Genomic DNA, 57,671 nt, shown 5'->3' with positions numbered 1-57,671 from the left:
AATCCAACAGAGTTTTCTTACCTGTTAAAATATCCACAGTCGCCTGCATACCAGGAATGATAGGCAATGGCGCTTTTTCTGTACCCAAATAGTTTTTCTCGGTTCTTACCCGAACCAAATAAAAACTGTTGCCTTCTTCGTCCAAAATAGTGTCCGCACTGATGTTTTCCACCACGCCTTTTAAACCACCGAAGATAGCAAAATCATACGCGGATAACTTCACCACGGCACTAAAATTCGGCTGTATAAAACCAATATTTTCGGGTCTGACTTTGGCCTCTATCAGCAAAGAATCTTCAATGGGTACTATCTCCATCAAATTCATCCCAGGCTTAATTACACCACCGACGGTATTGAGCTGAATTTGCTTCACAATCCCTTTCACCGGAGACCGAACTTGTGTCCTTGAAACCTTATCTTCTAAAGAAACACTGGCTTCTTTTAACTGATCCAACTTACTTTTCACCGCCGTTAAATCTTCTTGCGCCTCAGCACGAAACTGGGCATCGCTTTCTTCAAACTTACTTTGCGCTTCTCGTAATGCGGAACGTGCTCGCGGAATCGCTAATTGCGTGGCTTCTAAATCGCCCTGTAATTGGTTAACTTGACGCTCTAGCTGAAGTAACTCTACCCGAGATACCGCACCTTGCTGAAACGCAGGGCGGGTCAGGTCCAACTCTTCCTTAGAAAAAGCATAACTTTGTTTCAAATTATCGAACTTAGCTTGCAGCTCAACAATTTCTTGTCGCTTTTGTTCTATTTGTTGTTGAAAACCGACCTGATTAACACGCAAAGACTCCAAACGACTGCGATAAAGATCAAGCTCGCGATTCACGACCAAGGGGTATTGCTTACCAATTTCTTCATCAAATTCCGGCGTTACCCCATAGGATTCGGCCTGTAAGCGAGTTGCGCGTACCTGTAAATTAACAAACTCGGCTTGCTGCTCGCGCAGTGATGATAAAGCTTCGGTGTTTTCGATGGTCATCAGGATTTGACGACTGTCCACCACTTGGCCAACCTGAACATTGATTTCTTTTAAAATACCGCCTTCTAAGTTTTGAATTTGCTGTACCTGACTCGAAGGGATGACTTTGCCTTCTCCGACTGTCACTTCATCTAGGGAGGTGTAGTGAGCCCAGACCAGTGCCACAGACACGAACACAAAAATCACCCATAAAATGATGCGTCCACCGCGAGGCGTTTTCAGCATCAATGCGGCATTACGATCGGTTAAATACTCTAAATCATGCTGTGATATGGATTGTTTATTGCTCATGATCAACTGACCTTCAACTTGCCTTGGCGAAGCGCTTCGTGCACCTGCTCTTTCGGACCATCCGCGATTAAACGACCATTGTCCATAACGATAATACGATCAACCATATCCAGCATCGACGCTTTATGAGTAATCAAAATCACCGTTTTATCTTTTACCCCTTCGATCAAGCGACGCTTCATTCTGGACTCAGTGGTGTTGTCCATGGAAGCTGTTGGCTCGTCGAGAATCAAAATGGGCGGATCAAATAACAAGGCTCTTGCAATAGCAATGCTCTGACGCTGACCGCCTGATAGTAACGCTCCGCGCTCGCCAACAATACTGTCTAAACCGTTTGCTTTGCGGTTAGCAAACTCAGAAACACCAGACAAATCGGCCGCTCTTAAAATGGCATCGTCTTCCATATAAGGCACCCCCATAACAATGTTGTCTTTGATGGAACCATAAAAAAGACTGACGTCTTGGGACACGGAACCAACATTACGACGCAAATCTGTTGGGTTTACTTGGCGAAGATCAACACCATCTACTCGTACTGCCCCCTTATCTGGCACATACAACCCCGTCATCAGTTTACCCAATGTGGATTTACCCGAGCCAATTCGACCAATAATAGCGACCTTCTCACCTTGCTTGATGGTGATATTAATGGCGCTGACTGCAGCCTGTTCTTGTTCAGGGTAAGAAAAATCCACCGCTTCAAACTGAAAATCGCCTTTAAACACTGGGCGATGCACAAAATTAATGTCATCTGGATTTTCTACCGGTGAAGACATAATCTCATTCAGAGACGAGAACGCGGTTTTTGCCTGATTATAACGGGTCGCCAAGCTAGCCACTTGCGCCATTGGACCGAGCGCTCGGCCGGTCAACATGACACAGGCGACCAAGGCTCCCATACTCATATTGCCTTCCGCTATTTGGTAAACCCCAACGATAACAATAATAACCGTGGTGAGTTGCTGAGCCACCATGGCAAACGAAGACGATGATTGAGACAACTGACGCGTTTTCACGCCCCAATCTGCAATATTACCAACAGCGTTTTCCCACTGTTTTTGCATCACACCTTCAGCATTATTCAGCTTCACACTCTCAGCGTTATAGAGACTTTCAACCAAAACTGCGTTCTTTTGTGAGGCTGTTTTTTGGCTTTCCTCAATAGAACGTCGCAATGGTATTTGGATAATCAGGCTGTACAACAAAATCAGCGCAATGGTGATCATAGGAATATAGCCAACAGGGCCACCGATCAGCCAGATCACGCCAACAATAAGAAACATAAAGGGGATGTCTACCAAGGTAGTGATCGACGCCGAAGTAATAAAATCACGAATACTTTCAAACTCTTGAAGGTTTTTGGCAAAAGCACCCACTGACTTGGGTCGAGATGCCATGGTGATATTGTTCACTTTAGAAAATATGCTGGCTGAAATCAAAATGTCGGATTTCTTACCAGCAATATCGATAAAGTAAGCTCGTAATGTTCGCAATAGAAAATCAAACAAATACACCACGGCCGCACCAATCGCTAACACCCAAAGCGTATCAAAAGCATTATTTGGCACCACTCGGTCGTACACGTTCATCACAAACAAGGGGCTGGCAACGGCAAAAATATTGATCATCAAAGAAGCAATAAACACATCGCGATAAATACGCCAAGAACCAGAAATGGTTCCCCAGAACCAATGGCCTTTTTTCGTTTTTTGTTCGTCTTTGTGTTCAGAACGTTTATCAAACTGATAAAGCGGACGAACAAAAAAACAATACCCCGTATAAGACTCGGCTAATGCGTCAAGAGCAATCACCACCTCACCTTCACCAGATTCGGGTCTAAGCAGCTTAGCTTCGCCTTTCACTTTATCGACACTTAATAATACGCAAGCTTGCTCGTCTTTAAGCAGCATGACCACGGGCATCACCATGTCGGGTATTTTTACCAATGGACGCTTCACAAAGCGTGAACTGATACCAATGCGCTTTGCAGCACGTTTAAAAAGAGCCGGCGTCATGGCGTTGTCGGTTATTGGTAAGCCCGCAGCAATACCATCGGCAGTATGAGGATTAAAAAAATATTTACTAAGTAACACCAAACAATCGAGTAAAGGATTGGGGTATTCCAATGACGCACCGTCAATACGCCATTGTTTTGCTTCGTCACTTACCGGAACATCTAGTTGCTCATCATGGTTTTCATGATCTAGATCAATGCCATTACCGGTTAACGCCGAAGTATTTTGTTCTGAGCGGTCTGTATCAGACATACTCTACTCTCTCCTAAACCACAAAAATCTGTTTTTTTACCGTTGCAATTCATAACATTCATGTAGAATAGTGGTTATTGGATTAGATAGGAAGCATTCACATCACCTTACTCCCAATCAACTGAGGAAAATCAATATGCTATACGCAAAAGTTAATGATAACGGTGTGGTTATTGACGTTGCGACTTCACAATCGGACGATTACTCGCTTCTCGTTGCTCCCAATGACCCAAACGTTGCAGAAATATTAGCGACAAAGTTCAAAGCAGAAAGTACTCAGACTCAAGAAATACTCACTGACTCCGATTCGGAAATGATGCGTATTTTGGAGGATCTTGTTGACCTTCTTACTAAAAAGCGCCTCATCCAATTTACAGAACTCCCTCCTGCTGCACAGAAAAAATTGCTCAGCCGAAAATGGGTGCGTGGTGTGCACAACAAACACGAAGAAGGATTGATTATGGAAACGGACGACATACTTGGCATCGACAACGACACGTTAATCTGACGTATCGCTGCGATACTGAGCAAGCCATGTCACATTTCATGAGTGCGATCGATGTAAAACCCTTGCGTTCCACTTACATCAAAACGTTTTAAGGCAACCAACTGTTTCTCGCTTTCCACGCCCGTTGCAATTACCTCAATATTTAAGCTGTTAAACATTTTACATAAGGTATGCATGAAAAAAGACTCAGACTCTTTACCTGCTGCCATCCGGGTGTAAGAAGAATCGACTTTTACATAGTCTGGTATTAATGTTTGTAAATATTTAAACGCTGAGAACTGCTTACCCACGTTATCAATACCAAAAGACACTCGTTGCTTTTTAAGCATTTGCACAAACTGCTGAGCACTCTCTTCTTCAGCCAAAACGCCCTGTTCTGTAATTTCAAACATCAGCTTACTTTTGATCGCTGGCGACAAATGCGATAGGGTTTTATTTAACCACTCGATAAATTCGGATTTGGTATAGGAAGACACGGCAATATTTACTGTTAAGGGCACAGCCACTTGTCTTTTCTTTATAAAATCTATTACCCGTTCAATGATCACCTGATCAATCTGACTGCCCAGACCAAACTGCTCCGCTAGACCAACAAAAAAGCCTGCATGGTAATCTTTTCCTTTGTATTCAAGCCCCATAAATACCTCTTCATGCAGTATGGAACTGACAGACTCCAATCGAGCCACTTTTTGCATTTTCAGCTTAAAAGAGCGTTTGGCAATCGCTGCATCGAGCGCTTTTCGCCATTCCACACGCGTCAGCATAACGTTGTTCATCGAATTAAGTTCCACTACTCGATAGGTGTTCTCGCCTTCGCGTTTCGCCTCACGCACAGCCGCATCAGCTTGTGACAAGGCGGTGGCGCGTTCTATGGTTCCATCTATGGTGACCGCCCCAATATTCGCAACAGCGTCGGAGTAACTCATACCAGTCGAATTCAATTCCACCAATTCAGCCATAACCTCGCTGACAAATTGCATTAATTGTCTGTGATCAAAGTTAGGAATTAACAGCACGAAATCTGCACCAGACATTCGAGCCAATACCGAAGACGGCGTTATCGTAGTGGCTTTTTTCGACAAAATATCCGCCACAGATTGAATAAACATATCGGCCGATTCGTAACCACGCTCGTTATTCAGCTTACCAAGGTCCAGTAAGCTGACCATGATCAAACTGTCTGTGCCACGTTCTCGTTCTGAAAAATGCGACTTGGCTTGGCTTTCAAAAAAGTTCCGATTACCCAAGCCACTCACAGGGTCTTTAAATGCTTTCGCTTGCAACCAATGGGCAGTTTCAACTTCCGCTGCAAATTCTTTTTCCAGTTTATCAGCCATACGATTCATGGATAAAACCACGGATTTCAGTTCCCGAGTTTTAGGAACATTGGTCATTTTTATAAAACGACGTTGTTGAATGGCTTCTGCTTGTCGTTCAAGCTCAACAAGCGGTCGAAACAAATAACGCAAGGCAATGCTGCCTAATACCAAAGTAATCGCACCAATCACAAAAAACGAAATTAATAAATCTCGTGTCGCTAACCAAAGCTGGTGATAGCCATAACCGGCACTGCCTGTTATGTACACCTGACCTAACTCACTCCAACCACTAGAAATCACAGCTTTTGCCACCGGGACTTTGAAATCGATGAGCTGAACAAACCAAGATGGCACACCATCTATTTTGGTTTCATTGGCACGGGTGATATTTTGATCATTGTTGTAAACATGAATTCTCACTTGCGAAAAGTAACCACTGTCAAACACCGCATTCACACTGCTTTGCACGGAGGCATAATCTTCAAACGCCATAAAGTCGGAGATCGACATGCTCAAGGAGGTGGCAGAATCTTGCGTGGTCGATTCCAGCTGATTAATCAAATAACCTTTTGTAGTGTTAAAGTTTATGCCCATGACCACGGCGAGCATTAATGAGAATATGGCAATAATCGTCATCATTAATTGGCGGAACAGTGTCATCCAAGTTCTCCTAATTTTTCATCGTATCAAAACGATTATTTAAATCTGTCCACAAGCTCAATCGCGATGAGCCCCCGACCAACACACCACGACCTTTTTCTTTTGATAACCACAAGTTCTCTGCATTAAAGGAATAAATCGGTAAGAGATCATTGCGTTTGGAAGCGGGTTTCAACTCTTTGTCTAGGTTATCAAGCAACACTGGAATGGAAGTCGGTTTGTGATAATACGCCAAAACCATGTGATGCTGATTCAACTTTAAAGCCTTTACATACACAAGACGCAGTTTCTCATCCGGCACGCCCATTTCTCGTAAGGTGAAATATTTGGCAATGGTAAAGTCTTCACAATCACCTGCCTGCATGCCCAAAAACTCGATCGGCGTGGCCCAATAATCTTCCTGCTTCCACAGATCTATATCGTCCACAAATTCCATTTGGTTAAAAAAATTATTTACTTGAGCTAATTGATCGATAATGGGTAAAGGCTTAGCCTCGTCTACTAATCTGCGCCAGGCCAAAATGCGCTTTTCTGCATTGGCGCCATACACATTGCCAGCTTGAGCGGCTAATTTACGATACTTAGGAGACACATCCGCATACAAGCACCAGTGGGTAATTAAACCAACAAAAGCAAGCGCAAAAAACAGACGTTTAATGCACTTTAAATGAGCTAAAAACGAATAAAATCGTTTTAACACGCGGTTATCACTTGTCTGACGACTTGGCATCAAAGGCCGCTAACTGCTCTGCCGTGGCTTTCGGCTGATATTTTTCTTTCCATGTCTCATAAGGTTCACCATACACAAACTCGCGAGCCGAATCATAATTTATCGACACATCTCTGGCTTCCGCCTCAGCCATATACCATTTGCTCAAGCAGTTTCGACAAAAGCCCGCCAAGTTCATCAGATCGATATTCTGAACGGATTTATTATCATCCAAATGCTTCAATAAACGACGTAATACCGCCGCTTCAATTTCAGTTTGCTTATCCATACCCAATACTCTCTGATAAATAAAGCCGTTGTTGTTCAACGACTTTGACGATGATCTTCCGGTTGTTGACGCCACTGCAAGTTTTGCGCCGCCACCATAAAATTTCTTAGTGGCTGCATGTCTTCCTTTGCTATGGTTTCAATTGCGTAGGCGCAGGCCTCTAACGTCGACAAAGCGCCCTCTTTAGGTGCTTTACGTATCGCATATTGACTTGCAGGTGGCTGTTCAAAACTAATTGATTGAAAAGCTTGTAACAGTGACTCGGTAAAGTACAGTTTTTTTGCTTTGCGCCAAGTAGCATCGAGTACTATTAGACCTTCAATGGCCGTGGATTCGCCAAGAGACAAAGATTCGACAGGCATCGCATTGTCGCTCGGAAACAGCAAACGCCACTTGGCAGGATCTTTTTCTTGCAATACTTTTCCCACGTTCGCTTGATCAGCAATGGACACGCACTCGACAGACAAAGGCAGAGCAAGCTGCAAAAGTGTTACCGTATTTTTCGCGTGCTTGGCTTCTTTGGGATCTTGAAGCACCAGAATATGCAGTCGCGTCGATACGGTCGGTCGCCAAGGGCAGACGCACATGCTAATCAGAAAACAACAGTGTTGACATAATCGTCTTTTATCCTGTTCGTCTGCCATTTCAGTAGCGTTATGACAATTTAGCAAGGTAGGCTTTCACAACATTATCCCAGCCTAAGTCTAAGGCCTCAGCGGTCAATGCATGACCAATCGAGACTTCCATAATTCGACCCTGATCGCACAAAGCTTGGACATTTTCCAGATCTAAGTCGTGACCTGCGTTGACCTCAAGACCTGCATCCAAGGCCGCCTGTGCCGCCACTTGGTACATTTCTAAAACCTCGGCAAAACGCTCTGTACCAAAGGCATTGGCGTAAGCTTCTGTGTAAAGCTCAACACGATCGGCACCGATTTCTTTCGCTAAGACCATGTTGTCTGGCTCAGGATCCATAAACAAAGCCACGCGAATGCCTTTATCTTTTAACTTGGCAATAACAGGACGCAACGCGTCTTGGTCTCGTGATAAATTCCAGCCATGATCCGACGTCAATTGATTAGGATCATCGGGGACCAAGGTGCATTGATCCGGCTCAACCGCCAGTACTACCTCTAAAAACTGCGCATCGGGGAAGCCTTCCACATTAAGCTCAGTACCAGGAAAGCGCTTTAACAAGGCTTTTAAATCATGAGCATCTTGATAAGTAGCATGGCGCTGATCTGGTCTTGGGTGGATCGTAACACCAAACGCGCCCAATTCGAGAGTTCTTTGCGCCATAGCAACCATATTGGGGTAATCTCGACCGCGAGAATTACGCAGCAACCCAATTTTATTCAAATTCACGCTTAAATGTGTCATGTCACGTCTCTTGTCTGGATTATTTCGCCCCATTATAAGACAAATTAACGGGGCTCAGCACTAAAATACCCAGCTTGTTACTGTTAGAGTCCCGCGACACGGTGAGGCTTATGGTAAACTGCCTGCAATTTAATAGGAGTCCATTATGACATACGAACTCTTTCAAACCATTTACGATCGTGCCGCCATGCGACACGGAGGACCGGCTTTACTCGAACGCCGCTTGTCGCGCCCTTTTTCCACGGCAAAACTGAAGCAGCACAGTGACGCTCAATGGCTGTCTGCTTTTACACAAAAAGTCTTTCAATCGGGTATTAATTGGCAAGTGGTTCGCAATAAATGGCCTGGCTTTGAAACCGTTTTTTTTGATTTTGACATTGAGAAAATGCTCTTGATTCACGATGAGATGTGGGAAGAAAAAGCCAAAGATATACGAATTATCCGTAACTTTGGCAAGGTGATGACCATTCGAGAAAACGCTCTTATGATCAGCGAATGTCAAGCCAGCCATGGGTCCTTTGCGTCTTTCGTGGCCGATTGGCCCAGTGACGACATCATCCACCTTTGGGCCTATTTGAAAAAAAACGGTGCTCGACTCGGTGGCAATACGGGGCCATACACTTTGCGCACTATGGGTAAAGATACCTTTATGTTGACCAAGGATGTGGAAGGCTATCTGCGCCATCATGGGATTATCACTACTGGCCGAGACACTCAATCAGCATGGAAAGCGGCACAACAAGCCTTTAATCACTGGCATACAGAAAGTGGTCGCTCGTACACTGAAATCAGCCAATGCATTGCCATGAGCGTGAATTAAGACTCATAAAGACATTTGATTACTATATTTTTAGGAGAGAACATGGCCGATCTTCGTATCGACATTATGGCAGATGTGGTTTGCCCTTGGTGTTATTTAGGGTACACACGACTCAAACAAGCCATTGAACAACTAGGCGACGATTACCGTATTGATATTCGTTGGCAGCCTTTTGAGTTACACCCGGACATGCCAAAAAACGGTGCTAACCGAGAAACCTATTTAACAGAACGTTTTGGCAGCCCAGAGCGACTAAACGAAGCAACACATGCTTTACAGCAAGTTGGTATTGAAGCAGGACTGCAGTTTAATTTTTCAGAAAAAGGCCGTTTGCCCAACACGAAACTGGCTCACCAATTTATTCTGGCGGCTACTAAAGTGAATTTGGCAACGCCCTTTGTATTGGCTACTTTTCGTGCCTATTTCACCGATGGTAAAGACATAGGATTGACCAGCGTGTTAGAAGAAATAGCGACTGGCGTCGGCATGCAAAAAGCAGACGTTGAATACGCATTGAGCTCAAACGCGCAACGTCTGACAGAAAAGAAGCTCGCGCATCTAAGAAGCATAGACATAAACTCCGTACCCACTTATGTGATCAATGATAAATTTATGATTCAAGGCGCCCATGATCCGGAGTCATTCCTTAAAGTGTTGAATGACATCGCACAAAAAACGCCCTAACAGATTACATTTTTATCCATTTCAACACTTCTCTATACCTTTTCTAAACACCACTGGACGAGCAATAAGGCAAAATCACTCGTTCAGTGCTTTCTCCAGAAAGACAAACATCAAAAAAACTATTAATGCTCAAAAATAGATAAATTAATTATTATTGATAACCATTCACATTGAAAATAGAATCGCTATATAAGATTATTAGTGAGAGTGATTTTCATTTATGTACATTTGTATTTGCAACCAAGTCTCGGACAAAGATATCAAAGCTTCTATTCAGGAAGGGGCGACTACTATGCGTGAGCTGTATAAAAAACACAGTCTTGGCAATCAGTGTGGGAAATGTTGTCAGTGCGCTAAGAAGCTACTTAATAGTGAGTTAATCAGTATCGCCACCACACAAGTGCAGGTAGCTTAAAATACCCTTAAGCTACCTAAAAACAATTAGTGTGGCGCTAAAACACCACACAATTCACTAATGTAAAGTTTAATTCGATTTGCCTTCACCTGTTTTAACTTCAAGGCTGTCGATACGCTGAAAACCTCGCGGAAGTTTTAACCCCCTACGGCCTCGTTCTCCTAGATATTCCTCTAACTCTTTTTGCGCAAACGAAATAAAACGCTTACCTGCATTGGCGGTTAATAGATCATCTGGTTGAACGCAAGCCAGTGCCACCACCAGCTCTTCTCGTTCTGTGGCTCGGTTGCTCGGAATACTCAACATTTTATTGCCTTTGCCTTTCGCCATTTGCGGCAAAGACGCCACATCAAACGCCAGCATACGCCCTTCGTTGGAAATCGCCACCACACGACCCAGTTGTGGATTCGTAACCAAAACAGGCGACATCACTCGAGCACCACGGGGTAAGGTTAAGGTCGCTTTACCAGCTTTATTTTTGGCATACAAATCTTTAAGCTGTGCCACAAAGCCGTAACCGGCGTCACTGGCGACCAGATAATGAGCGTCTTCGCTGTCTAATACAGCAGAAACAATAGTGGCGTCTTTCTCTAGGGATATGCGACCGGTAATCGGTTCTCCCTGACCGCGCGCCGATGGCAAGGTGTGAGCTTTAATCGAATACGTTCGACCATTCGACGCGAACAACACCAAGGTTTGATTTGAACGCCCCTTAGTACTGACTAAAAATTCATCGCCAGATTTATAACTTAGACCTTCAACATCTACATCGTGACCTTTAGCAGCTCGAATCCAGCCTAGTTTGGAAATCACTACGGTGATGGGGTCATTCGACAATAGGTCTTCTTCGCTAAACGCTTGAGCTTCTTTTCGCGACACAATGGGCGTGCGACGCTCGTCACCAAACGCGTCGATGGCGTCTTGAATTTCATCGCTGATAAGCTTTTTCAGTTTACGATCTGAAGACAACAAGCCTTCCAGTTTTTTACGCTCTTTTTCCAGCTCATCCTGTTCGCCCTTGATGCGCATTTCTTCAAGCTTAGCAAGATGGCGCAACTTTAACTCAAGTATGGATTCGGCTTGTATGTCTGTTAAACCAAACCGAGTCATCAACTCTACTTTTGGCTTTTCTTCAGTGCGGATAATGTCGATCACTTCGTCAATATTTAGATAGGCGATTAACAAGCCTTCTAAAATATGCAGTCTGTTCATCACCTTATCAAGACGAAATTGCAAACGACGGCGCACCACATCGATACGAAAACGCAGCCATTCAGACAAAAAGTTTTTCAACGGTTTAACTTGCGGCAATCCATCCAGACCAATCACATTCATGTTCACACGATAGGATTTTTCGAGATCTGTGGTGGCAAATAAGTGAGTCATCACCGCATCAATATCCACACGATTTGACTTGGGTACTATGACCAATCGTGTGGGGTTTTCATGATCCGATTCATCCCGCAAATCTACAACCATAGGCAGCTTCTTCGCTTGCATCTGCGCAGCGATTTGCTCAAGGATTTTGCTGCCCGACACTTGATGCGGCAGCTCATTTACCACCACTTCACCTTCTTCTACTGTGAAACGGGCTCTGGCCTTGATTTGCCCTTTGCCTGTTTCATAAAGCTTTACTATGTCGCTACGCGGCGTAATGATTTCACCACCGGTTGGAAAATCAGGGCCTTGTACAAAGTTGAGTAAATCATCCAACTCAGCTTTAGGGTTGTTCAGTAAATGAATACAGGCGCCACCAATTTCACGCAAATTATGCGGTGGAATATCCGTCGCCATGCCTACGGCGATTCCTGTCGTGCCATTTAATAATAAGTTCGGTAAGCGCGCCGGTAACACGGAAGGCTCTTGCAAGGTGCCGTCAAAGTTTGGCACCCAATCAACGGTGCCTTGGCTGACTTCACGCAATAAAACATCGGCGTATTTTGACAAGCGCGATTCGGTATAACGCATCGCCGCGAAGGACTTAGGGTCATCCGGTGCGCCCCAGTTCCCTTGACCGTCCACTAATGGGTAACGATAAGAAAACGGCTGAGCCATCAACACCATGGCTTCATAACAAGCGCTGTCGCCGTGGGGGTGAAACTTACCTAATACATCACCCACAGTACGAGCTGACTTTTTGTATTTGGCGCTGGCTTTTAAACCCAATTCGCTCATCGCGTAAATAATTCGGCGCTGAACTGGCTTCAAACCATCGCCTATGTGTGGCAAGGCTCGATCCAAAATCACATACATAGAATAATTAAGGTACGCTTTTTCGGTGTAGTCTTTTAATGAAAGTGTTTCATTCGACTCAAAATTTGACAATTCACTCAAGGAAACTTCCTTTCTACGATCAGTGGCGTGAGCGCTCTATTGGCGATCACGATTTTTACAAAGCAGTGTTTAAAATGTACTTTTCTTTCAATACGATTTAATGACTAAGATTATCACGGAAAGCCTGCCGATCTCATGTTTTGCTTGCTCAGCGCAATACTAAAGCGGTTAAAACATGGTCCTCCCATTCACCATTGATCTTCAAATAATCTCGCGCTAAGCCTTCTTTGTCGAAGCCTAAACGCTGCAACACGGCCGCACTTCGAGCATTTCTCGGCATATAACTGGCTTGTATACGGTCAATATGCAGCTCTTTGTGGAGGTAATCCAATCCTGCGCTCAACGCTTCCTGCATCATGCCTTTACCCTGCTCACTTTCACGTAAGCTGTAGCCTAAATTACACGATTGAAAAACGCCGCGAATGATATTGGAATAATTACTGTAAGCGAGCATTTTTGTTTCATCCGATGACAGAAAACAAAACGCTACCCCTCGATCTTCTAGGAAATCGCGGCGCATTTCTCGTATACGTAGCTGACAGGTTTCCAACGAATAATACCCCTCAGATCGTGTTGGTTCCCATGGTGCAAGAAACGCTTTCTCTTCATTGATGTAATCGTACAAAAGAGACGCTTGGGATTCATCCAACACCTTTAGCACCCCTCTTTTTGTCACAATACGAGGGAAACGTGACGTATGTCTGTTGTCTTGTAAGGGTCGTTTAAAGTTCATGTCTTTGATCACTGCAAACAATTTTAACGAATAAGATTCATACCAAATGCTTTCACCAATCGATAAAATCTTACGCTGCATATCATGCTCAAGCCAAGATTGTGCGCTTTCTTGAGTTTGCCAGTAGGTGATCATGGTGTCGATTTCACTAGCTGAACATTCTGCTCCAAGATACCCAAACTGGCTTTTCGCCAAGCCCAATAACTTGTCAGACATAACACGATACATCACGTCGTTAGTGAGCAATTCACAAGACAAGTTAACCGCAAAATAGGGCAAAGCGTCTGGAGAACTAAATATCTTCATAGACTCTCTTATTTAAAGATTCTGTTTAATCGGCGTTCGACGATAAAAATCTACACATTTTTTGATTTGATCAACTATAGTTAATTATCAGATTCGGGACAGACCTATATCATTAAAAGAGTGATTCCTTGTGGATATTGGTAAAGCCGATTGCATCGAGCGCTTTTATTTTTTCAGCAAGGTACATGACAAGCTCTTATGCACTCCTTATCTTGTCAGGCATTTGAAGCCAAGTGCAGCCTAGGTCTCCCTTATTGACCTCCCCTTTGATCAATAAGGATATGGATAGCATTGTGCCCGCCTTTCGCGGGCACTTTTTTACCTTTAATAAAGCCCTCTACTATAACGAGGCGTATCTATGACAAATAAGTCGTTCCCGCTAAGACCTTTTTGTACGTCGCCATTAGGCTGACTTGCTCATCGGCATTCAGTGGGCTGGTAGCTATTTTGTCTTCATAGCGCTTAATCAACTCATGTTCGTTATAGCTGACGGATTTCAGCACATCTTGAACACTGTCACCCTTCAATACGTGATCAATACGGAAACCATCATCGGTTAAATACACATCAACAGAGCAGGTATCGCCAAATAAGTTGTGCAAATCCCCAAGGGTTTCTTGATAAGCACCGACCAAAAAGAATCCCATCAAATAATCTTCGCCTTTTGGCGGTGGAGGTGGCAAAGGCAGTGATGATTCAATCCCTTGACCGTCCACATAGCTGTACAAACAGCCATCAGAGTCACAGGTTACGTCCTGAATTTTCCCTCGGAACGACGGCGCTTGATCTAGGCCTTGTAGCGGTAAAACCGGAAAGAGTTGATCAATCCCCCAAGCGTCCGGCATAGATTGAAACACAGACAAATTCACAAACAATTTTTCCGCTAATCGCTCATTCAACTCATCGATCACCGCGCGATGACCACGGTTACGATTGTCCAAACGGGGCAATAAATTGCGGCACGACGACAAGAACAGATTTTCAGCTTGCGCCCGCTGGGACAAGTTTAATTGGCCATGGCTGTATAGGGTTAAACTGTCGTTAAAGTCGTCCAGCAGATCATGGTAGATCTCGACCAATGAACGGCTCTCTTCATCGTTGCCCACTTTTAAGCTTTGGTACGACGCCCACAGACGCTGTAATTCCAACTCCCCTTCTTCCGCCGGTTCTTCAATAGGCAGCAACTCAGCGCCATGAGAGAACACATCGGCAATCATCATCGCATGGTGAGCGGTAACGGCTCGACCCGACTCTGAAATAATATGCGGATGAGGCAGATCATATTGTTCACACACATTGTGAAACGCAAACACCACGTTATTGGCATACTCACCAATGCTGTAGTTAGCAGAGAAATCGTTTTGACAACGGGTTCCTTCGTAATCAACGCCCAAACCGCCACCTACGTCGACCCATTGCACTTTCACACCCATTTGATGCAATTCCGCATAATAGCGAGCACACTCTTTGAGGCTATTTTGAATGTCGCGAATACGGGTAATTTGTGACCCTAAATGGAAATGGATCAATTCCAAACAATGTAATAAATCCAACTCACGCAAACGATCAATAGCGCGCAATAACTGAGAGGTTGTTAATCCAAATTTAGATTTCTCGCCGCCGCTGTTGCCCCAGTGCGTCGTACAAGTAGACGCCAAGCGAATACGAATGCCTATACGAGGCTGCACGCCGATCTTCTCAGCTTCTTCTAAAATCCAATCGAGCTCGTGCATCTTTTCGACGACGATAAACACTCGATGACCCATTTTTTCAGCCATTAACGCCAGATGAATGAATTCACGATCTTTGTAGCCGTTACACACAATGATGCCATCGGCATTTTTGTGCATCGCTAACACCGCCATTAATTCAGGCTTACTGCCCGCTTCTAGACCGACAGTCGATGCATTGTCAGGCTGACAAGCGGCGATTTCTTCAACCACTCGGCGTTGTTGATTGACTTTAATCGGATAAACAATGGCGTATTCCGCTTGATAATCATAATACTCGATGGCTTGTTGGAAAGAGTTGGTAATTTTCTCAATACGGGAATGCAAAATATTTGGAAAACGCACCAAGCATGGATAAGGAATGCCTTGCTCTTTCAGCGCCAAAGATAATTCTGTCAAATCAATGCTGTTTTCACGATCTGGCAAAGCAATCACTCGCCCTTTATCGTTGATTGAGAAAAAACCACTGCTCCAGTGGCTCACATTGTAAAGTTCCATGGATTCTTTGATTGACCAAGGTTTCATATCATCTCCAAGCGTTTTCATAACATCAAAAACTGATGTTCTTACTTCAAATTTCCAAACAAAAAAGCGAGGCTAAGACATAACTTAACCCCGCTTTTAGTCAATAAATACACTGGTTAAGAAACGTGTTCACCGTGGGCTTGCTTATCCGCATGGTAAGACGAACGCACTAATGGGCCGCATGCCGCATGTTTAAAGCCAAGCTCTTTTGCTACTTCTTCATAACGGGCAAATTCTTCTGGCGGTACAAATCGCGCCATTGGAAAGTGATGTTTAGAAGGCTGCAAATACTGACCGATGGTCAACATGTCGACATTGTGAGCGCGTAGGTCTTTTAGAACCTCAACGATTTCTTCAAAGGTTTCACCCATTCCAACCATCAAACCAGATTTTGTTGGCACATCTGGGCAACGGTCTTTGAAATTCTTCAACAAATCTAATGACCATTGATAATCAGAACCGGGGCGCACTTGGCGATACAAACGAGGGATCGACTCTAGGTTGTGGTTGAACACATCCGGCGGCGCGATAGACAAGGTATCAACCGCTACTTCCATACGACCACGGAAATCAGGCACCAAGGTTTCAATTTCGATATTTGGGCTTTCTGCACGAGTCTCACGAATACAATCAACAAAATGCTGGGCGCCACCGTCACGTAAATCATCACGATCTACCGAGGTAATCACCACATATTTTAGTTTCATATCACGAATAGCCGCAGCAAGCTCTTTCGGCTCGTCCACGCTAAGAGGATTAGGGCGACCGTGAGCCACATCACAAAACGGGCAACGGCGAGTACAAATCTCACCCATGATCATAAAGGTCGCTGTGCCGTTACTAAAGCACTCGCCCAAATTCGGACAGTTGGCCTCTTCACACACAGACGCTAACTTGTGTTCACGCAGAGTCGCTTTGATGCGCGCAATTTCAGGCGACGCTGGCATGCGCACACGCAACCAATCTGGTTTACGAGGGATTTCTTCTGTTGGTACGATTTTTACAGGGATGCGCGCCATTTTGTCAGCGCCACGAAGTTTTTCCCCTTGAACAACGCGTTTGCGTTCTACTGTCATTCTAATTCCACCCTTGTTGGATAGCAGGATAGGTATATCCAAGATGTTCAGCTAACTGACTGGCCAGCTGACGCTTAGTATTTGATAGTGTCGTTTCTTGATTCAGACGTTTCATATCGACCATTTGTAAGCCTTGATAGCCACAAGGATTGATGCGCTGAAACGGTGTCAAATCCATGTCGACATTCAATGCAAGTCCATGAAATGAACAACCGCGTCGCACTCGCAGCCCTAATGAGGCAATTTTTTGCTCAGCTACATAAACCCCAGGCGCATCTGGCTTAGGGTAAGCGTCAATGCCATTCATTTTTACCGTATTCACAACCGACTGCTCTAACACGGTGACCAAATCGCGGACGCCAATACCCAATCGTTTCAAGTCCACCAGCACATAAGCGACTAGTTGCCCGGGGCCATGGTACGTGACCTGACCACCGCGGTCGACTTGAATCACCGGGATATCACCAGGCGCTAAAAGATGCTCTGCTTTTCCAGCTTGCCCCTGAGTAAACAAAGCAGGATGCTCCAGCAACCAAATCTCATCAGCATCTTCTTTGGTGCGAGTCTGAGTAAAGGTTTTCATACGCTCCCAAGTGTCTTGATAATCAATCACACCTAGGTCACGACAAATAAGCTCCAGTGCCATTTACAGAACCATCTTAACGGATTCAATCGCCATAAGATCACGATGCAATGCCGCCAGCTGACCTTCACTCTGTGCCACAATACGAAAACTAAAGCTAACAAAGCGACCTTTGCTAGAGCGATTACTTTTCTCTGCCGTGGTGTTCATCTCTGGTGCATGACACAAGAGACAGTTGGTTATCTCGGTATGAATGCCATCTGCGTCCAATGAAACCACTTTGATTACATAGTTTTCACATGGAAATTCAATTTTAGGGGCATCTACTGCGTTTTCCGCCTGATCGCCATTTTTTGTAATAAGTGCCATTTATTTACCATTCGCCTCGTTCGGCTTAAAACAAGTTCATAAAGAAGAGTTTGATTTTATCAAACAGGCGCTTAAAGAACCCACCTTCCTCAACCGCTTCCAATGCCACTACAGGGCGCTCTAGCAAAACATTGCCATCTGAACCCACCACAATAGTGCCAAGAACATCACCCACAGCAATCGGTGCGATAATTTCTTGTTGCATATCCAGTGTTGCTGGGATCGAATCCCCTTGCTGACGTGGCATAGTGACTAATACGTCTTCAGCAAAACCCACTTTAACCGTTGGCTGACTTCCGCCCCAAACAGTGGCGTTATTCACCACTTGGCCACGGCTATAAAGTTTGCGAGTCTCGTAGTAGCGGAAACCGTAATCCAATAATTTTTGTGCCTCTGCGGCTCGTGCGGCATCGGATTTAGTGCCCATAACAACAGTAATCAGGCGTGTGCCATTTCGAACAGCTGACGCCGCCAAACAATACCCTGCGGCTTCTGTGTGGCCCGTCTTCAAGCCGTCAACGGTTTTATCACGCCATAACAAACGATTACGGTTTGGCTGACGAATGTTGTTGTAGGTAAATTCTTTCTCCGCGTACATAGTATAGTTCTCAGGGAACTGCAAAATGGTGGCACGAGACAATTTAGCAAGATCGTGCGCACTGGAGTAATGGTTCTCTGCAGGAAAGCCGGTTGCATTCACAAAGTTTGAATTGTTCATGCCAAGCAATTGAGCGTGCTGGTTCATCAGATCCGTGAAAGCTGACTCACTGCCCGCAACGTATTCAGCTGCCGCGACACTAGCGTCGTTACCGGATTGAATAATGATGCCACGCATCAGATCTTCTAAGCTAACCTGAGTACCTTCACGAATAAACATACGTGAACCACCCATGCGCCATGCTTTTTCACTGATGGTCACCATGTCGTCAAATGACAAGTTACCGCGAGCCAATTCATACTCGATGATGTAAGCGGTCATCAGCTTGGTTAAACTTGCTGGCGGCAAAGCTTCATCAGCATTGTGCTCCACTAAGATGTCACCGGTAAAGGCATCCATCAAAATATAGCTGCTGGCTGATAATTGCGGGGGAGCTGGGATCAAGGAAGGGGCGGCGAAAACCGAACCGCTGCCAAAGCAAAAAAGTAGGGATAAAGTAACTAGGAGTTTTTTCATACTCAAATATGTCGTCTTATAAAAAATGTGAATGAATAATACTAGAGCACTCAAGGAATCTCTAGCCCAAACGCTCAGACTTAAGGAACCAACGCCACTCGAACAGGCGAACCAAAACCCTCTTGTTGCAGTTTTTGCTGCCATTGCGTGAGTTCGTTTTCGTTCTCAAACGGGCCAACCAGCACCTTGTATAAACCATCGTTCTGCTTATTGGTGGTGACTCTAACCTGGGTATCAAACGACTCAAAAAGTCGCGTTTTTAGCTGAGTAGCCGACGCCTCAACACTGAAAGCTCCCACTTGTAAATGAGAAAACGTTAATGTCGGTGTCACGCTTGAGGATTCGACGGCAGGAGCAGTGGAAGCCTGAGAAGCTATGACGTTCATAGGTGTTTTAGGTTCAACCACTATATTGCTTGGGGCTTGATAAGTTTGCCCTTGAACCGGGTTTATGGCTTCAATTCGTACTCTCGCCAAACCTTTTTTATGGTAGTCCAAACGCGCTGCCGCGGCATAAGACAAATCGATCAAACGATCACCATGAAAAGGGCCTCGGTCGTTTACGCGAACAATAACTGAACGCTGGTTTTCAAGGTTCGTCACCTTAAGATAAGTCGGTAATGGTAAGGATTTATGCGCCGCCGAAAAGGCGTACATATCATATGTTTCCCCATTTGAGGTTTTATGACCGTGAAATTTCTTACCATACCAAGACGCCGTACCTTCCGCGCTGTAGCCTTGTGCAGACTCCATTACCCAATACTTTTTCCCCCACACTTCGTATGGACTTTTATTACCACCACGACTTTTGGGTTCCCACTTGGGCACCAAATCTGGTAGATGATCGACCTTAATATCACCGCTGGGCGCATGATCTTGCAGAATTGAATAACGTCCGCCGCCAGAGGCTTTGTCGTAATCTACATCATCTTTGCCCAACACATGACGAGTGCTCATGCAGCCACTTAAAAACAACAGACTCATGCCTGCAATACACAGAAGTTTAATGACCTTCATAACGCCCTATACTCATAGCCAGTTCCAAAACAGACATGGCGTACCGTCGACTGGGGTTGTAATCCATTATGGTGAAAAAATTATTATACGCTAACCAATAAGACACGGTTTCTTCGGATGTACGCAATCCAATCAATCCGGTTTTTTGAGATAAGAAAGTCTGCGTTGGCAATACATTTAGTGCAGACCACTCACTCATTTGAGCACTCGGCTCACGGCCTCGGTTGACATATTGCTCAACCGCAACCGGGTCTGTGACATAAGCGGTAACAAACCAAGGCTGTTCAAACTGCCATTGATGATGCTTCAAATAATTTGCCACACTGCCTATGGCGTCGGCGTCTGAATACCACAAATCAATATGGCCATCTTGGTCATAATCTATTGCTAACTTTTGATAATTACTTGGCATGAATTGAACCATGCCCATGGCGCCACTGTACGAACCCTTGGTATCCCCAATTCGCCAACCTTCTTGCTTTACCAATAACAAATAAGCCTCTAATTCGCTTTGAAAATAGGCTTTTCTTCTTGGGTAGTCAAAGGCAAGAGTCGTTAATGAAGTGAACACATCTTTGGAGCCTGTAATACGTCCGTAGTAAGTTTCGACACCAATCAGCGCCACAATCACATTGGATTCCACACCAAATTCTTGCTCGGCTTTTTGCAGCCACTTGGCATTACGTTGCGCAAATTCTCGACCTAATTTGGCTCTATTTTCATTCACAAACCGTGTTTTATACTGATAATACGGTGTGATCACTTCAGGTTGGCTGTCTGATTTCTCGATGACCTTGGGTCTGACTTTAATACGCGAAAAAGCCAGCTCCAATGTGGCTTTGTCGTAGCCGTGCTCTTTTGTTAAACGGGTGATAAATTGCTGCACTTCAGGGTTGGCCGCGTAGGAGTCTGTGTACTCTGATGGCATGTCCTCAAGTAAGGCGTCACTCACGGCCAGCTGTTGAACGGAGGGTATCGGCTTAACAGAAGCACATGCTGTCAAACCCAATACCAATGACAATAGTATGACTGGCTTTTTCATTACACTGCCCTCTTATGCGTTTGTATGGACATTAAAATCCCAAAGGTGGCCATGATGGTAATGATAGAAGTACCGCCATAACTTACCAGAGGTAAGGGTACCCCAACCACAGGGAGAATGCCTGATACCATGCCAATATTTACAAACATGTAAACAAAGAAGGTTAAAGTCAAACTGCCCGCCAGCAGGCGCGCATAGTTATCAGCTGCGTTAGCCGCAATATACAAACCACGCCCAATCACCAACAAATACGCCAAGATCAACATACCACAGCCCAACATGCCGAACTCTTCAGCTAATACGGCAATGATAAAATCCGTATGACTTTCGGGTAAGAAATCCAACTGAGCCTGAGTGCCTTCCAGCCACCCTTTTCCATATAGGCCGCCAGAACCAATGGCAGTTTTCGACTGAATAATATTCCAGCCAGCCCCCAGTGGATCGCTTTCTGGATTTAAAAACGTCAACACTCGCTGACGTTGATAATCGCGCATGAATTGCCAAAGAGTATAACCAGCAAGCGGCGCAATCGCAGCGGCCCCTAAAATATATCGCCATCCTAAACCAGCCAGAAACAATACAAAAATACCGGACACGGCGACCAGTAAAGACGTCCCTAAGTCCGGTTGCTTAGCAATCATCACCACGGGGATCGCAATCAAACTCAGCACAATCAAGATGTGTTTCAAGGTCGGTGGTAACTGCCTATGAGCAAAATACCAAGCTATCATCATCGGCATAACGATTTTCATAATTTCAGAAGGCTGAAAACGCAAACCACCCGGCAAAGACAACCAGCGCTGAGCACCTTTGGCACCGACGCCAAATAGTAAGACCCCAACCAACAACAGCGTGAGAAAAGCAAACAACGCAGGCGATGCGCGCCGCATGTATTTAGGCGGTAGCTGAGCCAAAACCAAACACACCATCAACCCAATTGCCAGTCGAAAGACCTGTCTTTCTACCATGGCAACATTTTGGCCCGACGCCGAATACAAGATAAACAGGCCGCCGCCAATTAAAATCAACAAAGATGCCATGAGCAACACATCTATGTGGACAAGTTTCCATAGCCGCGCGTTGGTAAACGCAATCACACGACGATATACGCTATCACTCATCTGGATTGCCTTTTAAATAGTCGTATTTTGATGGGTAATCATCGAGAAGATACGCATCGAACAATTGTCGAGTTAGGTCAGCGGGCTTAGAACTACTGCCGCCATTTTCAAAAATAGCAAATACAGAAATTTTAGGCTTTTTCGCTGGAGCATAACCAATAAACAGAGCGTGATCGTGTAAACGCCTATCTAGCGTATCGGCGTCGTACTCCTGATCTTCTTGTAAACTAAATACCTGGCCTGTGCCTGTTTTACCGGCAATGTCATATTCTGTACCACGCAATCGACGCGCAGTGCCCTTTGAGTCAGTGATAACTTTACGCATGGCGTCGGTCATACGATCCCAGTTACGCGAATCTTTCAACACAATCTCATGCTCATCGCCAAGGCCATCATCAAATTCAGCCGGCAGGCCATTGATAGTTTCTGCCATACGGGGGTAAAAATAATGCCCTTTGCCTGCCAACGCCGAGGTAGCCGATGCAATTTGAACCGGTGTAGCCACCATAAACCCTTGACCAATACCAACGTTTACCGAATCTCCTGGATACCATGGCTCTTTGTATTTGGCTTTTTTCCATTCATTGGAAGGCAATAGTCCATAACTTTCCCCTCTTAAATCCAGCAAGTTACCTTGACCAAAACCAAATCGGGTCAAAAAGTTATGAATAGGGGTAATGCCCATTTTATTGGCAAGTTGATAATAATAGGTGTCCACTGATTCTATGATAGAACGCTCTAGATCAATCCAGCCATGACCCGTTCGCTTCCAATCTCGGTAGCGGCGCCCATCCGGATTAATTTGATAGTAGCCTTTGGCATAATATTGCTCGCTCCAAGACGCAAAGCCGTACTCTAAACCCGCCAATGCCATAAACGGCTTGATCGTTGATGCAGGAGGATAACCACCACGCAGTGCTCGATTGAACAAAGGGAGTTTTTTAGACTGCCTTAGCAAACTGTAATCTTTAACGGAAATACCACGCACAAACAGATTCGGGTCGTAACCAGGCTTAGAGACTAAAGCAAGAATGCCCCCCGTATCAGGATCAATGGCTACAACCGAACCGGTATAATCGCCCAGTAAATCATACGCGTATTGCTGAAGCCTAGCGTCTAAATAAAGATGAAGATCTTTTCCAGGGGTTGGGGTTTGTCGCTCTAACTCGGACATAATTCGACCGCGCGCGTTCACTTCCACTTTATTCAGCCCAGCTTCACCAAACAGGGTTTTCTCATAGTAGCCTTCCACGCCAGTTTTGCCGATAAACAAGGCACCCTGATAGGCTAAACGATCCACGGTTTCCAAATCTTTCGAGGTAATTCGCCCTACGTAACCAATCGCATGGGCAAAGGCTTCACCATAGGGGTAGTACCGTGTAAGCTGCGCTTCAACCTGAATACCATCTAATTTATAAAGATCAACGGAAACTTTAGCCCACTCTTCATCCGTCAGTTGTGATTTTAATGTAATAGATTGATAAGGCCGTCGGTACTCTTGCAAAGCTCGGTCAAAATCATCCCACTCACCATCTGTGATGCTGACAATGCTAGACAAGATGGTTTTTAACTCTGACATATCTGCAACACGTTCTGGAATCACAGTTAAACTGTGTATCGGTCGGTTATCTGCCAGAACTACACCGTTTCGGTCATAGATTAGCCCCCTAGGCGGTGGCTCAGTCACCAGCATGACCCGATTGTCATCGGCTTTGGTTTGGTAGCGTTCGTATTCGATAACCTGCAAATAAAACAAGCGGCCTATCAATACAGCTACCAACAAAAACACAAACACAGCGGCCGCTATTACGCGACGCTGAGTTAAACGCTGTTCTTGACGATAATTACGAAAGTTTTGATGTCGACGACTCACCGTTTCACCCTACCTATGATATGGGTGATTATTCATCAGCGTCCAAGCTCGATAAATTTGTTCAGCCAGCAAAATTCTCACCATAGGGTGTGGCAAGGTCAAACGCGATAAAGACCAAACTTGGTCTGCGCTTGCGGTGCACCTCGGGTCTAAACCATCTGGCCCACCCACCAACAAGCTCACATTATAACCATCCATACGCCACTGCTCGGTTTGATCAGCCAATTGCTCCGTCGACCATTCTTTACCCAGCACTTCCATGGCAATGACCTTGTCGCCTGCTGGAATGGCTTCCAACATGGCATCGCCTTCTTTGCGAATCGCTTTGGGGATGTCGGTGTTTTTACCACGAGGTGACATGGGTATTTCCACAAGCTCCAGCGCAAAGTCTTTTGGTAGACGTTTGGCATATTCCTCGTAACCTTCTGTTACCCACTTTGGCATCTTACTGCCAACCGCTATCAAACGAACGCGCATGAACCTAGCCTTTATAATTGTTCAGGTTGAATATCCCAAAGTTTTTCCAAATCATAAAACGCACGTGCTTCTTCGGTCATCACATGAACCACAACATCATGCAGGTCAACTAATACCCAGTCACTTCCCATGCCGCGACCTTCAGACCCCAGTGGCTGAAGACCCTTTGACTTCAAATGTTCAAATACATTCTGACCCAATGCGTTAACATGACGTTTAGACGTACCCGTGCAGATAACCATGTAATCCATCATGTCGGTATGGTTTCCCACATTTAGCACTGTAATTTTGTCCCCTTTGACATCTTCCAATGCTTCAACAGCAAAAGCTAAAATTTGATCTGCTGTAAGATTAAGCTGACTCATAGTGTTACGTTATCCTATCGATATAATTGATGTTGCTCTATGTATTCTTGAACGGGCTCCGGCAACAGGTAAGCGATCGACTCGTTCTTGTGAGCCAATGACCTAATCATGCTAGAAGAGATACCCAAGGGTGTCAGTGTTTCGAACCAGATCCGTCCTGAAGGCGCGCATTGTAACTCATGCGACGAAGCGGCACGATGCTTTTCGCAAAATGCACTCAACTCGGAGATCAAATCAGGCTCCCAACCGGGGCGAGATACAATCAAAAGGTGTGCGTATTCGATCAATGTCGACCAGTCATACCATGTAGGCAAGGATAAGAAACTGTCCATCCCTAACACCATAATCAGCGGTTCGTCTGGCCCTATTTCAGCACGAATATCGCGCAACGTATCGACTGTGTAGCTTGGGCCTTCTCGGTCAATTTCGCGAGCGTCAACACTCAAACGCACATCGCCAGAAATCGCCAGCTTAACCATCTCAAGCCGTTGCGACGCTGATACACCAGGCTGCCCTTTATGAACGGGTTGATAACAGGGCACCAACTTCAGTGTTGAATAGCCATATCGGTCTAAAATTTCAACTGCCGTTCGAAGGTGACCGTTATGGACTGGATCGAAAGTTCCACCCATAATTGCTAACCCAGAAGTGCTTTTACCAATAAACCGAGTATTAGTTGTCACGAGTATGACCATCACCCAATACGATGTATTTTTGGCTAGTCAGACCAAGCAAACCGACAGGGCCGCGAGCGTGGATTTTATCTGTCGAAATACCAATTTCTGCACCGAAGCCGTATTCAAAGCCATCGGCGAACGAGGTTGACGCATTCACCATGACAGAAGAAGAATCCACCTCTGTCATAAAAGCTCGTGTTTTTACATAGTTATTCGTCACTATGGCGTCGGTATGATGAGAGCCATATTGATTAATATGAGCGATGGCTTGAGCCATATCAGAAACAACTTTAATGGATAATTTTGGTGCTAAATATTCTGTGTACCAGTCTTCTTCTGTGGCCACATCAATGTCAGGGCAGACAGCACGAGCCGATTCACAACCTACTAGCGCCACCCCTTTTTCTTGATAAGCAGCAGCCAGTTTCGGTAGAATTTTGTTTACAATGGTCTCGTGAATCAACAAAGATTCCATAGCATTGCACACGCCATATCGACGTGTTTTGGCATTCATGGCAATAGCAAAAGCTTTTTCTAAATCCGCTTCGTTATCAATGTATACATGGCAATTACCATCAAGATGCTTGATTACCGGCACTCGAGCATCTTTACTAATACGCTCAATCAACCCTTTGCCGCCACGAGGGACGATCACATCGACAAACTCAGGCATGGTAATCAATTTACCCACCGCATCTCGGTCTGTGGTATTTAACACCTGCACCGCATTTTCAGGCAAACCGGCCTCCACAATACCCGCCGTTACCGCTTGAGCAATGGCTTGATTCGAGTAAAACGCTTCAGAGCCACCTCGTAATATGGTTGCGTTGCCAGACTTCAAGCACAGACTCGCCGCATCGATGGTCACATTAGGGCGTGATTCGTAAATAATACCAATTACCCCCAAAGGCACGCGCATTTGGCCACGCTGAATGCCTGATGGTAGATACACCATATCGGAAATCTCACCAATTGGATCAGGTAAAGAAGCCACCTGTTTTAGCCCTTCAATCATGCCATTAATACGAGCATCGTCTAATAACAACCGATCCAGTAAAGCCGCATCTAGTCCTTTCTCTTCGCCATTTTTAATGTCTTTGGCGTTTTCTTCTATCAATCGAGGTCGCGCTTGCTCTAAAGCCTCAGCCATGGCAAACAATGCGCTGTTCTTTTGCTGTGTGGATGCTTTTGCAAGCAGACGAGAAGCAAATCTCGCTTGCAGACCAACTTGATTCATATAGGATTCTAAAGACATGTTTGTGCTCTATTAAAAGTAAAAAAACAAATTGCAGACCGGTAAATAAGTCGCGACGCATTCAATCAAAGCAGTATAATATCACACAATTTTATTCAATTTAGCGCATATTCCTACGAAAGGACCCCACATTGTCGTTGCCTAACTCTTTTCAATTTCACACCATTGGCATAGTCCATTCTTGCTATAAAGAAAAATTCGGCATTCCGCGACAACCGGGACTTGTAACTGAGGCGACAGCTAGACTTGAGCTTTTACCGCCCTTCAATCGCATGGACACCCTAGATGGACTTGAAAACTTTTCTCACATTTGGGTGCAGTTTGTCTTTCATGCCTGCATGACAGAAAACTGGAAAGCAAAAATACGCCCCCCTCGTTTAGGCGGAAAAGAAAAAATGGGGGTTTTCGCCACAAGAGCGACCCACAGACCCAATCCCATCGGCTTGTCTGCGATAAAGATCGGACGTATCTACCAAGAAAACAACAAGGTTTTTATCGACCTACATGGAGCAGACCTGCTTGATGGCACACCGGTTCTGGATATAAAACCTTACTTACCCTATGCTGACCAAATTAACGAAGCCAAAGCGGAATTAACACCGCGTCCGGTTCAAACAAAACAGGTTTGCTTTACTCAGCAAGCAAATGTGCACTGTGCAGAATATGAAGCCTTGCACAATCGCCCTATTAAGGCCTTAATTGAACAAGTGGTGAGTCAAGACCCTAGGCCTTCATATATGGCAAAACAGCTAGATAGAGAGCATGGCATCACTTTATGGAATGCCAATATCAAGTGGTGTGCAAGAAACGATCACTTCGAAATAATTCGAGTCGAATACCAGTAAGCGAGGCCTTTATGAACAAAAAACAGTTCTTAAACACTTACAAAAAAATTGACCAGCTCGACGAGACCAACAAAAACAAAGCCGAGAACCCGCCCATTTACCGCTCGAAACAAGACGAACGCCTCATTAAAGACTACCATTTCGCGAAGTTCCAAAAAAATCGCCAAAGTGCACAAAACAACGCCGCACTAAAAGCACTTCTAGAAAAGGAACAATGGGACAACGAAGACGTGGAGACCTTACTAAAATCTCTGCGCTAAACTCTATTGCTAACCGACATACGCAAAGCCTATACCCATGGTTATCCACACGTTATGTGTATAGTTTTTCTGTCAATAAATTCACAAAAAATAGACATAAAAAAAGCGGGCTAGGCCCGCTTTTTCATTACCAAGAAATCAAAACTTAGTTTTGGTTTTCTAGTTGAGCTTTGATCAAATCACCAATAGTGGTAGGACCATTAGACTCTGTTTGTTGCTTCTCAGAATGAGATTTCAACGCTGCTTTTTCTTCAGTTGCATCTTTCTGCTTGATAGATAGCGCAATAGTACGAGCTTTACGATCAACATTGATGATCGCTGCTTCTACTTTGTCGCCTTCTTTCAATACAGTGGAAGCATCTTCAACACGCTCGCGGCTGATTTCAGATACTTTCAACGTTGCTTCAACGCCTTCAGCAAGAACAACAACAGCGCCTTTCGCATCTACTGTAGAAACAGTACCGTTTACGATAGTGCCTTTGTCATTTTCTGCAACGAAAGCTAGGAACGGATCTTCTTCTAGTTGTTTAACACCTAGAGAAATACGCTCACGCTCAGCATCGATAGACAATACCACTGTTTCTAGCATATCGCCTTTCTTGTATTGACGTACTGCTTCTTCGCCTGTTTCGTCCCAAGATAGGTCAGAAAGATGAACAAGGCCGTCGATACCGCCGTCAAGACCAATGAACACACCAAAGTCAGTGATAGACTTGATTGCGCCAGAGATTTTATCGCCTTTGTTGAAAGAAGTAGCAAACTCTTCCCATGGGTTCATGGTGCACTGCTTGATACCCAAAGAAATACGACGACGCTCTTCGTCAATGTCAAGAACCATAACTTCAACTTCATCACCGATCTGAACAACTTTAGATGGGTGAATGTTTTTGTTAGTCCAATCCATTTCAGATACGTGTACTAGACCTTCTACGCCTTCTTCTAATTCAGCGAAGCAACCGTAATCAGTCAAGTTAGTTACTTTAGCAGTAACTTTTGTGTTTTCTGGGTAACGGGCTTTAATAGCAACCCATGGATCTTCACCCAATTGCTTAAGACCTAGAGACACACGGTTACGTTCGCGGTCAAATTTAAGGACTTTAACATCAATTTCATCGCCAACAGCAATGATTTCGCTTGGGTGCTTAATGCGTTTCCAAGCCATGTCAGTGATGTGTAGAAGACCGTCAACACCACCAAGATCAACGAACGCACCGTAGTCTGTAAGGTTCTTAACGATACCTTTAACTTCTTGACCTTCTTCAAGAGAAGCAAGTAGTGTTTCGCGTTCAGCGCTGTTAGTCGCTTCCATAACGGCACGACGAGATACAACAACGTTGTTACGTTTTTGATCAAGCTTGATAAGTTTGAACTCTAGATCAACACCTTCCAAGTGTGATGTGTCGCGGATTGGGCGAACATCTACCAAAGAACCTGGCAAGAAGGCACGGATATTTGCGATATCAACTGTGAAGCCACCTTTGACTTTACCGTTGATAACACCATGAACAATGGCGTTTTCTTCGTAAGCTTTTTCAAGCACAGACCAAGTCTCTGCACGTTTTGCTTTTTCACGAGACAATTTAGTCTCACCGAAACCATCTTCAACAGCGTCAAGTGCAACTTTTACTTCGTCACCGATGTTTAAGTTGAACTCACCACTTTCCGTTAGAAACTGAGAACGAGGAATTACGCCTTCAGATTTAAGACCTGCATGAACAGTTACCCACTCACTGTCGATATCAACAATAATACCGGTAACAATTGAGCCTGGCGCCATTTCGACGGTTAACAGGCTTTCTTCAAACAGTTCTGCGAAGCTTTGAGTCATTGTATTTCCTATATAGTCGACCTAAAAACTCTAGGTCATATCCACACCGCCAGCAGATGCGGGTCAATTTTTTGAATGATGCGATAAAGGCTTGCTGGCACCCTTATCGACTTGGATAACAATTGATCTATTCTAGCACATTCTAGATAGAAAAAAGTAGACGCAAAAAAGAACAGATTATACCAGACCCGCTTTTACTGCTTCAGCAAAAATGATCTCGACAACCTGCTCTATGGTCAATTCTGTACTGTCAATCACTAAAGCGCCAGCTGCTGGAACAAGAGGCGCAATTGCTCGGTTTGCGTCTCGCTCATCTCGCTCCTCAATGACCTTAATAAGTGCTTCGAGATTAACAGTTTCACCTTTTTGCTGCAATTGCTGAGCACGCCTTTGGGCACGCTCTTGAGCAGAGGCGGTTAAAAATATTTTAATCTGCGCGGAAGGAAACACTACGGTGCCCATATCACGACCATCCGCCACCAAACCAGGCGACTGAGAAAAAGCACGCTGGCGTAATAATAAGCCTTCACGCACTGCAGGGATTGCAGCCAATTTAGACGCGCAATTACCTACCTCTTCTGTGCGAATGGCCTGAGTAACCACCTCGCCTTCCAGCACGATATCTATCGCACCTTGTTCAGTTTGTTGAAATTGAATATCCAGATGCTCTGCCAATACCTTAAGCGTATCTACATCGTCAGCCGACATGCCATGGTGCGCTACAGCTAGCGCCAACAGTCGATACAGAGCACCACTGTCAAGTATGTGCCATCCCAGTTTTTCTGCGATTAATTGACTGACTGTGCCTTTACCCGCACCACTTGGACCATCAATCGTAATAACCGGGCCTTGGTTGATCATAACTTTTCCTCTTAAAAACTATTGCGTTACTGTGCAATGAAAACCTAATTGCCTAGCAACACCCTCTAACTCATTAAATTCTTCTAATAACTTTTGGCAATCATGCACTTTTGTCAAAGCATGACTGCGAGCCCCCAGGGCAATCATCGCCAATGCCACTTTATCGTCGCCAGCGCTGTCTAATTCTCCACCCTGTGGAAGACCACCTTGAACAAACAAGTCGCCCTTCTCGTAAGTGACTGAAAGACCCATATGCTCAAGGGCATCAATCAAACCCAATACTCTGTCTTCGTAGTAATAAGGCAATGCATTTATGCCTTTAATGCAGCTCTGACCTGTTGCGTACGCCGCTGCTACACACAACAAAGGCAACTCGTCTCTGAATTGATAACTTTGCTCCGCGCTCAAAGTGAAAGCGTGTAACTCGGCAAAACCCGCTGAAACAGAACCCTCATACAAACCCGATGCACTCTGTTGCGGCAAAGACACATCTGCACCTATCGACGCCATAAACATCAACAAGGCAACCGATACAGAATCCAAACCCACATTCTCAATGATTAACTCAGAACCTGGTAAAATATTAGCCAACAACACCAACCAAGCCATTTCATATTCATCCCCAGTCAACACCACGTTAGTGGCCGTTAACGGAGAAGGTAAAATGGTCAACCCTGCTTCACTAGACTCAATCGACATTTTAAATTGTCGAAGCAATACTTCGCAGTGAGATAACCCCGACAAAAACGGCACCACTTGGCTTTTTTCAGGCGAGTACAAACTCGCCAACAAAGCGGCCATACGAAGCCGTTCAGAGCCCGCTTGCAGAGTCACGGACAAATTGAGCGCGTCGCCTGGCTCCAAATACACAGGCAAACAATCTTCAACCGCCGATTCCACCTTGCCACCCATCTGTCGAACCACAGAAAACACATCTTTCATCGACTGATTCAGCAATTCGCCTTCTGCCGTTACGGAAACAGGAAAAGACTGCCCTGCCAACACTGGCAACAAAAGGTACAAGGTTTCTCTAGACTGATGCACGTTAATCGGCGCAATAGGCGCTTTTAAACCACGTAACCCGACACCATGTACGCGCAAATGATCATTGGCCGCCTCTTCGATAACCACACCCATGTCGCGAAAAGCTTGGATGGTAATTTTCACATCACCAGCAAGATCAATATTGCGTAGATCACTCACACCTTCTGAGAGCGCCGCTATCGTAATCACTTTATGTGACAAAGATTTGTCACCCAGCAAAGATATTTGCCCTTTTATGACTGAAGCAGGTAACACAGCAATGGAAACAGGTCGAACCTCTTTGATGGAGCCAAGGGTACGCTGCTCTAATAAGCGTAAAAAATGATCTCGCGCCGATTTCGCCCTGGTAAAGACACCGAACATACTGGCACCATCACCCTGCTCAATGGCATGACGCATATCCGCTAATCGGTCCGTAAAATGGTCTAAAGTAGCCAATGTGGCGTCTTTATTGGCCATAAAAACATCGCGCCACATAACAGGGTCGCTTGAAGCAATACGTGTAAAGTCACGGAAGCCACCCGCCGCAAATTTAAATATATCTTGACTACGCTCTCCATTGGCCAAAGCGTCTACCAGTGTGTAAGCCAGTAAATGTGGTAAATGGCTGGATGACGCCAACACATGATCGTGATGCTCCACATCCATGCTCACCACATCAGAACCCACCGCTCGCCAAAGTCGATGTAACTTATCCAGCAATACCGGGTTGCTATCAGGCAAGGGCGTCACAATGGCCATGTGCTTTTCAAACAGACTAGAGTTAGACGCCAGCACGCCACTTTTTTCCGCCCCAGCAATGGGGTGACCAGGAATAAAGTTTGATGGCATAAAACCATAAACACGACGCACCGCTTCCACCACACTTCCCTTGGTAGAACCCACATCGGTCACCAAAGTTTTTTCGGACAAAAACGGCTTTAAATCAGCCACAACCGACTCCATTGCTCGAACCGGCGTCGCCAACACAATCACGTCCATTTTAGACAGATAGTCAGCGTTTAATTGCGCAGGATAATCAATCACTCCTGTTGACACGCCCAGCGCCAATTCGCCTTCACGACGATCAACACCGTATAACGTCGCTAAGCCACGCTCTTTTAACGCCTTAGCAAAAGAGCCGCCTATCATGCCAAGCCCTATGATCATGACATTACCGAATTTCTTTTTTTCTTCACCCGTCAAAGCACAACACTCTTTCAAATTAGCGACATCAAACCAGTAAGATTCGCCCTCACAATCAAGGGCTAGAGCACAGCGACGGGGTAAGAACCCAATACCTTAACCTCTGAAGCACGTTCACGCAGCTCTTCAATGACTACTTGGCAAGCGTCATCAAGATAATGCCCAACGAAGTCGATGTAAAAAATGTATCCCCAACGACTCATCAAGGATGGGCGCGTTTCTAACCGCGTCATATCAACACCATGACGCTCAAAAGCTTCAAGCAAGTGATACAAGGCACCCGGCTCATTTTTCGCACTGATCAATAACGAAGTCTTATCTTTACCACTTTGCGGTACATCTTCATGACCGACGATCAAGAAGCGCGTGGTGTTATCAGGACGATCTTCTATGTTTGCTGACACTTTCGTTAGGCCGTACAGTTCACAGGCCACTTCACCCGCAATGGCAGCAATGGCTTTGCCACTGCGACCCGCATCAGCCGCTAAGCGAGCCGCCTCAGCATTGGAACTCACCGCAACGCGCTCAACATGGGGCCAGTAGCGATCTAACCAAGCACGACATTGCGCCAAAGACTGCTGATGGGAATAAATGTGCGTCACATCTTCCGCATGAATGTTTGGACTGATCAGCAAGTGATGATGTATACGTTCTTCCACTTCGCCGCAGATCTTTAAACGCGAATCACGGAAACTGTCTAAGGTGTGATTCACCACACCCTCTGTCGAATTTTCAACGGGCACAACACCATAATTCGCCGCGCCTGATTCCACTTCACGAAACACTTCATCAATGGCCGCCATGGGCGCACTGATGATGGACTTACCAAAGTGCTTCAATGCTGCCTGCTGCGTAAAGGTACCTTCTGGCCCCAAAAACGCAATGCGCATCGGCTTTTCAAGCGCCAAGCAAGACGACATCACTTGGCGGAAAATTTTCGCCATTTCTTCGTTGCCAAGCGGCCCTTCATTGCGCTCCATCACGCGACGCAACACCTGTGCTTCTCGCTCTGGTCGGTAAAACACCACGGCCTCACCGCCTTGCTCAGCCAATTTCACTTCAGCGACTTTTTGAGCGCAGCGTGCACGCTCATTGATCAACACCTGAATTTGCGAGTCAATGGAATCAATGCGATCGCGCAATAATGGCAGCGTCTCTGGCACAGCCTGTTTTGAATTCGACATAGTTTTTTATTATCCGTGTAGTTCTTTCTCGTAAGCGTTTATCAAGCCTGTATTACTTTCCTTGTGCGTGGCGATTTTCAAACTCACGCATAAACTGGATCAAGGCTTCAATGCCTGCCATCGGCATCGCATTATAGATACTCGCACGCATACCACCAACAGAACGGTGACCAGCCAAAGTACGTAACCCAGCCGCTTCAGACTCTTCTAAGAAAAGCGACTCTAACGACGCATCCGCTAACGTAAAGGGCACATTCATTCGAGAACGATAAGCAGGGTCAATAGGGTTCGCGTAGAAATCACTGGCATCAATAAAATCATACAACACCTTGGCTTTAGCGATATTCACCGCTTCAATGGCTTCAACGCCACCTTGCTCTTCCAGCCACTCAAACACCAAATCCGCCAGATAAATGGCAAAAGTTGGTGGTGTATTGATCATGGAATCGTTCGCTGCTAAGTTGGCAAAATTCCACACCGTTGGTAGGCTATCGCTGCAACGAGCCAACAAATCCTTACGAATAATACAGATGACCACACCCGCTGGCCCCACGTTTTTCTGAGCACCCGCGTAAATCATGCCATATTTAGACACATCAATTTTTCGTGACAAAATAGTGGACGACAAATCCGCAATGATTGGCAAATTGGTTTCAGGCAAATCCGCAAACTCTAAACCACCAATGGTTTCGTTGGGACATACATGCAAATACGCCGCACTTTCATCAAGCTCTAGGTCAGCAAAAGCTGGCACAGTGGTGTAATTTTGCTCTTTTGAAGACGCAACCACGTTGACCTTGGTGTATTTCTTCGCTTCTTTAATAGCTTTAGTCGACCAAGCACCTGTGTCTAAATAACAAGCAGAATCAAAACCATTGGTTAAATTCGCTGGAATTTGAGCAAACAAAGTCGATGCGCCACCCTGAACAAACAGCACTTCATAGTCATCACTGATGTCCAACAAACGCATTAATCGCGCTTTTGCCGACGCCAAAATGGACATAAATTCCGTGCTTCTGTGACTCATTTCCATAACAGAGACACCCGCACCATGCCAATCTAACATCTCAGCTTGTGCTTTTTTCAACACCGCTTCGGGAAGCGCGGCGGGGCCAGAACAAAAATTGTATACTCGACTCATTCTGCGTATTACTCCTAACTGCTTTCAGCCATCATTTTCAGAGCTATTATTTTCCAGAGCTACTGTTTACCAAAGCCATTTACAACAAAAGCGACGCACCGAGGTGCGTCGCTTTCTTTTCTATTATACGTCTGTGTCTGTGATATCAGGCGTTTCATCACCATCATTCACAACTTGCTCTTCAGCCACATCATCAACATCGTCTTCATCAAGATGCTCATCATCTTCGACGACACGCTCGATACCAACAAGATGTTCGTCGTTGGTTAGACGAATCAAGGTCACACCTTGGGTGTTACGTCCTTGACAAGATACTTCGGTCACTCGAGTACGAACCAAGGTTCCCTGGTCGGTAATCAAGATAATTTCATCGGTTTCATCTACCTGAGTCGCGCCGATAACTGGCCCGTTACGATCAGATACCTGAATACCAATCACCCCTTGACCACCACGACCATACACAGGGAAATCGTCAACCGAGGTACGTTTGCCATAGCCGTTTTCGCACGCCATCAAGACAGCCAAGCCTTCTTGTGGAACGATTAAAGACACAACTTTCGCATCTTCACCCAAACGAATACCACGTACACCCGCTGCTGTACGACCCATAGGACGAACATCGGACTCTTTAAAGCGAATAGTCTTACCAGATGACGACACCAACATAATGTCGTTTTCGCCATTGGTCACAGAAACACCGACCAACTCGTCAGTATCATCAAGACTTAAGGCAATCAAACCTGTCGAACGAGGACGAGCAAAATGTTGCATGGCGGTTTTCTTCACCGTGCCGTTCGCAGTAGCCATAAAGATGTAACTACTTGCTTCGACCAAGGCTTCATCTGACACCTCTTCGACGTCGTCATCGCTTTCTATGGCCTCAACCACTGGCAGCGGCAAGAGCGCCGAAATAGATTCACCTTCGCGCAATGGCAACAAGTTAACAATAGGGCGACCTTTCGCGCCGCGACTTGCAACAGGAATTTCAAACACGCGCAACCAGTAGACCTTACCAAAATTACTGAACAACATGATGGTGTCATGACTGCTGGTCACTAATAGATGTTCTATGTGGTCTTCGTCTTTCATGCTAGCTGACGATTTACCACGACCACCACGACGCTGAGCTTGATACTCTTCTAACGGCTGAGATTTGGCGTAGCCAGTGTTAGAGATGGTCACCACCATAGGCGCTTCGTCGATTAAATCGGCAATGGTCAGATCTTGGCGAGACGTCAGAATTTCAGTACGGCGAGCATCGCCGAAGGTATCGCGAACTTCTTCTAACTCTTCACGAATGACTTCCATCAAACGATCAGGATTAGACAAAATATTCAACAACTCACCGATCGTTTCGATCAATGCCTTGTATTCGCCCAGTAATTTATCGTGCTCTAAGCCCGTTAAGCGATGTAGACGCAAATCCAAAATGGCTTGCGCTTGGTCTGGAGACAAGTGATAAGCACCGTCAACAAATCCATAACCTGCTTCTAGGTCATCTGGACGGCAAGCGTCTGCGCCTGCGCGCTCAAGCATGGCAACCACGTTACCCGGCTCCCACGACTCACTGACAATTTTTTCTTTGGCTTCAGCCGAGGTTGGCGAAGTACGAATCAACTCAATCACGCGATCGATGTTCGCTAGAGATACCGCCAAACCTTCTAGAATATGACCACGCTCACGCGCTTTACGAAGTTCATAAATAGTACGACGGGTCACCACTTCACGGCGGTGCTTAACAAAGCACTCAAGAATCTGCTTAAGATTCAATAACTGCGGACGGCCATCAACCAAGGCCACCATGTTAATACCAAACACAGACTGCAACTGAGTTTGCGCAAATATGTTATTGACAACCACATCTGCATTTTCGCCACGACGTAGCTCTATCACGATACGCATACCATCTTTATCAGATTCGTCACGCAGCTCACTGATGCCTTCGAGCTTTTTCTCTTTCACCAATTCAGCGATCTTTTCGATCACTTTGGCTTTGTTTAATTGATAAGGAATTTCAGTAAAGACGATAGCTTGGCGATTGCCTTTTTCCATATCTTCAAAGTGGTGACGAGCACGCATGTAGATACGCCCACGGCCCGTTTTGTAAGCTTCAATAATTCCAGCACGACCATTGATAAAAGCGCCTGTTGGGAAATCTGGACCAGGAATGTGCTCGATAAGCTCATCAACTGTCACCTCAGCGTTATCAATAACCGCCAAGCAGCCATCGATAATTTCACCTAAATTATGGGGCGGAATATTGGTCGCCATACCAACGGCGATACCGGCTGATCCATTGACAAGCAAACCAGGTACGCGTGCTGGCAGCACTTCTGGCATAAATTCCGTACCGTCGTAGTTCGGCACAAAATCCACGGTTTCTTTCTCAAGATCCATAAGGAGATGATGGGAAATCTTCGCCATGCGAATCTCGGTGTAACGCATCGCAGCAGCACTGTCTCCATCGACAGAACCGAAGTTGCCTTGTCCGTCAACCAAGGTGTAACGCATTGAGAAAGGCTGCGCCATACGAACAATCGTATCGTAAACGGCAGAATCACCATGTGGGTGATATTTACCGATCACATCACCGACGATACGCGCCGATTTTTTGTACGGTTTATTCCAATCGTTTTTAAGTTCGTTCATCGCAAATAAAACACGACGATGAACAGGCTTCAACCCATCACGTACATCAGGTAATGCTCGACCAACAATTACGCTCATGGCGTAATCAAGGTAAGATCCCTTCAGTTCATTTTCGATACTGACGGGAATAATTTCTCTGGCTAATTCACCCATAGATACAATCGATCCTTATGCCTTGGAGTCTGGAAGACGCCTTAATCTCTTTTTATAAGCGCGGCATTGTACCATAAGGAAATAAATAACACCTCTGCAAGCAGGATGTTTTGTTCGTCTATAATAGAATTTTACCGACCGCCTAAATCGATCTAAATCAATAAGGTCTGCGTAAAAAGCCGAAGAAAGACAACTAACTCAGTTTATTATTGGTCGACCCTTAAGGTGGCGTTATACTAGCGTCATATATCTTAGTACCGAGACTCAATACAAAACACGCACAAAACAGCAAGTCGATGCGCTTTTTAACACTTTATCGAGCCCGACTTTTGCATTTTCAGCAAACTTTATAATGGACAGTAAAAATGACCGGCAACCAACACAAGAATGTAGATTTAGACGAAGTGGCAAAATTTGAAGCACTGGCAAGCCGTTGGTGGGACACTGAAAATGAATTCAAGCCATTACACGACATCAACCCTCTTCGCACAAATTACGTGAATGAACGATCTGGCGGCTTGAAGGACAAAAAAGTGATCGACGTGGGCTGTGGCGGTGGTATTTTGTCTGAAGCCATGGCAACACTTGGCGCTAAGGTAAAAGGCATTGACATGGGTGAAGCGCCTCTTGCAGTGGCCAAACTTCATAAAGAAGAATCGCAACTAGACATTGATTACGAACGAATCACAGCTGAAGAAATCGCTGAACGCGACGCTGGTCAATACGATGTGGTTACCTGCTTAGAAATGTTGGAGCATGTCCCTGACCCCGCGTCCGTTATCAAAGCCTGTATGACGCTAGTCAAACCCGGTGGCCACGTGTTCTTCTCAACCATCAACCGCAACCCGAAGGCTTACCTGTTTGCCATTGTCGGCGCCGAATATGTGCTAAAAATGCTCCCTAAAGGCACTCATGATTACGCCAAATTCATTCAGCCTGCCGAATTAAGCAATTACGCCCGTCAAGCTGGGCTTGAAGTCACTCACATGACTGGCATGACGTACAACCCGATTACAAAAGTATACAAGTTAAACGAGCGGGATGTTTCCGTTAATTATTTGATGCACACCCAAAAACTCGACGCCTAATAGAAAGGCGCTAGGAGGAGATATGTTTCATTATCAAGCCCCAAGCCAATTATTAAAAGACAAGGTCATTCTGGTCACAGGTGCAGGCGACGGCATAGGCAAAGCTGCCGCCATAACGTATGCCGAACATGGCGCTACTGTTGTTTTATTAGGCCGCACCCAAAAGAAGCTTGAAGCCGTTTATGATTACATAGAAAAGCAACAATACCCTCAAGCCGCCATAGTGCCACTCAATTTAGACGGCGCAGCGGAGCATGATTACACAGAGCTTGCCAACACACTGAAAACCGAGTTTGGTCGACTCGATGGCATTTTGCACAACGCCAGTTTGCTCGGCGAAAGAAAGCCCATTGCCGCTTATGATCCTATTTTGTACGAACAAGTAATGCGCGTTAATGTGACCAGCCAACTCATGCTCAACCAAGCTCTTTTACCCCTGATGCAAAACGCTGATCAGGCATCCATTGTTTTTACCTCATCAGGTGTCGGTCGACAGGCGAAAGCCAATTGGGGCGCTTACGCCGTATCAAAGTTTGCAACGGAAGCCATGATGCAGTTGCTTGCAAGTGAATTGGCCGAACTTTCGCCTTCCATCCGCGCCAACGCCATTAATCCAGGCGCCACTCAAACCAATATGCGCGCCAAGGCTTATCCAAACGAAGACCCAAACACACTACCCACACCAAATGAAATCATGCCGCTCTATCTTTACCTAATGGGACAAGATAGCTTGTCGGTAAACGGTCAGTCTCTCGACGCCCAGTAACTTTCTTGACGATCCAGATACAATGCACAACAACTTAGCCATTGCATCTGGTCGTCGGCTTCAGTTAGTCTCCTTCTATGAACTCATTAAGAAGCAGATTACTTTACACCCTCTTTTTTTTAATCGCGTGGACGTCACCGACCAGTCACGCGCACGACACCCATTCTTCTATGACAACATCAAACACAAACTTTTCCAATGTGGTTGGCGCCTACCCTTTTAGTCAAAATGACATCAATGGCATTTTTAATAAAAGCTTAACGGACAAGAATAACTATCATCATCTTGTGCTGGAAAATGGACTGCGCGTGCTACTAATTAACGATCCCCAGGCCGAGCGCTTTGCCGCTTCTCTTTCGGTGAACGTCGGTAACTTCCAAGACCCTCCAGAACAACAAGGCTTGGCGCATTTTCTAGAACACATGCTATTTCTCGGCACCGAAAAATACCCAGAAGCAGGTGACTACCAAGGCTTCATCAACACCAATGGTGGCTCACATAACGCCTACACCAGCACTAATACCACCAATTTCTACTTTGATATCAAACCATCCGCCTTTGAAGGCGCGCTCGATCGCTTTTCGCAATTCTTCATCTCCCCTCTTTTTAGCGAGTCACTTACACAACGAGAAAAAAACGCTGTCGATGCCGAGTACAAGGCCAAACTTAAAGACGAAGGTCGTCGTAATGGTCAAGCACTGAAAACCTTAATCAATCCCGAACACCCCTACAGCGACTTCACTGTCGGCAACTTAGATACTTTAAAAGACCGCCCCAACAGCCCATTACGAGAACAACTGTTGAATATGTACAACGCCTATTATCACAGTAGCAATATGGCGCTGGTATTGGTCGCTAACATGCCATATCAGAAAATGGCCAACCTAGCAAAACGTTATTTCGTAGAAATCCCTCAAAAAGAGCCCAAAAAAGCAGCGGACTTCCCTGCCTTGCTTACTGACAAACAACCTCAGTTGCAATTTATGCGCCCTCTAGTAGATGGCCACACATTAAAATTCTACTACCAAATAGACGCCCAAGAGCAAAATTACAAAACACAACCAACTCGATATTTGTCTCACATTCTAGGCAATGAAAATAAAGGCTCTTTGTACGCTTCCCTCAAATCGGATGGTTTCATTAATGGTCTTAGCGCGGGTCTGACAGCAGATTACGGTAACAACGCCTTATTTGTCATCACCATAAGACTGACCAATGAGGGCATGGATAACATTAATGTGGTAGCCAAGCGCTTCTTTGCCACCTTGAGCTTGCTGCAGTCGACACCCATTAATCCAATGTATCTAGAAGAAGGCTTACAACTTAGTCAGCTGATGTTTAATCATCAAAACTACGTTAACCCACAAGATCTTGCTCGATCCCTATCCGCCAAAATGCTGACCATCCCTTATGTCGACATATTAAGTTGCTTCCGACTTGACACCATGGCAGACACCCAACAAGTACGTCGATTATTACAACAATTGACCCCAGAAAACCTGCTAGTCCAAGTTATCAGCAAAAAAGACATGCCAGAGAATTGGGCAAGCTCGGCATTAAATTGGCAGACAGAAAAGTGGTATCACAGCCAATACAGCAATCACTTTTTCAGTGCCGACTTTTTAAACGAGATACAAACGTCAGTCCAAAGTACACACGTCAGCTTGCCAGAAAAAAATCGCTTTATTCCAACATCATTAGCATTAATTGACGAACACCAAGACACCCCATCGATCGTATTTGAAAAGGATGGTTTCGTATATTGGAACAAGTCTGATGCTGAGTTTGGCAAGCCTACCGCTATGACATTTTTAGCCCTGCGCTATGATCACGCGGCCGATACTGAACGCAACACATTGCTGAATCGACTTTGGACTCGCCTTTTTAATGACAGCGTGAGCGAGTCAACTTACGCACCTTACGTAGCTGGACTGGGTTATTCACTGTACCCGCACAGCAATGGGCTCACACTAAGAACCAGCGGATATTCCGATAAACAAAACACTTACAACGCCTGGCTTATCGATCAGTTATTCTTGTTTCGACCCAATTTAGCGCGCTTTGAACAAGCAAAAATTCAACTTAGTAAAGATCTCAGCAACCAAAAAAGCCGCCAAGCGTACCATAACGCCAGCAGCGCATTAACCATGCTGATCACCAAAAACAGCTTCACTATAGAACAGTTAGAAGCCACACTGCCTTCACTCACTTTTGACGATTTACAAGGCTACATCAAAGCCGCGCGCCAACAATTTAGTGTGGTCGGTTACAGTACAGGCAACATCACAAAAGAACAAACCCAGGCTTTTGCCGACTCTGTCTACCAACGCTTCGTTGGGCGCTTAATCGCAAAAGACCCTATCAAAATAGAAACCAAGCCACTAACCACGCAAACAAAGCATCATTATCAGTTTGAATCCACCAGCGACGATAGCGTGGTGCTATACGCCCTCTTGGACACAAGCTCACAAATTAAAAGCAACGCCGTGACCGAAAAAGCCTATTTTGCCATTTTAACCAAGCTCATTGGCAGTCGCTTTTATCAATCACTGCGCACTCAGCAGCAGCTTGGCTACATTGTTGGCGTGCAAAACCTAAGCACAAGAAACACCCCTATTTTGGGCTTGCTTGTGCAATCCCCTAACAAAAGCACTCGCACTATTATTAATGCTATGGAAGCCTTTTTAGAAGAACAGAAAAAATGGCTACCGACCGTCCCACAAGACACTTTTGATGACATCAAACATTCGCTGTTAAATGAATTGAGCATGAAAGCAAAAAACTTGAGTGACAACGCATTAGAAGAATGGCATCAGATCGCCAAAACTGAACCCGACTTTGATGCCAGAGAAGAATGGATTAAAGAAGTTGGAAACATTAAGCGAAAAGACTTTATCGCCTTTATTAGCCACAAATTAGCACTAAATGAAACAGTTAAGATCATGACACATAATAAGCCCTTCCCCCAGGATATTGACGATCAATCAGAGTGGAAAGAGGCAAACACAGATACGCAAAATTTATAACAAGACAATTAACTTAAAACAATAGACTTAAAACGATAGACTCAAAACAAAAACCTTAACCACCAATGAGCTTTTCTAATTTTTCTTCATTGGTCTCCTCTACCGCCTCAACCTCTTCAGATGCACTTGGTTGAATGGGAATAACCCCTTTGCCAATAGGAGAGAAATCACCAGCATCAGGGGATATTTCTGCAGAGCCCGCTACGTCTGAATCCGCTTCATTTACAAATGATCCATCAGAGAAAGAGTTACCATCAGAACGTATTTCATCTGCAAAGACACCAATTTCAGGCATCATACGCAAGCGTTTTTCTTGAATATCGTCTGGAATATTGCCGGTAAACAACACAGTAAAAGGGGACTCTTCCGTTCTTTGATTTACTTCGTCGTAAATCTCTTGCTCACGAGCCGCTATTTTATTTTGTTCTAGATAAGGCAGTGTTTTACCGTCTGATGAAATAACTAAATTGGGGCCTAATGTCGACGTCGATTTATCGGCTGGAATCACGGCGACTTCAGGGCCAGAACTAACAACCACCTGATGCTGCGAATGAATCACTTGATCACCGTAAATAATGTCCACTGGCTGGCGCTCAATCGTCTGTGCATTTACCACACCGGACACCAACAAACACCATCCAAATGAATATTTCATAAGCACCTTAACACTCACTATCGTTAAATACAGCCAACAAAAAAGGAGCCAAAGCGACGCTCGGACTCCTTCGATACACGCTAATCTAGCTTACAGTGTGATGACATCAAAGTCAGCTTCTGGGTTCGCATCCGCGTCATAATCAACGCCATCCAAACCAAAACCGAACAATTTCAAAAACTCATCTTTATAAAGCTGATAATCGGTTTCGGCAAACAAGTTTGCATCATTGATTTGTGGCCAAAGGTCACGACATGCTTGCTGCACGTCGTCACGCAATTCCCAGTCATCAAGGCGTAGACGATTCATCTCATCGGTCAATTCCGCTGGCGTGTTGTTGTTATACAAGCGCTCAGAAAATAGTCGATAAATCTGGTCCATACAACCTTCGTGTAGACCTTTTTCACGCATCACACGAAACACCATCGCCAAGTACAACGGCATCACTGGAATGGCAGAAGACGCCTGAGTCACAACCGATTTAAGCACCGCGACGTTAGCGCCACCGTCAAGTGCAGCTAATTGAGCATTGATCGCTCCAGAAGCACGATCCAAATCTTCTTTTGCTTTGCCCAGTGCACCATGCCAATAAATCGGCCAAGTAATGTCTGAGCCTATATAAGAGTAGGCTACCGTACGAACCCCTTTCGCCAAAACACCTGCATCATTCAACGCAGACATCCATAACTCCCAATCCTGACCGCCCATTACTGTGGTCGTTGCAGCCACTTCTTCTTCAGTCGCCGGCTCAATTTCCGCTTCAATGATCACGTCTTTATTAGTATCAATGGCCGTAGAGCGATAAGGCTGACCAATCGGCTTCAATACCGAGCGAACCACTTCGCCAGTATCAGGCATTTTACGCACCGGTGACGCCAATGAGTAAACCACCATGTCAATTTCGCCTAAATCTTGCTTGATCAGTTCAATGACTTTCGCACGGGCTTCATGAGAAAAGGCATCGCCATTGATGCTCTTAGCGTACAAGCCTTCTTCTTTCGCGGCCTTGTCAAACGCAGCCGAGTTGTACCAACCCGCTGTGCCAGTCTTTTTCTCAGTACCTGGTTTCTCAAAGAACACACCAATGGTGGCAGCGCCAGAACCGAACGCCGCGGCGATACGAGAAGATAAGCCATAACCACTGGATGCGCCGATGACCAAGACTTTTTTAGGGCCGTTTTCTACCGCACCCTTGCTCTTTGTAAAAGCAATTTGGTCTCTTACATTTTGTTCACAACCAACTGGGTGCGTGGTTGTACAAATAAATCCGCGAATCTTAGGTTTAATGATCATAATATCGTCTCAATGTCATGTTTTGCTTACGTATTGCTTCGCTGTTGATACTCACCATTAATACAAGAGAGCCAGCCAATACAAATCTGTTCGCCATGATACAATAGCCAAAAGAATATGTCCTGATTCTCCTCAAAATACAGAATCGAAAACCCCATTTGACTGTGAGAGAACACTGTGAACCTACTTGTCATCGGCTATGTCTGGCCAGAACCGAACTCCTCCGCCGCCGGCAGCCGAATGATGCAATTGCTCACCTGTTTTCGTCAACAAGGCTGGCAAGTCACTTTCGCCAGCCCTGCTCAACAAACCGAGCACATGGCCGATTTATCTCTTTTGGGTATTAGCGCCGAACACATCGCGTTAAACGACGCCTCGTTTGATCTCTATATCGCCGACAAAAAACCGGACATCGTGGTATTCGATCGCTTCATGATGGAAGAACAGTTTGGTTGGCGAGTCGAGAAACACAGTCCAGACTCATTGCGAGTATTAAACACAGAAGATCTACATTCTTTAAGACAAGCCAGACATCAAGCCTTGAAACAGCAGCGTGAATTTCAGACCAAGGACCTTTACAGTGATGTGGGCATTCGTGAAATCGCGGCCATTCACCGTTGTGACTTAACCTTGATGATCTCAGAAGTCGAAACCCAGTTGCTGATCGAGCACTTTCATGTACCAGAAACGCACGTGTTTCATTTGCCTTTCATGCTGCCCAAACCAGCTGTTTTAGAGACACTCAAACCCTTTGAGGACAGACAACATTTCATTAGCATTGGTAATTTTCGCCACGGACCGAATTGGGATGCCGTACTGCACCTAAAGGCAGACATCTGGCCCGCTATACGCAAACGTCTGCCCAAGGCCGAATTACACATTTATGGCGCTTATCCACCACCAAAAGCCACTCAATTGCATAACCCAAAAGAAGGTTTTTTGGTAAAAGGTTGGGCCGAAGACGCCCACGCCGTAATGCAGCAAGCTCGCCTTTGTTTGGCGCCACTTCGCTTTGGTGCAGGCATTAAGGGAAAATTGGTAGAAGCCATGCAAATGGGCACGCCCAGTATCACCACCTCTGTCGGCGCTGAATCCATGCACGGTGAATGGCCTTGGAATGGTGTGATCACAGACGACATAGACACCTTTGTTGATGCCGCTGTTTCACTTTATAACGACAAAACCAGCTGGCAATTGATGCAAAAGAATGGCAACCAACTATTGGAATCACGCTATCAAGCAAGTGAGTGGCAACCCAAACTGATTGACCGCCTAACACTTCAGGTTACGCTAAAAGAAACCTTAAGACAGTCTCACTTTATGGGACTTATGCTGCGTCATCACACTTTAAAAAGCACCCAATACATGTCTCAGTGGATTGAGCTTAAAAACGCGGCAATAAATAATGACAAAAATTAAAGACTGCAGGGGAAACAAGCAGCCGAAGCATTATTTGCTGACAAACTGGCTGCTTGCTTCTCGCTCGCGTACTTTTTCCATCACAGCAAGCTGGGCGTCGTAGTCCAGCCGCCCCCATAGGGTAATTTCTTGACCTGTTCGATAACAACCCACGCACACATCTTCATCGTTTAACAAACATACACTGACGCAAGGAGAGGCAACTTGAGGTTTTGAATCTGACATGATTTTCCTTAGGCTTTAAATTACTTGATAGCTTTATGTTTTTTGATAACGGGGCTTAATAGTTCACTGCCCATAAACAAAAAGCCCCAACAACATAACTTGTCAGAGCTTTTGATTAGGCGATTTTTTTAAAAACCTAAAAACTAGTATTCGGCGTTATGATAAACACGCTGCACATCGTCAAGGTCATTTAGCAAATCTAAGAAACGGTCAAATTGCTCCACTTCTTCGCCTTGAATCTCTGTCATATTTTGCGCGACAAATTGAATTTCATCCACATCAAATTCAATATCGCCCAAAGCATCTGTCAAAGCGGTTTTGGCTTTGCTGTAATCAGTATGAGGTGCAAACACGGTAACCTTACCATCTTCTAGCTCAATATCTGTTACGTCTACATCGGCCATCATTAGAGCCTCTAGAACAACTTCTTCATCTGTCCCAGAAAAAACAAAGATAGCACTGTGGTCAAACATATGACTCACACTGCCTTGGCTACCAATTTTACATTTCACCTTATTAAAGCAGGTGCGCACATCGCCAAAGGTACGGTTAGGATTGTCGGACAAACAATCAACAATCACCATGGTATTACCAGGGCCAAACCCTTCATAACGGGCCGTATCAAAATCTTCTCCACCACCACCTTTCGCCTTGTCTAGCGCTTTATCAATGACGTGAGTTGGCACTTGATCTTTTTTGGCTCGATCAATAAGAGAACGCAACGCCAAATTACCATTCGGGTCGATACCACCGGATTTTGCGCAAACATAAATCTCACGGCCGTATTTACTGTACACCTTGGCTTTTTGGTCAGACGTTTTTGCCATGGACTCTTTGCGGTTTTGAAAGGCTCTGCCCATTACATATTCCTATTATTTACTGTCTTAAAAAAACTGATTCTAACGTGTCGCCCAAAAAGAAGGAACTGCTAGCCCAGCTTAAATACCATAAAACCTGCCCTATATAGGTCAGCGTAAGACTAAAATAGCCCTCAGTTTTCGATACCTCGCCATTAAAGGTTTTAATGCAATGAAATTCCTCATTATTTACACCCGTGTCAAGTAGCCATAATTTACCGAAAAACTGTATAGTAAACAGATATCTAGTGCTGTAGCTGAAACACATCAAGGTATAAGCTACTACCATCAAAAAAACAGGAAAACATTCCCCATTTATGGCCATCACAAAAGGGTTAAAAATCCGACACAAATTGTTTGCCGTTTTTGTGTTGAGCAATATTCTTCTTATCGTGTCCATGTGGCAGGTTTTTCAATGGAGTTTTGATAGAGGATTTGTATCCTATGCCACAGAGCGCGATCGAGATTTCCTAGAGCAGATGGCCAATCGAACCGCTAATTTGTATATCTACTACGACGATTGGTATTTCTTAGTACAAGAAAGCCGCATGGAACGTGAGTGGTATCAAGCAAAGCTGGAAAACTTACGTGATCTAGTACCACCACCAAGCACGCCAAATTTAGACCTAATTTACCCATCACAATACTATCGCCAGCGTTTTTTACTGTTTGATCAAAATCAACAACCGATAATCGGCAAAATACGCTTTAGTGATGCGGAAACTTACGCCGTAAAAGTCGATAAAGAAATCGTCGGTTATGTAGGGCTTCGCTCCATACGAGAATTAGTACAAGATCAAACCTTGCGCTTCGTTCGCCAGCAAGGAGAAGCCTTTTTGTTAATTTCAGCTTTTATGCTGACCATTGCCGCTTTATTAACTTGGCCACTTGCCCAGTGGTTAAGTCGACCGATTACATCAATGCAAAGAGCGACTAAAAAACTTGCCGCTGGAAAATACGACACTCGTATTGCGGTGAAAGGATCTGATGAACTGGCGAGCTTAAGTTGTGACTTTAATAACCTCGCTTGCACTCTTGAACACACAAGAGAAGCTCGAAAGCGCTGGGTGGCTGATACGGCTCATGAACTTAGAACACCCGTCGCTATTTTGCGGGGGGAAATTGAGGCCATGCAAGACGGCATTATTAAACCTTCGCCTGACAGTCTTGCCTCATTGCACCAAGAAACCATTCATATTGCACGCCTTATAGATGACTTAAACCAGTTATCCATGCATGATATGGGAAGTTTAAATTATGAAATGGACGATGTGTCGATTAACGATATTCTTGAACAAACTGTTCAATCTATGACATTGCCGTTTAATGAAGCGGGATTAGAACTGGAATACGAATATCTACAGAAAAAACCGATCATAATGAACGCTGATTCAAGTCGATTGCATCAACTGTTTTCAAACTTGATGAATAACTCGCTAAAATACACCAATTCTCCCGGCAAACTGACGGTTAAGTTGGCGAGAAAATCGAAAAAAGTCATTGTACTGTTTGAAGATTCCGCGCCTGGTGTTTGTGATGAAGACAAAGACAGAATTTTCGAGCAGTTTTTCCGTGTCGAGAACTCAAGAAACAGAACAACGGGTGGTAGAGGGTTAGGTCTCGCTATCTGCGCCAGCATTGTGGATGGTCATCAAGGCTCCATTAGTGCTTACCATTCACCCGATGGTGGTTTAGGCATAAAAGTAGAATTTCCTATAACTTAATATGGAACGAATAAAATTATGAGCAAAGTACTGATTGTTGAAGATGAACCTAAATTAGCTGAGTTGATGGCTGCCTACTTAGAACAAGCAGGCTACGAACATCATCACCTTGATCGCGGTGATATCGCGGTAAACTACATTAAAAACAACCACGTCGACATCGTTTTGTTGGATCTAATGCTACCAGGGTTAGACGGCATTGAGATCTGTAAGCAAGTTCGTCAATTCAGCGGTGTTCCCATCATAATGGTTACCGCAAAAGCAGAAGAGATTGATCGCTTGATTGGATTAGAAATGGGCGCAGACGATTACGTATGCAAACCTTTTAGCCCTCGCGAAATTGTTGCTCGTGTCAAAGCTAACTTACGTCGTGTTGAACTGGACCAAGCAGAATCGCCGCGTACTGATGGTTTTGATCTTGATGTAGATCGTCTACGCGCCACTTATAAAGGCGAACTGATCGACCTAACCACAGTAGAATTTCAGTTGCTGCAGTTATTGATCAAAGAGCCTGGTCGTGTATTTGGTCGTGATTTGATCATGAAGAGCATTTATACTGACAGTCGTGTCGTGAGTGACCGTACTATCGACAGCCACATCAAAAAGTTACGTAAGAAAATTTCGACCGTGGCGCCTGAACTTAATGTTATTCACTCTGTGTACGGTGCAGGCTATCGCTTCGAAAATAACGATTGATCATCGACTTTAACCATTGCTTTAAGGAATGACTTTGGACAACTTTTTAGACGTACTGGTATTCTCTTTTTCGATCACCATGCCCATTTTCCTTATTTTGGTGCTGGGGGTGATCTTGTATCGAATGCGAGTCATCAATGATAATTTCATTGATACAGCCTCTAAACTGGTGTTCAACGTCACACTTCCCGCATTACTTTTTATCAGCATTTCCAAAACCGATTTAAGCAGCGACACCGACTTTTCCTTAGTGGTGTATGCGATGATCGCCGTGCTGGCGACTTATCTGGCTCTGGAAATACTCATGTCTTTTTGGGTACCTGACAAAGCCGATCGAGCGGTGCTGGTGCAAGGTGCTTTTCGATCCAACATGGGTATCATTGGTCTGGCCTATTGTGTCAACGCCTATGGTAACGATGTGTTTCTTGTGGCGTCTTTGTACCTAGGCGGTGTCACTGTTCTGTTTAATATATTGTCGGTGATAGGTTTAAGTCGTGGTTTGGGTAAAAACGCAAGCGTTAAAGGCATTTTAAAAGGGATTGCAAAAAATCCGCTTATTATTGCCATTGCTGCCGCGTTTGCGACGTCCATTACCGGCTTTACACTTCCTTCTACACTTTACAAAGCAGGCGATTACTTTGCTCAAATGACACTTCCCCTTGCCCTTTTGTGTGCAGGTGCGTCCTTAAGCTTTAGCTCTTTAAAAAGTGGATTAGCTGGCCCTATCTTAGCGTCTTGCGGCAAGCTGATTTTTGTTCCCTTTGTTCTTACCTTCGGTGGCTTTTTATTAGGTTATCGCGGAATGGAGCTGGGTGTACTTTTCCTTATGTCCTCCGCCCCAACCGCCTCCGCAAGCTACATCATGGTTCGCGCCATGAATGGCAACTCCGCTCTGGCGGCCAATATCATAGTCATTACGACCATTGTCTCCTTGCTCACCACCAGCATTGGCGTTACTGTGTTGCGCAGTTTTAATCTTATATAGTAGCTTTTCTTGATTACACAGTTCCGTAAACATAGGCTTTTTTTTCTCACCTTAGGCTCTAGCCTGCTAACAGCGCTGTTCTTTGCGGTTCATACCATCGCTTATCAAGCACTGATTATTGATAAGCATTCTGAAGGCCAAAACCAACTTCTGAATTACGTAATCGAGTTACGTAATGAATTAAAAAACTACCATATCCTCCCCTTTGCCCTCGTCGATAACCCCACTATTTTGGCGTTTATGGAGCACCCAAAAGACGAGGTACTTACGCAGCGTCTGCATCGCCAGCTGGAAGATTTAACCCACGTATCAAAAACACAAGACTGGTATATCTTATCCGTTCAAGGTGACCTGCTTGTTTCAAGTGAGCAGTCCCCAAATTTCAGTCTAGATGATTATTTTGACAAAAAACGGCTTGGCCAAATTCTAAAAGAGCAGCAAGGCGAATACATCTTGATTTCCGGTTACAGCGCTGACCATAATCAGTCCGCTCACCTTGTACTTGCGCCAGTGTACAGTTCGGGTCGTTTGACTGGTGCTATCGCGGTACGCATTAGTGTGAATCACTTGATTGAGCGTTGGAATTTGTCCAATGATTTGGTTGTCATGACAGATCAGAATAACCTTATTTTTTTAGCGGATAAACTCAATAGACATCTAGTGGGCAATTGGCTGGACAGCTTGCAGCCAGTGACTTTTTTCAACTATACCCGTTCACAAACCTATTTGTTGCAAGGTGAAAATTACCTAGTGCAAAACGTCACTCTCGACGATTTGAGATGGCAAATTCATTACCTATCAAACTTAAAAGACATACAGAAAAAAGCACAAAATATTGCGTTTATCAGCCTAGGTGTTTTCGCATTGATTTTTCTATTCTGGCTGTATCGTCGCGAACGGGCATTAAAAATAGCCTCTAAGGTTGAAAACGAAATTCTCATCGCCAACAGTGCACAACGTCAAAGGGTCGTCATAGAAAACACCCACGTTGGCCTGCTACAGCTAACAAAATACGGCGATATTTCTTTTGTAAATCCAATGGGACTTCGTTACTTTGGCAAAAAAACTCAACTGAACGGTCATTCTTTGCAAGAGTTCTTGCCAAGTTGCCCTGAAAACGACACCACTTTAAAATTCGTACAATCTCTTTGCCAACATGAGTCAAATAGTCTCCCGCTGTCTAGCAACTTGTTAGAACAAGAAGTGGTTTTACGCAAGGATAATGGTCAGCTATTCCCTGCACTATTGTCTATTTCTTCTTTAGAATGGAGCGACTCCCAAGGTTACTTGGTCACCTTGATTAATATAAGTAAGCGGAAAAAAGCCGAACTAAGCCTACTTGAAGCCAATTCGCGTTTAGAGGAACGGGTGCTAGAAAGAACTCGCGCTTTAGAAGCGGCGCAAAAAGAACTATTACGCACCGAAAAGCTCGCGGCCATTGGGCAAATGTCTACCGCCATCGCCCACGAGTTAAACCAGCCTCTAACGGGAATTCGAACTCTTGCTTATACCGCCGAGTTACTTGTGAAACGACAAGACGCGGAACAAGCTTTAAAAATATTGGCTGACCTTGAGTTACTAGTGGTCAGAATGCAAAGCCTCACCAGTGAATTAAAGGTACTTGCTTATCGTCGCCCTGAACAACTGATACCAACCTCCATCAAATCTTCGCTTAGCAAAGCCATCGACAGCCTAGGTGACGATGCCCATGATATTCAATGGGACGTGTTACTCAATGACAATGATAAAGTAATCGCAGAGCCCACCCGTTTGGAGCGTATTTTTTCAAATTTAATCAGCAACTCCATTCAGGCATGCAAAGAACACAGTATCAAGACCTGTATTCACCTTGATGTTGAGCCCCACGACTCTTATCTTACTATTCATTATCAGGACAACGGTCCTGGCATCGACCCAGCTCAAATAAAGCATATTTTTGAGCCCTTCTTCACTACTAAACCCATAGGCAAAGGCTTAGGGCTAGGACTTGCTATCAGCGCAAACCTTGCGAAAGACATGAACGGAACACTCAAAGCCAGTCAGACCGACAATGCGCCGCTGGTTTTCCGCTTAACATTACTAAAGGCGTAAATATGGACTCTAAAAATCCACAATCTATTGAAATCTGGCTACTCGATGACGACGAAATCGTCCGCTCAACCACCGCGCAATGGCTGCGCCTTTCTGAATACACAGTAAGAGAATTCGAAGCCGCACAAGACATTATCGATCGGTTCTGCATTGGTAATGCCTGCATCATCGTCAGCGACATACGCATGACGCCAATAGACGGCTTGTCATTGATGACCCATTGCCTGACAAGAGAGCCTGAATTTCCTTTTATCTTAATCACAGGTCATGGGGACGTGGACACCGCCGTAAATGCCTTACGGGACGGTGCTTTTGATTTTTTAGAAAAACCATTTGACCCCAACCGCCTGCTAAAAACCGTTGAAAAAGCCATCCAGCTCAGAAAAGTACAGCGTCAGCATGCTAATCAATCACAATATCTTGGTGATTTACACGGTCTGGAAGAAACCATTATTGGTCAACACGAACAAATCATTCGCGTTCGTCACCAAATACGCACCTTCGCCAGTATGGATACTCATGTCATTGTTTATGGCAAAACAGGTTGTGGCAAAGAGCTGGTAGCCAAGGCATTGCACGATTGTAGCCCTCGTAGCGATCGCCCTTTTGTTGCCATTAACTGCGCAGCCATTCCAGCGGATCTTTTTGAAAGTGAGCTGTTTGGTCACGAGGCAGGGGCTTTTACCAGTGCAAATAAAAAGCGTATTGGCAAACTCGAGCACGCCAGTGGAGGCACTTTATTTCTCGATGAAATTGAAAGCATGCCACTGGCGATGCAAATTAAACTGCTACGAGTGCTTCAAGAGAATCAACTTGAACGCATCGGCAGCAACCACACCATTGACATTGATTTAAGAGTGGTAGCCGCCGCCAAAAGCGACTTACAAACACTGGAGAACTTTCGACAAGACTTATTTTTCCGCCTGAATGTGTCACAGATACATTTGCCTGATCTACGTTGCAGAGGCAGCGATATCCCTCTACTGTTCGAGCACTTCTGCCGTATCGCAGTGAAAGAGCGCGGTGGTGATATTCGTCAACTTAGCCCCATCGACCACGAAACGCTAACCCTCTATGGCTGGCCTGGGAATGTACGAGAATTACGCAACGTAGCACTGCGCTATGCTTTGGAGCCCAACACCAGCGTCGCTAAAATACTCGCGGGTTATCAAGCTCAAGACGATATAGACACGATTTCACCATTACCACTGAGTGTCAAAGTGCAAGAGTTTGAACGCAGCTTGATCGAAGCCAGCTTGCGTCAGCAAAAAGGCAACATCCAATCAGTGCTGGAACAGCTACAGCTGCCACGTCGTACCTTGAATCAAAAAATGCAGAAATATGGCCTCAATCGATCCGATTACCTAGACTAACCAAGAACTATTGACGACCATCTGTAATAAATATGTCAAAATGTGATTCTTAGATTTTTTATTGAGAATCACTTGCATTAAAACCTTAAATACTTTTTAATGAGACTCATTATCATATTTGAGGTGACAGGCGATGCACGTAAACATGCGCGATGTATACAAAGCAGATGGCAGCGTTAAAGAAGATTTGACACCTTGGTTGTCAGGCCACAGGCACCACACCTCTCTTTTACCCAATCTAGAATGGCTAGACCAATCCATTCAATGCCAGCAATCGATTTCACTTCATGAAACCGCTCAAGCTGGCTTGTATTTTTCATTGTTGGCGCAAGATGACATTCGCTCTGTAGATGACATTCAAACAATACAAATTACTCACCAAGCACGAACAGTAAGTGGTGATGTAACATTAAAACCGGGCCAACACACCAGTCTCATGCAGGCTCGTATTAGCCCAGCCCTTTTAGCTGCGGTGCTTGGAGAAACAGAAGATCATATTCTTCAACACTTTTCAGCGATGACGGCCAGCCTGTCCAATGAAAAAGGTATTATTCAATTACCCATTACGCCAAGAACAACGGCCTTAATTCAACCTATTTTGACACACTCAGGACACGCGATAAGTCTTGCTGGTCACCTATATACACTTATTTTCAGCATCATTGAACAACTGCAAATGTTGAGTCATTTATCAAAATGCGAGGATTGCCAATCTAAGCTGTTTCAAGCACAAAACCTGCTGGAAACACCCAATTTCACAAGCCTCAACATAAGACGTTTAGCACAACAAGTTGGCTTGAATGCCGAGGCATTAGCAATCGGGTTTCATTTAATCACAGGGCAAACCATTGAACATTACTGCCTACCCAGCCGTATACAATCCGCTGCAGCACAAATTCGACAAAACCCCGCTTCAAAGCAAGAGATTGTCAGTCAGAGTGGCTTTTCAGATGCGCAATTTGAAGCGGCTTTTATTGAGCATTTTGGGGTTTACAGCCATCAATATGGGCCAATTCACTAAATAATAGGAATCACAGTTAACATGGCGAACGCATCCATCGCACTGATTTATGGAACAGACACCAATAATACGGAAGAAGTAGGACATAAAATTGCCCAACAATGGCAAGACCTTGGTGAAAAAGTTGATATTTTTAATATCAAAGACATAGAGCTACAACAGCTCGAAGACTATTCGCTGCTCATTTTAGGCATACCAACATGGGATTTTGGCGGTATCCAAGCCGACTGGGAAGACGTTGGTGATAGCTTAGCTGAATTGTCCCTGAGTAACACCACGATCGCCTTGTATGGGTTAGGCGACCAGTTTGGTTATGGTGATTATTTTGTCGATGCCGTGGGCTGGTTATACGAAAAGCTTTTACCCACCAATGCGACTTTTATTGGCCAATGGTCAACTGAAGGGTACGACTTTGAAGCCTCAAGAGCTTGCATTGAAAATAAAGATCACTTTGTTGGCTTAGCCATCGATGAAGATCAACAGTTTGAACTCACTGACGAACGAATCGAACAGTGGGTTATCCAACTTTACGCTGAAAGAGCTGCTGATGCCGCTTAAACAACCACCTGACTGGCCATAACATTAACACTAACGACTAAAATTTGGTTTCCTCCTATTCGCTGCCCCGAATATCCAAATTTAGTGATTAATGTATGAGGTTGTTAAGTGACCTGCACTCTCCCGCGTGAAGAGCGTGGCTGCCTTCGTTTTCTCTCCTGCTTGGAGGCAGTCACGTATTTCTTTTTCTGGTACTCTTTTTTTCTAACAATGATTCGCTATGATGTAAAAGAACGTTTTAGTCTTCTTTTACAAACAGTTGGATTGCATGAATTTACAGCTTATCGACATCGTTATCTTCCTCTTAGTAGCCAGTGCTGGCTATGCATGGTGGCGTAATACTTCCATCAGAGAACAAGCATTGCTGCGAGCTAAACAACATTGTGAAACACTCAACTTACAATTATTGGATGGCAGCGTAGCAGGCTCTGGTTGGCGCCCTATCTGGCAAAAAGGCGAAGTCAAAATACGTCGTCGTTACTCGTTTGAATTCAGTTCCAGCGGCGTAGCTCGTTATTCTGGCACCATTACCTACCTTGGCACCCGTCAGATCGATATCTGGCTCAGTCCTCACGACTTTTAAGAGCCAATGCGTCACGGCCTCTCTGGCAAAATTCTTCTTTTTTATCCGTCATTTAATTGCAAATGGCGGGCTAGTAGAAATAGAATGGCGGAGTAAATACTTATAATTTAATAAGTAACATCATGATCATGAATACATCAATTAGTCTAAGAAGCATTTCATTCTTTATTGCTGTTCGATCCACTCAATAATAAAAAAGCGCAGGAAATACCATGCTGAATAACCTTAGCTTTCGCACCAAATTGCTCTCTTTACTTATCGCGGCCATTTTAGGCTTCGTGATTGTCACGGCTGTGGCACTTCAAGGGCTTAGTGTACAAGAAACCGCGTCGTCAAAGTTTGAACGTTTGACCGTTGTCGATAAGGACCTTGCTACGCTTAGCATGGCGCTAATGGAACAATACGAAACGCTTTCAAGTATTGACGACAACAGCTATGAAAACTTTGTTGAGTCCTTGAATATCAGCCATGACGAATTCATGCAGACCTTAGAGAAAGACGAAAACATTCTCATTGATCCTGAAGCAAAAAAGAACATCACCAACATCACCACAGCATTGGTCCACTACAACGATAGCTTAAGCTTATTAGTCAATCAGAAACGCATGGTTGGTTTTAACGGTTCTTCTGGCCTAAAAGGCAATATCACAGGTTTAGGCGAAAAGGTAACCGATGAGATATCATTCTTAAGTCTGGTAAAGCAGGAGTTTTTACCGGTTCGAGAAGCAGAAAAAAACTTCATTTTTGAACCGACACCAGAGAACAAAGCCTCTTTCATGGAACGTTATGAGAAGTTCTACAAGCGCGTTGTCAACTTTGGTCTTGAAGAACGTTTTGGTGAAACCATTAACGCTTATTTTGCTGCAATAGAAAAATTTGATGCCGAAAACCAAAATTTAGCTACTCTACAAGCAAATTTCGTTACCGCAAAAAGTCAATTTATGAAAACACGAGCTAAAGCAGTTGAATATATGGAGCTCGCTGTTGTGGAAGCCCGTCAACAGGCTCTATCCAGTTCTAATCAAGCCAGTATCAGCGTCATTATTGTCAGTATTGTGGTCGCCCTATTAGCAGGATTGATGATGATGGGCATTGGTCGTAGTGTTAACAAAACTCTTACTCAAATCATCAGTGACCTTGGTAAAGTAGCCAGTGGCGACTTAACCGCTCGCATG

The 57,671-nt window shown here is 44.9% G+C and carries 51 protein-coding genes (2 of these 51 cut by a window edge); 19 read left to right on the top strand and 32 right to left on the bottom strand.

Translation table 11 applies throughout. The annotated features are described in order from the left end of the window. Positions 1–1,279 carry the 5' portion of an HlyD family type I secretion periplasmic adaptor subunit gene (locus J9B83_RS02785; protein ID WP_211535208.1) on the bottom strand. The gene continues 53 nt to the left of window position 1, outside the view, so the window shows 1,279 of its 1,332 coding nt (coding positions 1–1,279); its start codon is at positions 1,277–1,279; its stop codon lies off the left edge, out of view. A gap of 2 nt (positions 1,280–1,281) precedes the next feature. After that, complete coding sequence (locus J9B83_RS02780; RefSeq protein ID WP_211535207.1) at positions 1,282–3,546, bottom strand: type I secretion system permease/ATPase; 2,265 nt, start codon at positions 3,544–3,546, stop codon at positions 1,282–1,284. 136 nt (positions 3,547–3,682) lie between these two features. Here J9B83_RS02780 and J9B83_RS02775 point away from each other — a divergent pair, with 136 nt between their 5' ends. Continuing rightward, entirely contained in the window at positions 3,683–4,054 is a 372-nt protein-coding gene (locus J9B83_RS02775; RefSeq protein WP_211535206.1) for a hypothetical protein, read from the top strand. A 29-nt stretch (positions 4,055–4,083) separates the two neighbouring features. On the opposite strand, the gene J9B83_RS02770 is transcribed toward J9B83_RS02775, so the two are convergent. From J9B83_RS02770 to J9B83_RS02750, 5 genes are read right to left on the bottom strand one after another with little or no spacing between them, the layout of a single operon-like run. Next, positions 4,084–6,033 (bottom strand): bifunctional diguanylate cyclase/phosphodiesterase, encoded by a 1,950-nt coding sequence (locus J9B83_RS02770; RefSeq protein ID WP_211535205.1) that lies wholly within the window; start codon positions 6,031–6,033, stop codon positions 4,084–4,086. Between the two features lie 10 nt (positions 6,034–6,043). Then, positions 6,044–6,733 (bottom strand): transglutaminase-like cysteine peptidase, encoded by a 690-nt coding sequence (locus J9B83_RS02765; RefSeq protein WP_211535204.1) that lies wholly within the window; start codon positions 6,731–6,733, stop codon positions 6,044–6,046. A 7-nt stretch (positions 6,734–6,740) separates the two neighbouring features. Beyond that, positions 6,741–7,031, bottom strand: coding sequence for a DUF1244 domain-containing protein (locus J9B83_RS02760; RefSeq protein WP_211535203.1), 291 nt, complete (start codon positions 7,029–7,031; stop codon positions 6,741–6,743). A 35-nt stretch (positions 7,032–7,066) separates the two neighbouring features. Next, positions 7,067–7,675, bottom strand: a complete 609-nt coding sequence (locus tag J9B83_RS02755) for a tRNA-uridine aminocarboxypropyltransferase (RefSeq protein WP_211535202.1) — start codon at positions 7,673–7,675, stop codon at positions 7,067–7,069. A 10-nt stretch (positions 7,676–7,685) separates the two neighbouring features. Beyond that, entirely contained in the window at positions 7,686–8,411 is a 726-nt protein-coding gene (locus J9B83_RS02750) for a pyridoxine 5'-phosphate synthase (protein WP_211535201.1), read from the bottom strand. 145 nt (positions 8,412–8,556) lie between these two features. Between J9B83_RS02750 and J9B83_RS02745 the strand changes: the two genes are divergently transcribed. From J9B83_RS02745 to J9B83_RS02735, 3 genes are all read left to right on the top strand, one after another. Continuing rightward, positions 8,557–9,231 carry a DNA-3-methyladenine glycosylase I gene (locus J9B83_RS02745; RefSeq protein WP_211535200.1) on the top strand — a complete coding sequence of 225 codons (675 nt, stop codon included), beginning with the start codon at positions 8,557–8,559 and terminating at the stop codon, positions 9,229–9,231. 15 nt (positions 9,232–9,246) lie between these two features. Beyond that, the gene (locus J9B83_RS02740; protein WP_268927840.1) at positions 9,247–9,915 is read left to right on the top strand and encodes a DsbA family oxidoreductase; all 669 of its coding nucleotides are present in this window, start codon (positions 9,247–9,249) and stop codon (positions 9,913–9,915) included. Positions 9,916–10,135: 220 nt separating this feature from the next. Then, positions 10,136–10,330, top strand: coding sequence for a (2Fe-2S)-binding protein (locus J9B83_RS02735; RefSeq protein WP_211535198.1), 195 nt, complete (start codon positions 10,136–10,138; stop codon positions 10,328–10,330). Between the two features lie 69 nt (positions 10,331–10,399). On the opposite strand, the gene parC is transcribed toward J9B83_RS02735, so the two are convergent. From parC to J9B83_RS02660, 15 genes are all read right to left on the bottom strand, one after another. Continuing rightward, on the bottom strand, positions 10,400–12,664 hold the full coding sequence (gene parC, locus J9B83_RS02730) for a DNA topoisomerase IV subunit A (RefSeq protein ID WP_211535197.1): 2,265 nt from the start codon (positions 12,662–12,664) through the stop codon (positions 10,400–10,402). Between the two features lie 148 nt (positions 12,665–12,812). Beyond that, positions 12,813–13,703: a GNAT family N-acetyltransferase gene (locus J9B83_RS02725; protein WP_211535196.1), complete on the bottom strand. Its 891-nt coding sequence runs from the start codon at positions 13,701–13,703 to the stop codon at positions 12,813–12,815. A 356-nt stretch (positions 13,704–14,059) separates the two neighbouring features. After that, positions 14,060–15,958 (bottom strand): biosynthetic arginine decarboxylase, encoded by a 1,899-nt coding sequence (gene speA, locus J9B83_RS02720; RefSeq protein WP_211535195.1) that lies wholly within the window; start codon positions 15,956–15,958, stop codon positions 14,060–14,062. 116 nt (positions 15,959–16,074) lie between these two features. Next, entirely contained in the window at positions 16,075–17,034 is a 960-nt protein-coding gene (gene lipA / locus J9B83_RS02715) for a lipoyl synthase (protein WP_211535194.1), read from the bottom strand. 1 nt (position 17,035) lies between these two features. Then, on the bottom strand, positions 17,036–17,680 hold the full coding sequence (gene lipB, locus J9B83_RS02710; protein WP_211535193.1) for a lipoyl(octanoyl) transferase LipB: 645 nt from the start codon (positions 17,678–17,680) through the stop codon (positions 17,036–17,038). Next, on the bottom strand, positions 17,681–17,986 hold the full coding sequence (locus J9B83_RS02705; protein WP_211535192.1) for a YbeD family protein: 306 nt from the start codon (positions 17,984–17,986) through the stop codon (positions 17,681–17,683). Between the two features lie 25 nt (positions 17,987–18,011). Beyond that, positions 18,012–19,160 carry a D-alanyl-D-alanine carboxypeptidase family protein gene (locus J9B83_RS02700; RefSeq protein ID WP_211535191.1) on the bottom strand — a complete coding sequence of 383 codons (1,149 nt, stop codon included), beginning with the start codon at positions 19,158–19,160 and terminating at the stop codon, positions 18,012–18,014. 80 nt (positions 19,161–19,240) lie between these two features. After that, positions 19,241–20,176: a septal ring lytic transglycosylase RlpA family protein gene (locus J9B83_RS02695; RefSeq protein ID WP_211535190.1), complete on the bottom strand. Its 936-nt coding sequence runs from the start codon at positions 20,174–20,176 to the stop codon at positions 19,241–19,243. Beyond that, entirely contained in the window at positions 20,163–21,218 is a 1,056-nt protein-coding gene (gene mltB / locus J9B83_RS02690; RefSeq protein ID WP_211535189.1) for a lytic murein transglycosylase B, read from the bottom strand. Before mltB ends, J9B83_RS02695 begins: the two co-directional genes overlap by 14 nt. Further along, positions 21,218–22,339, bottom strand: coding sequence for a rod shape-determining protein RodA (rodA, locus tag J9B83_RS02685; protein WP_211535188.1), 1,122 nt, complete (start codon positions 22,337–22,339; stop codon positions 21,218–21,220). Before rodA ends, mltB begins: the two co-directional genes overlap by 1 nt. Then, complete coding sequence (gene mrdA / locus J9B83_RS02680) at positions 22,332–24,212, bottom strand: penicillin-binding protein 2 (RefSeq protein ID WP_211535187.1); 1,881 nt, start codon at positions 24,210–24,212, stop codon at positions 22,332–22,334. Before mrdA ends, rodA begins: the two co-directional genes overlap by 8 nt. 9 nt (positions 24,213–24,221) lie before the next feature. Beyond that, complete coding sequence (rlmH, locus tag J9B83_RS02675) at positions 24,222–24,689, bottom strand: 23S rRNA (pseudouridine(1915)-N(3))-methyltransferase RlmH (protein ID WP_211535186.1); 468 nt, start codon at positions 24,687–24,689, stop codon at positions 24,222–24,224. Between the two features lie 11 nt (positions 24,690–24,700). Then, complete coding sequence (gene rsfS, locus J9B83_RS02670; RefSeq protein ID WP_211535185.1) at positions 24,701–25,054, bottom strand: ribosome silencing factor; 354 nt, start codon at positions 25,052–25,054, stop codon at positions 24,701–24,703. Positions 25,055–25,068: 14 nt separating this feature from the next. Next, positions 25,069–25,737: a nicotinate-nucleotide adenylyltransferase gene (nadD, locus tag J9B83_RS02665; RefSeq protein ID WP_328797685.1), complete on the bottom strand. Its 669-nt coding sequence runs from the start codon at positions 25,735–25,737 to the stop codon at positions 25,069–25,071. After that, positions 25,727–26,986, bottom strand: a complete 1,260-nt coding sequence (locus J9B83_RS02660; protein WP_211535183.1) for a glutamate-5-semialdehyde dehydrogenase — start codon at positions 26,984–26,986, stop codon at positions 25,727–25,729. Before J9B83_RS02660 ends, nadD begins: the two co-directional genes overlap by 11 nt. A 131-nt stretch (positions 26,987–27,117) precedes the next feature. Between J9B83_RS02660 and tsaA the strand changes: the two genes are divergently transcribed. Together tsaA and J9B83_RS02650 are read left to right on the top strand one after the other, a co-directional pair. After that, positions 27,118–27,831: a tRNA (N6-threonylcarbamoyladenosine(37)-N6)-methyltransferase TrmO gene (gene tsaA / locus J9B83_RS02655; RefSeq protein ID WP_211535182.1), complete on the top strand. Its 714-nt coding sequence runs from the start codon at positions 27,118–27,120 to the stop codon at positions 27,829–27,831. 11 nt (positions 27,832–27,842) lie between these two features. Next, positions 27,843–28,091: a hypothetical protein gene (locus tag J9B83_RS02650; RefSeq protein ID WP_211535181.1), complete on the top strand. Its 249-nt coding sequence runs from the start codon at positions 27,843–27,845 to the stop codon at positions 28,089–28,091. Between the two features lie 145 nt (positions 28,092–28,236). On the opposite strand, the gene rpsA is transcribed toward J9B83_RS02650, so the two are convergent. The 6 genes from rpsA to gyrA all read right to left on the bottom strand — a co-directional run bounded on the left by rpsA (position 28,237) and on the right by gyrA (position 38,136). Continuing rightward, positions 28,237–29,919, bottom strand: a complete 1,683-nt coding sequence (gene rpsA / locus J9B83_RS02645; RefSeq protein WP_211535180.1) for a 30S ribosomal protein S1 — start codon at positions 29,917–29,919, stop codon at positions 28,237–28,239. Between the two features lie 177 nt (positions 29,920–30,096). Continuing rightward, a complete protein-coding gene (cmk, locus tag J9B83_RS02640; RefSeq protein WP_211535179.1) occupies positions 30,097–30,780 on the bottom strand; it encodes a (d)CMP kinase in 684 nt (227 codons plus the stop codon). A gap of 18 nt (positions 30,781–30,798) precedes the next feature. Further along, the gene (locus tag J9B83_RS02635) at positions 30,799–33,009 is read right to left on the bottom strand and encodes a bifunctional prephenate dehydrogenase/3-phosphoshikimate 1-carboxyvinyltransferase (RefSeq protein ID WP_236037074.1); all 2,211 of its coding nucleotides are present in this window, start codon (positions 33,007–33,009) and stop codon (positions 30,799–30,801) included. A gap of 62 nt (positions 33,010–33,071) precedes the next feature. After that, a complete protein-coding gene (gene pheA, locus J9B83_RS02630) occupies positions 33,072–34,193 on the bottom strand; it encodes a prephenate dehydratase (RefSeq protein WP_211535178.1) in 1,122 nt (373 codons plus the stop codon). Between the two features lie 52 nt (positions 34,194–34,245). Further along, the gene (gene serC, locus J9B83_RS02625) at positions 34,246–35,334 is read right to left on the bottom strand and encodes a 3-phosphoserine/phosphohydroxythreonine transaminase (protein ID WP_211535177.1); all 1,089 of its coding nucleotides are present in this window, start codon (positions 35,332–35,334) and stop codon (positions 34,246–34,248) included. A 123-nt stretch (positions 35,335–35,457) separates the two neighbouring features. Beyond that, complete coding sequence (gene gyrA, locus J9B83_RS02620; protein ID WP_211535176.1) at positions 35,458–38,136, bottom strand: DNA gyrase subunit A; 2,679 nt, start codon at positions 38,134–38,136, stop codon at positions 35,458–35,460. 365 nt (positions 38,137–38,501) lie between these two features. Here gyrA and ubiG point away from each other — a divergent pair, with 365 nt between their 5' ends. The 3 genes from ubiG (at position 38,502) to J9B83_RS02605 (ending at position 43,016) form a co-directional block, all read left to right on the top strand. Further along, positions 38,502–39,224, top strand: coding sequence for a bifunctional 2-polyprenyl-6-hydroxyphenol methylase/3-demethylubiquinol 3-O-methyltransferase UbiG (ubiG, locus tag J9B83_RS02615; RefSeq protein WP_211535175.1), 723 nt, complete (start codon positions 38,502–38,504; stop codon positions 39,222–39,224). A 22-nt stretch (positions 39,225–39,246) separates the two neighbouring features. Further along, on the top strand, positions 39,247–39,990 hold the full coding sequence (locus J9B83_RS02610; RefSeq protein WP_211535174.1) for a YciK family oxidoreductase: 744 nt from the start codon (positions 39,247–39,249) through the stop codon (positions 39,988–39,990). A gap of 170 nt (positions 39,991–40,160) precedes the next feature. Then, entirely contained in the window at positions 40,161–43,016 is a 2,856-nt protein-coding gene (locus J9B83_RS02605) for an insulinase family protein (protein WP_211535173.1), read from the top strand. Positions 43,017–43,071: 55 nt separating this feature from the next. Here J9B83_RS02605 and J9B83_RS02600 read toward each other — a convergent pair whose 3' ends face one another. Next, entirely contained in the window at positions 43,072–43,671 is a 600-nt protein-coding gene (locus J9B83_RS02600; protein ID WP_211535172.1) for a hypothetical protein, read from the bottom strand. Between the two features lie 90 nt (positions 43,672–43,761). After that, a complete protein-coding gene (gene fabV, locus J9B83_RS02595) occupies positions 43,762–44,964 on the bottom strand; it encodes an enoyl-ACP reductase FabV (protein ID WP_211535171.1) in 1,203 nt (400 codons plus the stop codon). A gap of 177 nt (positions 44,965–45,141) precedes the next feature. On the opposite strand from fabV, the gene J9B83_RS02590 reads away from it, so the two are divergent. Then, a complete protein-coding gene (locus J9B83_RS02590) occupies positions 45,142–46,383 on the top strand; it encodes a glycosyltransferase family 4 protein (protein ID WP_211535170.1) in 1,242 nt (413 codons plus the stop codon). 30 nt (positions 46,384–46,413) lie between these two features. Here the strand turns inward: J9B83_RS02590 and J9B83_RS02585 are convergent, their stop codons facing one another. Next, positions 46,414–46,608 (bottom strand): DUF1289 domain-containing protein, encoded by a 195-nt coding sequence (locus J9B83_RS02585; protein ID WP_211535169.1) that lies wholly within the window; start codon positions 46,606–46,608, stop codon positions 46,414–46,416. Positions 46,609–46,751: 143 nt separating this feature from the next. Then, positions 46,752–47,468 (bottom strand): YebC/PmpR family DNA-binding transcriptional regulator, encoded by a 717-nt coding sequence (locus J9B83_RS02580; RefSeq protein WP_211535168.1) that lies wholly within the window; start codon positions 47,466–47,468, stop codon positions 46,752–46,754. 314 nt (positions 47,469–47,782) lie between these two features. Between J9B83_RS02580 and J9B83_RS02575 the strand changes: the two genes are divergently transcribed. The 9 genes from J9B83_RS02575 to J9B83_RS02535 all read left to right on the top strand — a co-directional run. Continuing rightward, positions 47,783–49,189 carry an ATP-binding protein gene (locus J9B83_RS02575; protein ID WP_211535167.1) on the top strand — a complete coding sequence of 469 codons (1,407 nt, stop codon included), beginning with the start codon at positions 47,783–47,785 and terminating at the stop codon, positions 49,187–49,189. A gap of 18 nt (positions 49,190–49,207) precedes the next feature. Next, positions 49,208–49,885 carry a response regulator gene (locus J9B83_RS02570; protein WP_211535166.1) on the top strand — a complete coding sequence of 226 codons (678 nt, stop codon included), beginning with the start codon at positions 49,208–49,210 and terminating at the stop codon, positions 49,883–49,885. 28 nt (positions 49,886–49,913) lie between these two features. Then, the gene (locus tag J9B83_RS02565) at positions 49,914–50,870 is read left to right on the top strand and encodes an AEC family transporter (protein WP_211535165.1); all 957 of its coding nucleotides are present in this window, start codon (positions 49,914–49,916) and stop codon (positions 50,868–50,870) included. Between the two features lie 9 nt (positions 50,871–50,879). Then, a complete protein-coding gene (locus J9B83_RS02560; protein WP_211535164.1) occupies positions 50,880–52,961 on the top strand; it encodes an ATP-binding protein in 2,082 nt (693 codons plus the stop codon). A 2-nt stretch (positions 52,962–52,963) separates the two neighbouring features. Beyond that, the gene (locus J9B83_RS02555) at positions 52,964–54,334 is read left to right on the top strand and encodes a sigma-54-dependent transcriptional regulator (RefSeq protein ID WP_211535163.1); all 1,371 of its coding nucleotides are present in this window, start codon (positions 52,964–52,966) and stop codon (positions 54,332–54,334) included. A 133-nt stretch (positions 54,335–54,467) separates the two neighbouring features. Beyond that, on the top strand, positions 54,468–55,355 hold the full coding sequence (locus J9B83_RS02550; protein WP_211535162.1) for a helix-turn-helix transcriptional regulator: 888 nt from the start codon (positions 54,468–54,470) through the stop codon (positions 55,353–55,355). A 21-nt stretch (positions 55,356–55,376) separates the two neighbouring features. After that, on the top strand, positions 55,377–55,913 hold the full coding sequence (locus J9B83_RS02545) for a flavodoxin (protein WP_211535161.1): 537 nt from the start codon (positions 55,377–55,379) through the stop codon (positions 55,911–55,913). A gap of 268 nt (positions 55,914–56,181) precedes the next feature. Beyond that, positions 56,182–56,496, top strand: a complete 315-nt coding sequence (locus J9B83_RS02540; protein WP_211535160.1) for a DUF3301 domain-containing protein — start codon at positions 56,182–56,184, stop codon at positions 56,494–56,496. Positions 56,497–56,708: 212 nt separating this feature from the next. Next, on the top strand, positions 56,709–57,671 hold the 5' portion of the coding sequence (locus J9B83_RS02535) for a methyl-accepting chemotaxis protein (RefSeq protein WP_211535159.1). Its footprint extends 930 nt past the window's final position; only the first 963 of its 1,893 coding nucleotides appear in the window; its start codon is at positions 56,709–56,711; its stop codon lies beyond the right edge, outside the window.

Origin of the sequence: Marinomonas vulgaris, from assembly GCF_018145875.1 — a bacterium.
Taxonomy (GTDB): Bacteria; Pseudomonadota; Gammaproteobacteria; order Pseudomonadales; family Marinomonadaceae; genus Marinomonas; species Marinomonas vulgaris.
This window is presented reverse-complemented; position numbering and strand designations above follow the sequence as displayed.

Bases quoted from the DNA above. Each gene is read 5' to 3' on its own strand.
- J9B83_RS02780 (WP_211535207.1), bottom strand. From the start codon at position 3,546: ATGTCTGATACAGACCGCTCAGAACAAAATACTTCGGCGTTAACCGGT.
- J9B83_RS02775 (WP_211535206.1), top strand. From the start codon at position 3,683: ATGCTATACGCAAAAGTTAATGATAACGGTGTGGTTATTGACGTTGCG.
- J9B83_RS02770 (WP_211535205.1), bottom strand. From the start codon at position 6,033: ATGACACTGTTCCGCCAATTAATGATGACGATTATTGCCATATTCTCA.
- J9B83_RS02760 (WP_211535203.1), bottom strand. From the start codon at position 7,031: ATGGATAAGCAAACTGAAATTGAAGCGGCGGTATTACGTCGTTTATTG.
- J9B83_RS02755 (WP_211535202.1), bottom strand. From the start codon at position 7,675: ATGGCAGACGAACAGGATAAAAGACGATTATGTCAACACTGTTGTTTT.
- J9B83_RS02750 (WP_211535201.1), bottom strand. From the start codon at position 8,411: ATGACACATTTAAGCGTGAATTTGAATAAAATTGGGTTGCTGCGTAAT.
- J9B83_RS02745 (WP_211535200.1), top strand. From the start codon at position 8,557: ATGACATACGAACTCTTTCAAACCATTTACGATCGTGCCGCCATGCGA.
- J9B83_RS02735 (WP_211535198.1), top strand. From the start codon at position 10,136: ATGTACATTTGTATTTGCAACCAAGTCTCGGACAAAGATATCAAAGCT.
- J9B83_RS02725 (WP_211535196.1), bottom strand. From the start codon at position 13,703: ATGAAGATATTTAGTTCTCCAGACGCTTTGCCCTATTTTGCGGTTAAC.
- speA (WP_211535195.1), bottom strand. From the start codon at position 15,958: ATGAAACCTTGGTCAATCAAAGAATCCATGGAACTTTACAATGTGAGC.
- lipA (WP_211535194.1), bottom strand. From the start codon at position 17,034: ATGACAGTAGAACGCAAACGCGTTGTTCAAGGGGAAAAACTTCGTGGC.
- lipB (WP_211535193.1), bottom strand. From the start codon at position 17,680: ATGGCACTGGAGCTTATTTGTCGTGACCTAGGTGTGATTGATTATCAA.
- J9B83_RS02705 (WP_211535192.1), bottom strand. From the start codon at position 17,986: ATGGCACTTATTACAAAAAATGGCGATCAGGCGGAAAACGCAGTAGAT.
- J9B83_RS02700 (WP_211535191.1), bottom strand. From the start codon at position 19,160: ATGAAAAAACTCCTAGTTACTTTATCCCTACTTTTTTGCTTTGGCAGC.
- J9B83_RS02695 (WP_211535190.1), bottom strand. From the start codon at position 20,176: ATGAAGGTCATTAAACTTCTGTGTATTGCAGGCATGAGTCTGTTGTTT.
- mltB (WP_211535189.1), bottom strand. From the start codon at position 21,218: ATGAAAAAGCCAGTCATACTATTGTCATTGGTATTGGGTTTGACAGCA.
- rodA (WP_211535188.1), bottom strand. From the start codon at position 22,339: ATGAGTGATAGCGTATATCGTCGTGTGATTGCGTTTACCAACGCGCGG.
- rlmH (WP_211535186.1), bottom strand. From the start codon at position 24,689: ATGCGCGTTCGTTTGATAGCGGTTGGCAGTAAGATGCCAAAGTGGGTA.
- rsfS (WP_211535185.1), bottom strand. From the start codon at position 25,054: ATGAGTCAGCTTAATCTTACAGCAGATCAAATTTTAGCTTTTGCTGTT.
- J9B83_RS02660 (WP_211535183.1), bottom strand. From the start codon at position 26,986: ATGTCTTTAGAATCCTATATGAATCAAGTTGGTCTGCAAGCGAGATTT.
- J9B83_RS02650 (WP_211535181.1), top strand. From the start codon at position 27,843: ATGAACAAAAAACAGTTCTTAAACACTTACAAAAAAATTGACCAGCTC.
- rpsA (WP_211535180.1), bottom strand. From the start codon at position 29,919: ATGACTCAAAGCTTCGCAGAACTGTTTGAAGAAAGCCTGTTAACCGTC.
- cmk (WP_211535179.1), bottom strand. From the start codon at position 30,780: ATGATCAACCAAGGCCCGGTTATTACGATTGATGGTCCAAGTGGTGCG.
- pheA (WP_211535178.1), bottom strand. From the start codon at position 34,193: ATGTCGAATTCAAAACAGGCTGTGCCAGAGACGCTGCCATTATTGCGC.
- serC (WP_211535177.1), bottom strand. From the start codon at position 35,334: ATGAGTCGAGTATACAATTTTTGTTCTGGCCCCGCCGCGCTTCCCGAA.
- gyrA (WP_211535176.1), bottom strand. From the start codon at position 38,136: ATGGGTGAATTAGCCAGAGAAATTATTCCCGTCAGTATCGAAAATGAA.
- ubiG (WP_211535175.1), top strand. From the start codon at position 38,502: ATGACCGGCAACCAACACAAGAATGTAGATTTAGACGAAGTGGCAAAA.
- J9B83_RS02610 (WP_211535174.1), top strand. From the start codon at position 39,247: ATGTTTCATTATCAAGCCCCAAGCCAATTATTAAAAGACAAGGTCATT.
- J9B83_RS02605 (WP_211535173.1), top strand. From the start codon at position 40,161: ATGACAACATCAAACACAAACTTTTCCAATGTGGTTGGCGCCTACCCT.
- J9B83_RS02600 (WP_211535172.1), bottom strand. From the start codon at position 43,671: ATGAAATATTCATTTGGATGGTGTTTGTTGGTGTCCGGTGTGGTAAAT.
- fabV (WP_211535171.1), bottom strand. From the start codon at position 44,964: ATGATCATTAAACCTAAGATTCGCGGATTTATTTGTACAACCACGCAC.
- J9B83_RS02585 (WP_211535169.1), bottom strand. From the start codon at position 46,608: ATGTCAGATTCAAAACCTCAAGTTGCCTCTCCTTGCGTCAGTGTATGT.
- J9B83_RS02580 (WP_211535168.1), bottom strand. From the start codon at position 47,468: ATGGGCAGAGCCTTTCAAAACCGCAAAGAGTCCATGGCAAAAACGTCT.
- J9B83_RS02575 (WP_211535167.1), top strand. From the start codon at position 47,783: ATGGCCATCACAAAAGGGTTAAAAATCCGACACAAATTGTTTGCCGTT.
- J9B83_RS02570 (WP_211535166.1), top strand. From the start codon at position 49,208: ATGAGCAAAGTACTGATTGTTGAAGATGAACCTAAATTAGCTGAGTTG.
- J9B83_RS02565 (WP_211535165.1), top strand. From the start codon at position 49,914: ATGACTTTGGACAACTTTTTAGACGTACTGGTATTCTCTTTTTCGATC.
- J9B83_RS02555 (WP_211535163.1), top strand. From the start codon at position 52,964: ATGGACTCTAAAAATCCACAATCTATTGAAATCTGGCTACTCGATGAC.
- J9B83_RS02550 (WP_211535162.1), top strand. From the start codon at position 54,468: ATGCACGTAAACATGCGCGATGTATACAAAGCAGATGGCAGCGTTAAA.
- J9B83_RS02545 (WP_211535161.1), top strand. From the start codon at position 55,377: ATGGCGAACGCATCCATCGCACTGATTTATGGAACAGACACCAATAAT.
- J9B83_RS02540 (WP_211535160.1), top strand. From the start codon at position 56,182: ATGAATTTACAGCTTATCGACATCGTTATCTTCCTCTTAGTAGCCAGT.